Here is a 57,671-nt window from a genome sequence, read left to right on the forward strand (position 1 = left end):
CGTGGATGAGTACAGCACGGATCAGGATTACCGGGCAGTAGAACAGCCAACCTCCTGGTACGTTAAAATGAACCAGGAAAATGAAATTCTTGCGAACGAAAATACACGTAAAGCCATCCAGATGGCTGTGAACAAAGAGGACTTAACAGAAACTATTCTCAATAATGGTTCAATGCCTCTGGGCGGCTTGATGCCGGGGGACTTCGTCTTCAGCCCTGAAGGAGAAGAGGACTTCCGCGAAGTAAATGGCAACCTCTCAGCAACTGATAAAGAGCAGGCCCAGGAGCTTTGGCAGCAGGGTCTCGAAGAAATTGGCGCCGATAGCGCAGAGCTAGGTTACCTTACAGGTGATACTGAATCAGCTCAAAATATGAGTGCATATATTAAAGAGCAGCTGGAAAACACTCTGGACGGATTGACTGTAAATGTGCAGCAGGTACCGTTCCAGGAGCGTCTCGATCGCGACACAAATATGGAATATGACCTGTTGATGTCCGGTTGGGGACCTGACTATGTGGATCCAAACACATTCATGAACCTGTTTGTCACAGACAGCGGCAACAACCATACTGGGTATTCCAGTGAAGAGTACGATTCCCTGATCGAAGAAGCAAACAACGAATTGGCTGATCAGCCGCAGGAGCGTTGGGACAACTTCCTGGAAGCAGAAAAGCTTCTAATTGAGGAAGACGCAGTAATTGCTCCAATGTACCAGGAGGCTCAGGCGTATCTCTGGAATCCGGCACTCCAGGGTGTTGTCGTAAACTCCGCTGGTCCTGATTTTGAATACAAATGGGCCTACATGAACGAAGACGCCACAGAGGAATAACAACTAAATAAAATAATATTTTCAGGGGGCAAGAGAGTATATCCATAATAATTGGCTTATACTCTCTTTTCCCTTGTATCTAAATCTAAAAGGTTCAAACCATGAATAAACATCGCGACATTTACAAGGAGGAAATATGTATGGCACGTTATATTGCCACTAGAATCGTATACATGGCGATTACCTTATTTATTATCGCCAGTGTTACGTTCTTTTTAATGAAATTGATGCCCGGCACGCCGTTAAGCTCGGCAGACCGGCTGTCGGAATCCCAGCAGCAGATTGTGCTGGAGCAGTACGGATTGGATAAACCAGTGCCGCTTCAATATGTAGACTATATGCTGGGACTTGTGCAGGGAAACTTAGGTATCTCCTTTCAATTTGACAACCGGGAAGTAACCGATATCCTTGGAAATCGGATTGGCCCTTCTCTGCAGCTGGGCATTCAAGCGCTTTTCATCGGTTCGATTTTAGGAGCTCTTTTAGGATTGGTCGCGGCTATTTTTCATAACGGTATTTTAGACTTTGGTTCCACCCTGCTCGCAGTTATTGGAACTTCGATCCCATCCTTTATTTTTGCAGGATTGCTTCAATACTTTTTAGGTGTGCAATGGCAGTTGTTCCCGGTCGCGACATGGGGAACGTTCGCCCATTCAATAATGCCGACAATCGCGCTACTTATATTTCCAATGGCCATTTGTGCGAGATTTATGCGTACAGAAATGCTGGAGGTATTAAACAAAGACTACATCACTACAGCCAGAGCCAAAGGCGTCGGCTGGTCAGCAGTTATTTTCAAGCATGGACTGCGTAACGCCCTGATTCCTTTAATTACGATTTTAGGGCCGCTTGCAGTGAGTCTTTTAACAGGAACTCTCGTTATCGAGCAGATTTTTGCGGTGCCGGGGATCGGGGAACAGTTTGTTACGGCTGTAACGACAAACGATTACCCAATGATTATGGGCACGACGCTGTTTTTTAGTTTCTTATTTGTTTTGATTATTTTAATCATCGATATTCTTTACGGTATCATTGATCCGAGAATCCGCCTGGATGGAGGGAAGTAAAAGTTATGCAGCACGAAAATGATAAAGAAAAAAAATACGACAAAGAACTATTCTCTCCAGCTGATGTACGGGAAGATGATATGGAGCAAATTAACCGTCCAAGCCGGACTTTCTGGCAGGATGCTTTCCGGGCGCTGCGTAAAAACGTAGCGGCGATGATTTCTTTAATAGCATTATTACTCATCGTATTTTTTGCTATCTTCGGTCCAATGATGAATGAATACACCCCGAGAGAACAGGATTTGTCACGGTCGAATTTACCTCCAAAGGTTCCTGTGCTTGAAAATATCGGCTGGTTGGGCATGGACGGCCAGGAAACATATGTTTTTGAAAATATTACAGCGGAGCAGGCTCAAACAAATGCCGAGAGCCGTTTTGGCAATGAAGATTATGTTCAATACGAAACATTAAGCGAAGGCGATGGCTCTGTAGGCTCTGCTCAGGTGCAGGTTAGTGTGGACAGCTATGCGGCAGCCGGAGTAGAAGAAAATAATTTTTGGTTCGGAACGGACCGGTTGGGAAGAGACCAGTGGACAAGGACGTGGGACGGTACAAGAGTTTCCTTGTTCATTGCTCTCATCGCGACGCTGCTTGACTTGTTTATAGGTGTTGCCTACGGCGGTATTTCCGGGTTCTTTGGCGGAAAGACAGATAACATTCTGCAAAGAATACTCGAAGTTCTTTCCGGGATACCGAATTTGGTTATTTTAATTCTGATGATTGTCGTCCTGGATCCAGGTATTCTCTCTATATCGCTTGCGATTGCGATTACCGGGTGGATTGGCATGTCACGTATCGTCCGGGGCGAAATCTTAAAGCTGAAAAACGAAGAATTTGTGCTGGCCTCGCAGACGCTTGGGCTGTCAAATTCGAAAGTAATTACCAAGCACCTTGTGCCGAACACTATGGGCTTAATCATTATCAACACAATGTTTACAATTCCAAACGCGATTTTCTTTGAAGCTTTTCTGAGCTTTATCGGCCTGGGGCTGCAGCCTCCAAATGCCTCGCTCGGGGTGTTGATTGATAACGGCTTTGACGCCCTGCAGACGACGCCGCACGTATTAATATTCCCGGCCGTTGTGCTGTCGGTGTTAATGATTGCCTTTAACATTCTGGCTGACGGTATGCGTGATGCGTTTGATCCGAAGATGCGCGATTAGAATGTGGGAGGAACGAACATGAGTAATGAAACCATTTTAGACGTAAAAAATTTAAGTGTTTCCTTTAAAACACCGAACGGGGAAGTTCAGGCTGTAAGAGATGTCAGCTTTTCGGTCGGAAAAGGGGAGACGCTGGCGATTGTAGGCGAATCCGGATCGGGCAAATCGGTAACGACAAAAGCGCTGATGGGCCTGCTCCCGGCACCGAAGGGGTATATTAAAAACGGCAATATTCTATACGGGGATGAGGATTTTGCCAAGCTGAGCGATAAGCAGATGACCAAATACCGCGGCAAGGATTTTGCGATGATTTTCCAGGATCCAATGACGTCCCTGAACCCGACGATGAAGGTGGGAACGCAGGTGATGGAAGGGCTGCGGATGCACCGCGGCATGAACAAAGAGGAAGCGAAAACAGAAGCGGTACGGCTTTTGGAGCTGGTCCGGATACCGGACGCGAAGGCGAGAATGAATCAGTACCCGCACCAGTTTTCCGGCGGTATGCGTCAGCGGGTGGTAATTGCTATTGCGCTTGCCTGCGATCCGAAGGTGTTGATCGCAGACGAGCCGACAACAGCGCTTGACGTAACGATTCAGGCGCAGATTCTGGATATTATGAAAGACATCCAGGAAGAGTTCGAAACCTCGATCATTTTCATTACGCACGATCTGGGTGTTGTTGCTAACGTAGCGGACCGTGTGGCGGTCATGTACGCCGGTAAAATTGTAGAAATCGGCTCTGTCGATGAGCTTTTTTATAACCCCAAGCACCCTTACACCTGGGGGCTTCTCGGCTCTATGCCGACGGTGGATCAGCGCGAGGAGGAATTGTTTGCCATCCCGGGAACGCCTCCGGATCTGCTTCACCCGCCAAAGGGAGACGCCTTTGCTCCGAGGAACCGGTACGCGTTGAAAATTGATTACGAAGAGCAGCCACCGATGTTTCAGGTTTCAGAGACGCATTACGCGGCCACATGGCTGCTGCACGAAAACTCACCGGACGTACAACCACCCGCCTCAGTACAGCAGCGCATTGACGAGATGGACGGGAAATGGGAGGCAGGACAGTAGATATGAGCGATGAGAAATTACTGGAGATCAAAAATCTGAGTCAGCACTTTAAAACAGGCAGGAAGAGTGTCGTGCGGGCAGTAGATGGCTTGAATTTTGATATATACAAAGGGGAAACATTCGGACTTGTCGGGGAGTCGGGCTGCGGAAAGTCAACGACCGGGCGCTCGATTATCCGCCTGTACGAAGCGACAAGCGGAGAGGTTCTGTTCAAGGGAGAAAACGTTCAGGGAAAAAAATCCAAGTCGGAGCTGAAAAAGTTTAACCGGCAGATGCAGATGATTTTCCAGGATCCATATTCCTCATTGAACCCGCGGATGAAGGTCATTGATATTATTGCGGAAGGCATTGATATTCATGGACTCGCAAAGGATAAAGAAGAGCGTCGCCAGCGCGTGTATGAGCTTCTCGAGACAGTGGGGCTGAGCAGGGAACACGCGGAGCGCTATCCACACGAATTCAGCGGGGGCCAGCGCCAGCGGATCGGCATCGCGCGCGCACTGGCTGTGAAGCCGGAATTTATTATAGCTGACGAGCCTATTTCGGCTCTCGATGTGTCAATTCAGGCACAGGTTGTCAACTTAATGAAAAAGCTTCAGCGGGAAGAGGATTTAACGTACTTGTTTATTGCCCACGATCTGTCCATGGTAAAATATATCAGCGACCGCATCGGTGTCATGTACTTCGGACGGCTTGTAGAGCTTGCTTCGAGTGAAGAACTTTACAAAAATCCGCTGCACCCATATACAAAATCACTTCTATCCGCGATTCCACAGCCCGATCCGGTGCACGAACGCACAAGACGCCGGCTCGCTTATAACCCTGAGGATCATGACCAGAGTGAAGAGCCTGAATTCCGGGAAGTAACAAAGGATCACTACGTGCTGTGCACTAGTAAAGAATTTGAAGAAATGCAGCAGCAGGCACCCGTATAAATTATTTCTCCCCGTTCCGTAAGCCATAGAGGGACGGGGAAAATTTCTTGCTGTATGGGTTGATCAAAGGTTGGGCCTGTGCTATGATTATCGTTGTCAGTCACCAAGCTACATATTTTTCAGCACGGAGGAGTACCCAAGTCTGGCTGAAGGGAGCGGTCTTGAAAACCGCCAGGGGCTTTGCGGCCCGCGGGGGTTCGAATCCCTCCTCCTCCGCCATTAATTTACCAGTGAGAACTGCCCCAGACGGCAGTTTTTTTTAACGCCACTATCCGTTACGAGTGAAAAGAGGGCAGACGGTAATGGATCTACATACATATTGGATGCAGGAAGCCATCCGCGAAGCAGAGCAGGCAGAAGCAGCAGGGGAAGTGCCAATCGGGGCGGTTATCGTTTATCAAAATGAAGTGATCGGACGGGGACGGAACAGGCGGGAGGAAGATCAGCAGGCGTCTGCTCATGCTGAGATGATTGCTATTCAGGAAGCCTGTACGTTTTTAAAAAGCTGGCGGCTTGAAGAGTGTACGCTTTACGTTACGCTTGAGCCGTGCCCGATGTGCGCAGGGGCTATTGTGCAGTCCCGGGTGCCTTCCGTCGTTTTTGGAGCGTATGACCCAAAGGCAGGCTGTGCTGGGACGCTGATGAACCTTCTTCAGGAGGAACGCTTTAATCATCGCTGCGACGTCACCCCTGAAGTTGAAAGCGCCGCCTGTGCAAGCCTTCTCACTTCATTTTTTAGGCGAATGAGAGAGAAGAAAAAGAATAAGCAGCAGAAAAACGGGGAATAGCTTTACAGTCGTTTAATTCTATTTGGAATATAGAAGCAGGTCATGCTATATTTAACAAAATTATTGAATAAACAGGGGGTTTTCCAGTGCGTTCAAATCAATTTACCGTGGAAACGGCGCAGAAGCTATCTGAAAAGCTGAATGTCCCGGCTGAGCAAATCATGCATACACCGCCTCATCTGATTAAAGAAAAAATTGCCGAGTGGGAAGAAAAAGAAGTCGGTAAAGGTCCATATAAATCTATGTCTGCTGATTGAACCTCACCGGTTGCATAATGCTGAAAAAATAGATATACTTATTAATGCGCTTCGATAAGAAGTGCCTAAATAGAGTGAATCCATTTGCCGTGCTAAGTGGGGAGGTAGCGGTGCCCTGTACTTGCAATCCGCTATAGCAAGACCGAATCCCTTTCCGAGGCTTTATTTTTGTAGGGTCTGCCCTGCGTAAGTGGTGTTGACGTCCAGGTTCTGCGCAACGGAAACCCGCGAACCCTGTCAGGTCCGGAAGGAAGCAGCAGTAAGCGGACTCTTCCGTGTGCCGCAGAGCTGCCTGGACCGAGCAAACTGCGCAGGTAACGCTTATGAAAATATTGTCGAAGAAAGGTGCACGGCTCTATAAACATATCAGTTAAACGATTCCGTCTCAGGGGTCGTTTTATTTTTATATTTGCATGCCTCCTCAGGTTGTTTGAGTTTTGAAAATACCTTTATAAATAGGTATAATGAATAGAGGAAGAAACGGAAAAGAAGGGGGGAATATGGTTGGGCCATCAAGCTTTATACCGGATGTGGCGGCCGCAGCTGCTTGAAGACGTAGTAGGTCAGGAACATATTACAAAAACGCTTCAAAACGCCCTCGTTCAGGAAAAATTCTCCCATGCTTACTTATTCAGCGGCCCACGGGGAACAGGAAAAACGAGTGCCGCTAAGATTTTCGCCAAAGCGATTAACTGTGTGCAGGCTCCGACAGCTGAACCATGTAACGAATGTGATGCCTGCAGAGGGATCATGGACGGTTCCGTTGTGGATGTAATAGAAATTGACGCTGCCTCCAATAACGGGGTGGATGAAATTCGTTATATCCGCGAAAACGTGATCGCCGCTCCGAGGGATATCCGTTATAAAGTGTATATTATTGATGAGGTGCACATGCTGTCGACCGGGGCTTTCAATGCGCTGCTGAAAACATTGGAAGAGCCTCCGAAGCATGCTGTTTTTATTTTGGCGACGACGGAGCCGCACAAAATTCCGCTTACGATTGTTTCCCGCTGTCAGCGTTTTGATTTTAAGCGTATCCAGCCCGAGACTCTGGTCGAACGCATGAAATATATACTCGATGAGCAGCAGGAGTCGGCGGAGGAACAGGCGCTCTACCTGATTGCCCGGGCGGCCGAAGGTGGAATGAGGGATGCGCTCAGCCTGCTTGACCAGGCCATGTCGTTTGCTGAGGAAGCGGTGCAGGCAGAGGACGTACTGGCGATCACCGGAGCCGTGTCGCAGCAGTTTTTGACAGATACTGTGCGGGCATTGAAGGAGCAGAATACAGCCGAAGCTGTTCAGGCAGCCGACCGCCTGGTAAAGGAAGGCAAAGATCCTGTTCGCTTTATGGAAGACATTATCTACTATCTCCGGGATATGCTGCTGCATCAGGCAGCGCCGGGGATGCAGGAGCTGCTGGACCGGGCCACGCTCGACCAGGAGTTTGAATCCCTGTCTTCTGACGTCCCGGCAGAATGGATTTATCAGATGATTGATCAGTTAAATAAAATCCATCAGGATATGCGCTGGTCGAGCCATCCTAAAATCTTTCTGGAGGTTGCGCTGATTCAGTCCTGCCATGCCTCTGCCGGTACTACCGCGCCAGCGGCAGAAAGCAGTATTTCAGATGACAGAGCTGCGCGTCTGGAAAACCGCATTGCGTCGCTTGAGAAAGCATTGAAAGAAACACCGGCGCCGCCGGCAGCTCCGGTTCAGGAAGCCCCTGCAGCCGAAGAGCCTAATCCGGAGCCGGCCAGGCGTGCTTCCAAAAAAGGAGCTTCTTCTTCTCCGTCCCAGGGTAAAGTCAGAGAGATCCTAAAAACAGCGACAAAGCAGGACCTGCAGGATCTGGCCAACCAATGGCACAGCGTGATGAATGCGATGCGGGAGAAAAGCGTACCCGGCCACGCCTGGCTGAACAACTCCAAACCAGTGATTGTGAATGAGACAGCCGTACTTTTGGCTTTTAAAAACGAAATGCACCGCAATATGATTGAAACAAAGTTCCGCCAGGAAGTTATCGACGCCCTTCGGGAAATTACAGGAAAAGAATTGGAGCCGTACACGATTCTTTCGAACGAATGGGAAAGGGTTAAAGAAGAGTATAAGCAGACTCAGCAGGAAAACGGTACAGAAGAAGCCGAGGACGAAGAATCCGAAGCTCCGGAAAATTCGCAGGAAGAGCCGCCGGATCCACTGGTGGATGAAGCAGTGAAGCGCTTCGGCTCTGAATTTGTCGAAGTTGTGGATCACTAATATGAGGAGGAATTTATAATGAAAAACCAGGCAAATATGATGAAGCAGATGCAGAAAATGCAGAAGGATATGCAGAAGGCTCAGGAAGAACTGAAGGAAAAATCAGTAGAAGCAACAGCCGGCGGCGGAGCGGTAAAAGTAGTGGCTTCCGGAGACAAGCAGATTTTAGACATTGAGATTGACGAAGATGTTGTCGATCCGGACGATGTGGAAATGCTTCAGGACCTCATGCTTGCAGCAATGAACGAAGCGCTGAAGAAGGTGGATGAGCTCGTTGAGCAGGACATGGGGAAATTTACTAAAGGAATGAACATTCCCGGAATGTTCTAGGAGGAGATCAGGTGCAGTATCCGACACCTATTTCGCAATTAATCGACAGCTTTATGAAGCTGCCCGGCATCGGCCCGAAAACGGCTGGCCGGCTGGCCTTTTATGTATTAGATATGAAAGAAGACGATGTTCTCGAGTTTGCTAAAGCGCTTGTTAACGCAAAGCGGGAGCTTACGTATTGTTCGGTCTGCCACCATATTACTGATACGGATCCGTGTTATATCTGTCAGGATAAGCAGCGCGACCGCTCTATTGTGTGCGTCGTGCAGGACGTCAAAGACGTTATAGCGATGGAAAAAATGCGGGAGTTTTCAGGGCTGTACCACGTGCTGCACGGGGCGATTTCCCCTATGGACGGCGTCGGGCCTGAGGACATTAACGTGCCGGATCTGTTGACCCGGCTGCAGGATGAGCAGATTCAGGAAGTGATCATCGCGACGAACCCTACGATCGAGGGAGAAGCTACAGCCATGTATATTTCGAAGCTGCTGAAGCCGACCGGCATGAAGGTGACAAGAATTGCTCATGGCCTGCCGATCGGCGGAGACCTGGAATACGCTGATGAAGTAACATTATCAAAAGCGATTGAAGGACGTCGCGAGCTGTAGGGGGATCTGTATGCCACTGAAAAAAAAGCTGAAAAAACAGGAGCTCGAACGGCTGAAGGACCATATTTACGCTGCGAAGGAAAAAATGGAGCAGTACCAGCAGCTGTTGAACAAAAGCGTGGAGCCATCGGAAGAGCTTACGATTCAGTTCAAAATTCATCAGGCCAAATACGTTTTTTTGCTCAAAGAAGCAAGACATCAGAGATATGAAGTAAAAACGAGTCCGTTTACCGGACATTAATACAAACAAGCCGTTTTAGGCTTCTGGTATGCCCAGAACCTGGAGCGGCTTTTTACATAATAGGAAACACTCAGATTAAGAAAGTAGATATTATTCAAATTTTGTTATATTACTTCATGGAAAGGCAGATGATACGATTGTTTTTGAAAGCGATTACATTAATGAGGGGGATAAATCATGGGGAGTACATGGAAAAAGCCGGTGGCGGCTTCATTGGCTGGCGTACTGGCACTTGGGGGGCTGGCTGCCTGCGGAAATGACAGCGGCAGCGGCGGAGATGACGATGTGGTCACGCTCAGCTACTGGAAATCGGCTGATACAGGCCGCCCTGACTTTGAAGCATTCATGGAAGTAGTAAATAAATTCAATGATGAGCATGAGGATATTCAACTGGATGTAAATACAACACCGAACGACGATTATCGTACAAGGTTGAACACACGGGCCGCTGGCGGGGACCTGCCGGATGTGTTCCAGGTGTGGCCGGGAGCAGAGCTGCGACCGCTTGTAGAAGCCGGAGCGGTGGAGCCAATCGATGATATTGAAGATTACTGGCTTGACAGCGGTTTGCTGGAGGAAGGCTCCTTTGACGAATTTACTATAGAAGACAACACATACGCAGTACCGGTGAATAGTAACCCGACCCATTTTATATACTATAACAAGGATATGCTGAGTAAAGCAGGGTATGACAGCTTTCCTGAAGATTACGACGGATTTCTGCAGCTTATTGAAGATTTAAAGGATGAAGAGGTAACTCCAATCTCCCTTGGGAATTCAGGAGGATGGGTGTTGCAGTCAGTCTACATTTCAACTATAGCGGATCGATTTACAGGTCCTGACTTCCTGGAGGACGTGGAAAATGGAGATAGAAAATTTACTGATCCCGAGTTTATTCAGGGTCTTGAAGTCATCGAAGAATTAAATAACATGGAAGCGTTTAATAATGATTTGAATACGATTGACAGCATGCAGATGATAGACCAGTTTCTGCAGGAGGAGTCCGCCATGGTAATGGACGGCAACTGGGCGGCTACTGAAATTATCGAAAATAAACAGGAAGATCAGGATATCGGTATTACTACTATTCCTTTAGGGGATCGTAACAGTATCTCAAATACTATGGGAAGTGCGAGCGCGATTAACAGTGATATCTCTGACGAGAAAAAAGAAGCAGCCAAGGAATTCTTAAAATGGCTTTACAACGAAGAGTTGTTTAAAGAGCTTCAATCTGTAGGCCGGATTGTGCCAACGAATGTAGAAAATCCAAATGATGAACTGGATCCGCTAATAAATGAAATGATGGAAATTACGCAGGAAGCCGAAAATGCGCCGGTGTATGACGCCACTCTTACACCGAGTTTAAATGATGAATTGGAAAATCAACTCCAGGCTTTAACACTTGGGGAAGCAACGCCGGAAGAAATCGGTGAAGCTCTGCAAAAAGAAGTAGAGTAGTTCAGCCTATCTGCCCGTTAAAGATAATTTCGTATATACTAGGTAAAAGGAGGATGACCGAATTTCAGGTTTATCCTTCTTTTTGTTCAGAGAAAGGAGGGCGGATGCAGTGCGTAAAAAGCTTCAAGTAAAGGACTGGAGTCTCAAAACAAAATCAACCATCATATTTCTCTGTCTGGCTACACTTCCTATTTTAGCAGTAAGCGTTATCTTTTTTTATCAGTCCAACAACATTCTGCGCCAGCAGGCACTGGAAACCTCCAATCAAAATCTTTCCTCCATTGAAGCTGATTTAAATAATACAATGAGAGAGATTGAAGATATCTCGGAATACATTATATATAATAATGAATTTTATCAGTATTTGACTTTGGAAGACGGGGAGGCCACGGTGGAAGAATTCAGCAACATGAATGAAAATCTGCGTGCATTCTTCACCTTCCATTTAACAAATAAAAGCTACTTCCAGTCTGTTTTTATTGAAGGGGAAAATGGTCGCTCCATTATGATGGGGGACTATATTGAAAATGAAAATAAAAAGTGGATCAAGGCTTCGAGAGAACTGGAGGGCCGCGTGCTGTGGACAGATCCATATGAAGTGCAGACAGGTTTTCCGGCAGAAGAGAAAAAAGTGATCAGCCTGTTTCGCCAGATTAACAGCCGGTATGATTTTACGAATTCAATAGGGGAGGTGCGAATCCACCTAAATGAGCAGCAATTGTATGATTATTTAATGAGTGATCTGGAAAATGACTCCAGCGACTTATTTGTACTGAGAGAAGATGGTACATTGATGCTTCATGCAGACAAAGAAACCGCCGGATGCTCTTTTTCCGACCAAACCCTTATGCGGCGGATAAAAAACGAACAGGAGGAGCCCTTTAAATACAGCTACAACGGTGAAGATTATTACGTTTCTTCCAAGCAGCTCGAAGATTTATATCTTGTCTCCATGGTGAAGGAATCGTATATAGCAACAGAGCTTTCTAACGTTCGCCACATTACTGCCGGTATTATTATTGGCACCATTCTTTTGAGTATCCTTGTCATCATAGGCTTTTTCATGTTTGTTTTGAAGCCTATCGGAGCCTTAACACGAGAAATTAAAAGGGTGGAAAAGGGTGATTTTACTGCCCGTGTGGAAGTGGCTTCCAAAGATGAAATCGGTACATTAAGCAGACGCTTCAACCGAATGGTGCAGGAAATTCAATCACTGATTAATACAAAATATAAATTGGAGCTTAAGACAAAGGAATCAGAGCTGAAGGCGATGCAGAGTCAGATCAATCCGCATTTTCTATACAACACCCTGGACATGATCCGATGGTCAGCGAGGCTGGAAAAAGCCCCAGACACTGGTAAAAGCATTGAAGATCTTTCCCGGATTTTCCGGCATACGTTAAGCAAGGGCAACACCTGGGTGGACCTTGAGGATGAATTAATGAGTACGAAGAGTTATTTGGAGCTTCAAAAACGAAGAATGGGGGCAAAACTTCATTATTCCTTATTTGTAGAAACGGGACTGGAGAAGGTGCCGGTAATGAAAATGATTGTGCAGCCCTTAATTGAAAACAGCATTGAGCATGGGATGGGGGCAAATAAGCAGACCATCCATATCGATGTCCGGGCTTACCGGATGGAGGAGAAGCTTATTATAGACGTTATAGACAACGGTCTTGGCATTGGAGCCTTAAATATTAAAGAGTTAAAAAGCAGCTCTCCTAAATCGCGTCAGGGATTTGCGCTGCAAAATATTGAGAAGCGTATTACCAACACGTACGGAGAGGCATTTGGTTTGAACATAGTGCCGGTAAAGACAGGCACGCATATTCAAATACGTTTTCCTGTTTTAAAAGAAAAAAATAATGAATTGCACCTCAACCAGGAGGAGGGGGAGGAAAATGACAACGAAAATACTGATCGTGGACGATGAACCTATGATCTGTGAAGGACTTTCTCAAACGATTGATTGGGAAAGCATCGGTGTGAAGGTGGAAGGTGTAGCTTATGATGGTATCGAGGCGTTGGATATATTAAATGAACAAACAATAGACATCGTTCTTACGGATATTACGATGCCTAATATGGATGGGCTTGCTTTAACAGAAGAATTGACAGCGCTTCATCCGGGAGTAGAAGTGATCATGTTCAGTGGATATGACGAATTTGAATACGCCAGGCAGGCTCTCCGCCTGGGAGTGAATGATTTTTTACTGAAGCCGATTAACATTGAAGAGCTGTTAACAATCGTAAAACGACTTCAGCACAAAAAACATTATGCTGGTAACGACCATAATGACCCGGGGGAGAAGCTGAAGCTCGCGGTGCAAAAACAGCTTTTCCGCCACCATGTTACAGCTGAAGAAATGATTCGGTGGGAAGAACAGTACAAAAGCTGTTACGTAGTGGTTGCAGAAATAAAAGGGTATGCCCAGGGGAAAGAAAAGATGGAAAAAGAAGGGCAGAAAGAGCAGTTAATGCAGATGATTGAAGAAAATCTGGCACGGTGGACCAAGCAATTCGCCCGTGTATGGAGGCATGAAAATGAATGGATATATATATGCTGCGGGGATGACTCAGACTCTTCAATAAAGAAGGAACGGATAACGAAATTGCAAAAGCAAATCGAAGAGAAAGGGATAAACGTTCATGCAGCGGTCTCTGCTTCGGGCCCTTTTCAGGATATACGAGTGCTATATGAACAAGCCGATACATTTATAACCAGCATCAGAGGCACCTCTAAAAGCGCTATATCCGGACCGGATGAAAAAATACAGGAGCCCTCCCTGCCTGCTGCAAAAGCATTTCAGGATCAACTGGCCGTTTTTGTTATGGAAGGGCGGACTGGAGAGGCAAAAGAACTGGTACAGGAAGTATTTGACGAATTAATTGAAAAAGATACAGGTGTTGAACCAGCATTCCGTATGATGAGGGAGCTTGAAGTAATAATAAAAAACAAGGTGTTTTCCCAAATTCGGGAGCGGACGTTTGATATAAACGAGTTTAAGCTTCAGCAGGACGTCGATACGCGTATTTATAATACAGCCGAGGATATTCAAAGCTTCTTCATGGAGGATATGCTTCGCATGGCCGGAGCTTTATCAAACAGAAAAGAAACCAATTGGATCATTGATCAGGTGCTCAGCTACATGAAGCATAATTATCAGCACGACCTGCAGGCAAAAACGATCGCTGAAGATCACTTTATTACTCCAAATTATTTCAGTATATTATTCAAGCAGGAAACAGGATTGAGCTTTTCAGATTATTTAAATACGCTCCGCATCGAAAAAGCCTCAGAGCTGCTGGTCACTACTTCTAACCGGGTATTTGAGATTGCCGAATATGTCGGCTACAGCGAGTATAAATATTTTGTGAAGGTGTTCAAGAAATATAAGGGAACGACCCCTACGCAGTACCGGGCTATGCATACAACAAATATTCAATAAATGTGGATATTATGTTAAAAAAGTCGATTTTTTGTATCCACCACTCCTTTTATAATCAGAATGTAAGCGTTTTCTAAAAAGGGGTGGGACAAAATGCACTTACTCAGAAGTCCATGGAAAATTGGTTTAGGTTTGGTGCTGCCATTAATCATTTATATGGTATTTGGCATTATTCCGATTTTTATTTCTTTCTACTATTCTTTTATGGCCTGGGACGGGTTTTCTGCCATGAGCTTTGTCGGAATAGAAAATTACATTACTGCTTTTCAGGATTCTACGTTCTGGCTGTCACTGCGCAATAATATTTTAGTCGTGCTTGCCTCTGTACTCGGACAAATTCCGATTGGACTGGGTCTGGCTCTTTTATTAAACCGGAAAATTAAAGGAGCGAAGTTTTTTCGTACGATCGGTTTTCTGCCAGTAGTTATTTCGACTGTTGTCATCTCCATTACGTGGAGAATGATCTACAACTCGGAGCAGGGTCTTCTTAATAATTTACTGGAGACTACAGGACTTGGCTTTCTCCAGCAGAACTGGCTTGGCAACCCTGATTCCGCCATATTTGCTATTTTAATTACGATAGTCTGGCAGTTTGTTGGTTTGTATTTCATTATATTTCTTTCCGCTCTCCAGACTATTCCCAAGGAGCTGCTTGAAGCGGCAGAGCTTGACGGGGCAGGGGAATGGCATAAGATCATTCACATTACGCTCCCTTCCATACGAAATGTTATTTTAGTCGCGATTGTCCTGTGTATAAGCGGCAGCTTAAAAACGTTTGATTTGATTTATGTTATGACGCAGGGAGGGCCCGCGCATTCCACAGAGGTAATGGCCACCTATATGTACAGTGAAACATTTGAAGGCCTTAGCTACGGGTATGGAAGCGCGCTTTCGATTTTAATTCTCGTATTCAGCTTGATCCTGATTTTGATCACGACGAAGGTAATGGGTGTTAAAAGAACATAGAGAAGGGAGAAAAGAAATATGATGGGAAATAAAGCAGAACCAAGAGAAGCGGCTACCGTAGACCGGGATGCTGTAGCGAAAACAAAAAGAAAACTCCGGCGGACGCTTGTATACATTATTTTAATTTTATTCACCATCGTGAATGCATACCCTATCTTCTGGATGATCATGAACGCATTTAAAACGAGCCAGGATTTTTCATTAAACCCGTTCGGCCTTCCGGCTAATTGGGTGTTTGAAAACTTTCAGGATGCCTGGGTGACGGCAAATATTGGTACATTCTTCTTTAACAGCGTATTAGTGGGAGCCGTGGCTGTGCTGATTTCTATTTTTTCCGGTGCGCTGGCAGCTTACTTTTTATCCAGGTTTGAATTTCGGGGTAAAAAATTCATTTATGGCTTTCTCGTGATCGGCCTTTTGATCCCTATTCATGCCACACTTGTGCCGATGTATATACTTATGCAGAATTTAGGGATTTTAAATACATACTGGGCATTAATTTTCCCGTATGTAGCATTCAATTTACCTATCACAGTATTTTTGCTTACCAGCTTTATGAGTTCTTTTCCAAAGGAAATGGAAGAATCAGCGATTATGGATGGGTGCGGGGTCTTCCGTATCTTTTGGTCCATTATTCTGCCAATGACAAGGCCGGCTATTGCTACGGCAGTCATTATCAACTTCATCAATAACTGGAACGAATTTGCGTTCGCACTGGTGCTCATCAGCGACGAAGCGCTTCAAACACTGCCGCTCGGCCTGGCAAACTTTGCTGGAGCCTATACAACAAATTATCCGGCTCAGATGGCGGGGTTAACCCTTGTGCTGGTTCCTACAATCATTTTTTATCTGCTGATGGAAAAGCAAATCGTTGAAGGCATGACCCAGGGAGCTGTAAAAGGCTGATATTTTTACTACGAAGGAGCCGAAATATGTCTATTAAAACATTAACTATTCCAGAAAATTTTATGCTCGGAGCCGCACTTTCAGCCTGGCAGTCGGAGGGCTGGTCCGGAAAGAAGGAGAGCCAGGATTCATATATGGATATTTGGTATAAAAACAATCGGCATGTCTGGCATGACGGCTACGGGCCGGCTGTAGCCACCGATTTCAGAAATCGGTACAAAGAGGATATCAGCTACATGAAAACGATCGGCCTGACGCATTTTCGCACCTCCGTGAACTGGTCCCGTTTTTTAACCGACTATGAAAATGCGATTGTCGACGAAGAATATGCTTCCTACGTGGAAAGCATGGTGGATGAATTAATTGCCCAGGGCGTGGAGCCGATGATCTGCCTCGAGCATTACGAAATTCCTGCCGAGCTGTTTGAACGGTACGGCGGATGGGAGTCGAAGCATGTTGTTCACCTGTTTGAAAAATACGCGGAAAAAGTGATGGACCGGCTCGGGGACCGGGTCAGGCATTGGCTGACATTTAACGAGCCTATCGTGCCACAGACCCGCATATATTTGGATGCCATTCGCTACCCTTTTGAACAAAACACTCAAAAATGGATGCAGTGGAACTTTCATAAAACGCTTGCGACCGCCCGTGTCGTGAAGCTGTTCCGGGAAAAGCAGCTCGCGGAGCGGACCGGAGCGAAGATCGGTGTCATCCTCAATCCGGAAGTCACATATGCCCGTTCGACAGCGCCCCATGATCAGGAGGCGGCGAACAAGCATGACCTGTTTTTCAACCGGATGTTTCTGGACCCAACGATTAAGGGGGAGTATCCAAAAGAGCTGTATGAGCTGATGGACAAGCACGATATTGCCTTTACAGCGACCGATGAAGACCTGGATATCATCCGCAGCTATACGGTGGATTACGTCGGGCTGAATCTGTATTTCCCGCATCGTGTACAGGCACGAACGGCTGGCTGGAATGAGCAGGTTCCGTTTCACCCAAGATACTATTACGACCCCTTCGACCTTCCGGGGAAAAAAATGAATCCCTACCGCGGATGGGAAATTTTCCCCCGTATTATGTATGACATGGCGATCCGCATGAAGGAAGAGTATGGAAACATTGAATGGTTCATTGCAGAAAATGGGATGGGAGTGGAAAATGAACAGCGGTTTAAGAATGCGGAAGGAATCATTCAGGATGATTACCGGATTGCGTTTATTACGGAGCATTTATCGTGGCTGCTTGAAGCCGTCCGTGAAGGTGTGAACTGCCGGGGGTATATGCTGTGGGCCTTTTCGGACAACGTATCTCCGATGAATGCGTTTAAGAACCGGTATGGGCTTGTCTCCATCGACCTGGAAAACAATCGGGACCGGACCATGAAAAAGTCTGCCTATTGGTTCCAGGATGTGATTAAAACCCGTAAACTTAAGGTGGAAGAAGAGCCTTATAAATAAAAGAGCGGGGGATGAAATGAAGACGTATTTAGCGATAGACTTGGGCGGATCCTTTATGAAGTATGCGTTGGTCACCGAAGAGGGAACGATGCCATTAAAAGAAAAAATCAAAAGCCCTGCCAGCGTCGATGACTTAGTGGAGACAGTAGGGCAGCTTTGTGAAAAACTTTCTCCCGTGCATGCAGTCGCAGTGAGTTCACCGGGTGCAGTAACTGAAGAAGGTATTATCAAAGGCTCGAGCGCTCTTCCCTATTTGCATGGTCCGAACATAAAAAACCTGCTGCAGGAACGAGCGCAGCTGCCGGTTTATATAGAAAATGATGCGAATTGTGCAGCATATGCGGAGGTGTGGAAAGGGGCAGGAACCCAGGTCGGGAACATGCTGTCGATCGTTATTGGAACAGGCATCGGAGGAGCGATTATTAAGGATGGAGTGCTGCACCGGGGAAATAATCTGCATGGCGGTGAATTTGGCTACATGCTTTTAAATACAGACCATCCGGGATTTAACCAGACTTGGAGCGGGCTGGCATCGACGCAGGCATTAGTACGCCGGTTTGCCAATGCGAAGCATAGAGACCCCGCAGACTATACGGGAGAAGACGTGTTCCGGCTTGCCGATGAGCACGATCAGGAAGCTGCCGCTGCTGTAGAGCAATTTTATTACTATGTAGCGGCAGGCATTTACAACCTGCAATATATGTATGACCCGGAACTAATCACCATTGGCGGCGGAGTGAGCGCGCGTGAGGATCTTATTGCAAAGGTGAATGAACAATTGGACAGGATCATGGAAGCTCTGCCATTGGGAAAAATCAAGCCATCGATCGCAGCTTTTAAATTCCGCCAGCATTCCAATCTGCTTGGAGCAGTATATCATGCTATACGTGAGCAGGGAGAGCATTGAAACAGGTATAAGACTTTAGATATTCCACCACAGTATGTACACGCTGTGGTGGAATGTTTGTTTTTTAAAATCTTTAAACAATACTATATTTCTGTCTTTATCCAGGTTAATAAACATCCCAAAAAGGGAAGACAACTACCGAATAAAAGCATGACCATATTTTGAGCTTTCAGGGAAAGGATGAGTCATTGATGAATAATTCCATTCCGGAAATCCGCCTGAATGACGGCCTGACGCTTCCGGTTATCGGTTTTGGGACAGCGGCGGTGATTGGAAACGAAGGGGCCAATGCTGTGGACCAGGCAATTCATGCAGGCTACCGTCTGATCGATACGGCTTACAACTATGAAAACGAGGGCACAGTAGGAGAGGCCGTGCGGCGCAGCTCTGTTCCGAGGCAGGAGCTGCGGATTACGTCCAAGCTGCCGGGACGCTATCATGAATATGAAAAGGCCGTGCCGGCAATACAGGAGTCGCTGTACCGCGCAGGGCTGGATTACTATGACCTATATTTGATTCATTGGCCGAACCCGAAGCAGGGCCATTACGTTGAAGCATGGCAGGCATTGATTGAGGCCAAAAAATGGGGGCTGGTCCGCTCCATCGGGGTATGCAACTTTTTGCCGGAACATCTGGAGCATCTTGAAAAGGAGACAGGCGTGAAGCCGAGCATTAATCAAATTGAACTGCATCCGTATTTTAACCAGGAAGAATCGAGAAAATGGCATGAAAAGCATGATATTCAGACCGAATCCTGGAGTCCGCTTGCAAAGGCGAGCGACGTGCTGCAGGATGAGACGCTCCGTAAAATAGCAAATAATCACAATAAAACAGTATCCCAGATTATTCTTCGCTGGCATTATCAGCTGGGCACGATACCGATACCAAAATCGATGTCGCCCCGCCGGCAGATTGAAAACCTTTCGATCCTTTCCTTTGCGCTCGACGAAGGGGAGATGGAAATGCTTGCCTCACTGACCCAGCCGTACGGACGCATAAATGATCAGGATCCGGCGGTGTATGAAGAGTTTTAAATCTGCGCTGGATAATATAAAAAAGCCGGAAAGAGGAGCGCTCTCTTTCCGGCTTTTACGTAAGGATAATATTAAACGGTTTTTGGCACCGGATGGAAGCAGCGCTTGTAGATCCACTCGTAGTCGGACACTTTCAAGTCGCGAGGGTTGCCCTCTGTCTGCGGGTCGTTCATTGCTTCTTTGGCAAGACGCTCGGTCATGTCAGGATTTACGCCCTGCTCCTCGAGGGAAGGAATGTCAAGCTCTTCTGCAAGATCATACATATACTGCACAGAAGCTTTAGCTGCCTCCTTGGTGCTCATGCGTGCGGTGTCGATGCCAAATGCCTGGGCGACACGTGCAAAGCGTTCCGGGGCACCTTTCCAGTTGTATTCCATTACCGGTCCCATCATAGCTGCGACGCATTGGCCGTGTGCTACTGGAATGATACCGCCCAGCGTCTGGCTCATGGCGTGCGCAGCACCGGCAGATTCACTGCCGTAGGAAAGGCCTGCAAGCATCGCAGCCTGGGACATGCCGTAACGGGCTTCAAGATCTTCACCATCGGCATAGGCGCGTCGGATGTATTTTGCAGCGTACTCAATCGCAAGCAGAGCCACTGCGTCTGTGACAGGCTGGGCGAATTTCATTGTATAGCATTCAACCGCGTGAGCGATCGCATCAATACCGGTCATTGCAGTTACGTGCGGAGGCATGGAAACGTGCAGCTCCGGATCGATAATGGTTACGTATGCCGGAATGAGCGGGCCGCCGGTGTTAAATTTAAATTCACGGTCTTCGTCTGTGATTACTGCCCACTGGGTTACTTCAGAGCCGGTGCCTGCTGTTGTTGGTACAGTTATGAATGGCGGGATGCGGCGCTCCAGCGGCTTTTTGCCCTCAGCAGCTTCATAATCGAGAATCGAGCCTTCGTGGGTAGCTTCCACGCCGATGGCCTTTGCAGTGTCCATTGAGCTTCCGCCGCCGACAGCGATCAGGCCGTTGCAGTTTTCTGCTGTGTAAAATTTGGATCCCTCTTCAATCAGGCGCACGGGAGGGTTTGGCTCTACTTTATTGAAGAGAACAGCCTCTACACCGGAAGCTTCAAGATTGTCGATAACGGGCTTTGTTACGCCTGCATTATGGATGCCCGGGTCTGTGAGGAGCAGCACTTTGTCAGAGCCGAAGGCTTTGATTTCTTCACCAATATGTTTAATGGCACCGATGCCGTGCTTGATTGCTGTAGGTACTTCAAATGTGTGATAGCTTAACATGCTTTCGACCTTCATATTCATGCTCATGGGAAAATCCTCCTTAATGAATGAAAAAAGATCCTTTTTTCCAAAGCGAGGGCTTTTACAAAAAGCTGCGCTGGATAAAAAGAATCCTTTTTATATTTTATTTTAGGACTTAATTGTCCCTGCATCCGACGGATCAACGCCGTGACGATAAAATTTTGTATGCATCGGTTCGAGCGGCTGTTGCTCAAGGATCAGATCCGCTGCTTTTTCAGCGATCATGAGTACGGGTGCATGAATGTTTCCGTTCGTCACATAGGGCATGACGGAGGCATCCACTACGCGAAGATTGTCGACTCCATGCACTTTCATCGTCTTCGGATCAACAACGGCCACTGGGTCTGAAGCAGGTCCCATTTTCGCAGTACCGCTCGGGTGCAACGCCGTTTCGGCATCATTCGCAACCCATTCCAGAATTTCTTCGTCTGTTTGTACAGCGTCCCCTGGAGCGATCTCTCCAGAATTGAATGGTTTCATGGCTGGTTGCGCCATGATTTCACGGGAAATGCGGATCGCTTCAACCCACTCGCGTCTATCCTGCTCCGTGGAAAGATAGTTGTACACCATGCTTGGATGCTCCTTTGGATCCTTAGAGCGGATCTTCAAGCTTCCTCGTGCGTCAGAATACATTGGCCCAACGTGCACTTGGAATCCGTGCTTCGTATCTGCTTTCTTGCCGTCATAGCGTACTGCTACCGGGAGAAAGTGGAACATTAAATTCGGATAAGGAACAGTCTCGTTAGAGCGGACAAATCCCCCTCCTTCAAAATGATTCGACGCTGCGTGACCTTTACGGCCAAGCAGCCACTGCAGACCGATCCAAGGCATTTTCAACTTATTCAAGCTTGGCTGCATGGAAACCGGCTGTGGGCAGGAATACTGAATATATGCTTCCAAATGGTCCTGCAGATTTTCACCGACACCCGGCAGATCAGCTATCGGCTCAATTCCAAGCGAACGCAGGTGTTCAGCGTCCCCGACTCCGGAAAGCTGAAGCAGCTGCGGAGAATTGATGGCGCCGCCGGAAAGAATGATCTCTCCGGCGTTCACCTTCAGCGTTTTGCCATTGTGTTGATATGTTACACTTTCTGCCTTTGTCCCGTTAAAATCTATGCTTTCAACAAACGCACGGGTTCTTACTGTAAGGTTTTTTCGATTCATAACCGGGTGCAAAAATGCACGGGAAGCAGACATTCGTCTGCCTTTATGGATATGCTTATCAAACGGCCCGAATCCTTCCTGGCGGTAACCGTTCACGTCCGGTGTGCGCGTATAGCCTGCTTCTACGGCTGATTCAAAAAACGCCTGGAACAACGGACTCGTTGCTGGCCCCCGTTCCAGCTTCAGCGGACCGTCCTGCCCGCGGAACTCGTCACCTTCTTCAGCTGCCATCGCGTTTTCCAACCGCTTGAAGTATGGAAGACAGTGCGCGTAGTTCCACTCCTCCATACCTTCGTCTGCCCCCCATCGTTCATAATCGAGAGGATTTCCGCGCTGATAAATCATTCCGTTAATAGAGCTGGAACCGCCGAGGACTTTTCCTCGCGCATGCTTAATGCGGCGACCGTTCATGTATGGTTCCGGATCAGACAGATACTTCCAGTCATAGAGACTCTTTCCTGCTGGAAACGGCAGTGCCGCCGGCATCTGAATCAGTAAGTCCCAAGCATAGTCACTTCGCCCTGCTTCTAGTACAAGCACGCTATTATTTTTATCGGCGCTTAACCGGTTCGCAAGTATAGATCCTGCACTGCCTCCACCAATAATTACATAGTCAAATGTTTCACTCATATTGTGCACCCCCCCAAAGTTTTTCTTTGTTTAACGATGTGTGTGAAGCTATTTAATAACTTTTGATCCAACTATGTTATTTCGTAGAGAGTTATTAATAAAATGATAATTACTCAACATAAAAAACGAGAGATTATTTATAGAGTTTGTATTTATCTGTTGCTGTCGATCTAGAAAAAATTCAGAGCTTCCGGGTTCGTGTTACGGAAGATGTGTTTGGTTTCGGTGTACTCCTCCATGCCGACCTTGCCAAGCTCACGGCCGATGCCGGACTGCTTGTAGCCGCCCCACGGCGCCTGCGCAAAGTACGGGTGGAAGTCATTGATCCAGACAGTGCCAAGACGGAGGCCGGAGGCCACTCGCTCTGCTTTGCTGATGTCTGTGGTAAATGTAGCGCCGGCAAGACCGTAAACGGTGTCGTTCGCTTTTTCTACGGCTTCTTCTTCAGAGGTGAAGGTTTCCACGGTGAGTACCGGGCCGAAGATTTCTTCCTGCACGATTCTCATGTCGGAGCGGCAGTCGGTAAAGATCGTCGGGAGAAGGAAGAATCCCTTTTGGAGCGTTTCGTCGTCCGGACGTCCGCCGCCGACAGCAACGGTTGCTCCTTCCTGTTTACCGATGTCGATATAGTTTTCGACCTTGCTCAAGTGCTCCGCGGAAATAAGCGGTCCCATCTGGGTTTCTTCGTCCTGACCACTGCCGAGACGAATGTTTTTCACCCGGTCAACGATCGCGTTGACGAAGTCGTCATGGATGGATTCCTCCACCAAAAGCCGTGCTCCGGCGGAACAAACCTGTCCGGCATGGAAGAAAGCGGCGTTTAGCGCCTGGTCTACGGCTAGATCGAAATCAGCATCGGCGAAAACAATGTTAGGGTTTTTGCCACCAAGCTCAAGGGCGATTTTTTTCATATTGGAGGTGGCGGACTGCATGATTTTACGGCCGGTTTCAATACCGCCTGTAAAGGAAATCAGGTCCACGTCCACGCTTTCAGAAAGCTCCGCCCCGACGTCGGTGCCTTTTCCGAGCACAAGGTTGGCAACGCCTGCCGGAAGGCCGGCTTCTTCCATCAATTGAAATACCTTGACGGTCGTAAGCGGTGTGATCTCACTTGGTTTTACGATAATGGTGTTTCCCGTCGCAATAGCCGGTGCGATCTTCCAGGATGCCTGCAGCAGCGGGTAGTTCCAGGGGGTGATCTGGCCGCATACGCCCACAGGCTCACGGACGATTTTGCTGTCCGAGTCTGGAAGCGGGGAAGCAACGTATTCGCCGCCGTCTTTATCAGCAAGGCCGGCAAAATAATGGAATACTCCGGCGATATCATCCATATCGGCACGGCTTTCTCCCATTGTTTTACCTGTATCGAGCGTCTCGAGCTCTGCGAGTTCTTCCTTATCCCGCTCAATGAGCTGGGCTACCTTTAATACGTAAGCTCCGCGCTCCGAAGCGGTTGTAGAGGCCCATGGCCCTTTGTCAAATGCACGGCGGGCAGCCTGTACGGCTTTTACAGCGTCCTCACGGGAGCCTTCCGCTGCCTGCGTGATAACGCTTTGGTCAAGCGGATTAATAATGTCCCGGGTTTTGCCGTTAGCAGCGTCTACCCATTCGCCGTCAATGTACATGCGAATATCCATATGTGTATGCCTCCTAATTGTTAACTTTGTTAAAAAAATATTTAACGTTTTGAATAACTTAAATTTATCAGCTTTCGAACATCTTGTCAAAGACCTGGCGGAAAATTTTTAGTGGCGTTCGAGGTTATCAGCCCGATATAAATAAATTTTAAAAAAGATTTATAAGGCTTTTTCACGCGCGTGCGAATATATCCGAAGGCTTTTTATTTCCCGGGGAATAAACATAAAAACCGCCGGCTGATATTTTTAGTCAGGCATTTGACAAGAGATTTTTATACGTTAAGATTAGAAACTGTGAAGAAAATATTTAACAAATTGAATTTTTTTAATAGAAAAGGAGGAGCCCATGACGGATTCTCATCACCAGGATGAATGGAGGGAGTCACTCGAAGGCGCCAAAGACATTATCATTGATTCCCTGGCTGAAACCATGGATTTGTACGGTGTCACAAGAAGCGTTGGCACTTTGTATGGGACAATGTATGTGGAAGGCGATATGACGCTGGATGAAATGAGAGAAAAACTCGGAATGAGTAAACCGAGTATGAGCACCGGAGTACGAAAGCTTCAGGAGTTCAATGTTGTAAAGAAAACGCACCGGCGCGGAAAGCGAAAGCAGACCTACGTAGCCGAAAAGGATTTTTTCCGTTTTTTCACCAACTTCTTTACCCAGCAGTGGGAGAGAGAAGTGCGGACGAATTTGAGCGCCATTAAAAGCGCCCGAAAACAATTGGACATGCTGATTCAGTCGGAAGAAGCAGAAGAGTCCATAAAAGAAGAAGCACGGGAGATCCAGCGGATCCTCAGCCAGTCGATCAAGTACTACAAATGGCTGAGTCGTCTCGTGGAGTCTATGGAAACAGGAGAATTATTTAAATATATTCCGATAGAAGAAGACGATGAAAAAGAGAGATAACAGTTTTACTTTATCTCTCCGGAAAACGTTTTCGCAATATTTAGAATTTTATTAAAACTTGAGGTGTTGCTGATGATAGAAAAAAATTTAAACCTACTAAAGAGTCTGGGATTCGTCCTTCTGGTAGCCGCCGTACTGATTTACATAATGGCTACGGGGGACGAAGTGATGTGGAGCGGCTTTATTGCCATGCTTGTTTTCTATGCGTTGATGTACTATGTCGGCGCCTATTTTGCCGCTAAAAAGTCTGATTCCCTCGACGACATGATGGTGGCCAAACGGAGTCTGCCGCTTGTTATCATGATTTTCACGATGGCTGCCACCTGGGTAGGCGGCGGTTATATTAACGGGACCGCCGAATCCACATACGTGGACGGCCTGGTGTGGGCCCAGGCGCCCTGGGGTTATGCCCTCAGTCTAATTATTGGGGGTATTTTTTATGCGAGAAAAATGCGCCGGTATGAATTCAAAACCATTATTGATCCGCTCGAGCAGCGGTTTGGAAGGAAGATGGGCGGCCTGTTGTATCTTCCGGCCCTTCTCGGGGAAATGTTCTGGAGTGGTGCCATTCTGACAGCCCTCGGGACGACATTCGGTACGATTTTAGGGATCGATTTTACGACGTCGATTGTCATTTCAGCTATTATTGCGATCGCCTACACCGTATTTGGCGGCATGTGGGCGGTGGCCTATACAGACCTTTTACAGATGATTCTGCTTTTGGGCGGTTTGTTTCTGGTACTGCCATTTGCCTTTGGCAGCACCGGCAGCCTGAGCGTCAACTGGAACGATTATCAGGCGGATCTTGGCACCTACGCAAACCTTTTTCCGCCGCTTGATGGATGGAACCATCCGGAATGGGGCAGCTATTTCTGGAACTGGTGGGACTATGCCTTTCTGTTGATTTTCGGCGGCATTGCCTGGCAGGTCTATTTTCAGCGCGTGCTTTCCGCTAAAGATGAAAAGACGGCGATGTGGTTTTCGATCATTGCCGGCGTTGTATGTATTATTGCGGCGGTCCCTGCTGTTCTTATTGGTATCATCGGCTACAATGTCGACTGGGCGTCCTTTGGTACTTCAGCACCCGAAACAGCGGCCATGGTACTGCCGGAAGTGCTGCAGCATCTGACGCCGGGATGGGTAGCGGCGATCGGCCTCGGGGCACTTGCAGCCGCCGTTATGTCTTCCATGGACTCTTCGATTCTTTCCGCCTCCTCGATGGCGTCATGGAATATGTACCGCCCGCTGATTCGTCCGAAAGCCTCCAGTAATGAACTGAAAAAAGTCATCAAGACCTCGATTGTGATTATCGGGGCAGCATCGACGCTGATTGCTTTAAATGTCGGAAGTGTATATACCCTGTGGTACCTTGCATCGGATTTGATTTTCTGTATATTATTCCCGCAGCTGACCATGGCCCTGTTTTATAAAAATGCGAATGTGTATGGTTCGCTTACAGCGTTTATTGTATCGATCTTTTTACGCCTTGGCGGCGGGGAGCCGGCAATCGGCCTGCCGGTCTTTCTTCCGTATCCAATGATTGAAGACGGAATTGTGCTTTTCCCTTTCCGTACGGTGATTGTGATTATCGCGTTTATTCTCATATTTGTTGTTTCTGAAGCTACAAAGAAAAAAGCTGTGCCGAAGCCGCTTCTCATGCCTCATGAACGGAATGACAACGAAGCCTTGGAAAAACAGCCGTCTAAATAAAATCAAAAAAAGAGCCTGGAAGCAGCAATGCTTTCAGGCTTTTTGGCGTACTGCGCCGCATATACAGAGAAAAACAGCTTCTACAGCTGTATACTGAAGCTTAGGAAGTTTTCGGGAAGGTCAACATACCTAACGGCGTTCAGTGCATCTATGTTAACATATTTCCTTTGTTTGTCCATTAAACATAAAAAAGAATAGCTATAATTAATGCTGTTTTTTAGCAAATATTTGTTGTCCATGCCGATAAGCGCCTGTTTTCATATTATTTCATGGTTATTTGCATTATATGGAAATAAGCAGGCAGAAAATGATTGAATTTCATCAGCATTTCTATAAAATAAAAGAAGTATTTCTGCGTGAATTTGATTAGAAGAGGAGACCCTGATGCTTAAACGTTTTTATTCCTATTACCTTCCTCATAAACAGCTGTTTTTCATTGATTTTTTCAGCGCGATTGCTGTTGCAGCCTTGGATCTGGTTTTCCCGCTTGTGGTCCAGTGGTTTATTGATTCCCTGCTGCCTCAGGAGGATTGGAACCTGGTCGTGTGGGTGTCCGCCGGTCTGCTTGCCATCTATCTATTCAGTGCCTACCTGCAGTATATCGTTAACTACCTCGGGCATAAGCTTGGCATTAACATTGAAACAGACATGCGGCGGGAGCTGTTTAAGAGCGTGCAGGGCCAGTCGTACCGCTTTTTTGATAATACGAAAACCGGTCACATTATCAGCCGTATCACGAATGATCTGTTTGATATAGGGGAGCTTGCCCACCACGGGCCGGAGGATTTATTTATTGCCATTATGACGTTTGCGGGTGCTTTTACGATCATGTTTTCAATTAACCCGCAGCTTGCCCTCGTTGCGCTTGTTTTTGTGCCGTTTTTGATCGTGCTTATTACCTACACGAACATTCAGATGAACAAAGCATGGACAAAAATGTACGCAGAGATTGGAGACGTGAACGCCCGGGTGGAGGACAGCGTCTCCGGGGCCCGGGTAGTGCAGTCCTTTACAAATGAAGCCTTTGAAATCGACCGGTTTGCCAAAAACAACAACCGCTACCGCCACGCTAAGCTGTCGGGCTACCGCACGATGGGCCACACTACGGCGACTATTTTCTTAACAACCCGTCTCATGATTCTGGCAGTGCTCGTTTACGGGGCATGGCTCGTTTACACGGGCGCGATTACAAACGGGGAGTTCGTCGGCTTTATTTTGTACGTGAACGTGCTGTTCAAGCCGATTGAAAAAATCAGCGCCATTTTAGAGCTGTACCCGAAGGGCATGGCCGGCTTTAAACGGTTCGTGCAGATGACCGATGCAGAAAAGGATATTGTCGACCGTCCTGATGCAGTGGAAGCGCCAGTGCTTACAGGCGATATTAAGCTAGAGGATGTCACCTTTGGGTACCATGAAAGCCAGCCGGTGCTCCGGGATATGAACGTGACGGTAGAAGCGGGGAAAACAGTTGCCTTTGTCGGCTCCTCCGGGGCCGGCAAGACAACAATCAGCTCGCTGATTCCGCGGTTTTACGATGTGGATGCCGGCGCTGTGACCATTAATGGGATAGACATACGAAGTATGACAAAGGAATCCCTCCGTTCCCAGATCGGCATGGTGCAGCAGGATGTATTCCTGTTTAATGGCACGCTGAAGGAAAACATTGCGTACGGACGCTTGACAGCCGAAGAAGAAGAGATTGAAGAAGCCGCCCGGCTGGCGAATCTGGACGGCTTCGTGGAGGAGCTTCCGGATGGGTATGAAACAGAAATCGGCCAGCGCGGGCTAAAGCTGTCCGGAGGCCAGAAGCAGCGGATTGCAATTGCCCGGGCTTTCCTGAAAAATCCGCCGATTTTAATTTTGGATGAAGCAACCTCAGCGCTCGACACGGAGACCGAGGCTTTGATTCAGCAGTCGCTGACCCAGCTGGCGGAGAACCGGACGACGATTGTCATTGCCCACCGGCTTGCGACCATCCGGCACGCCGATAATATTGTGGTGGTGACCGGCGGCCGTATTGCTGAGCAGGGAACGTACGAAGAGTTAATTCATAAAAACGGCGTTTTTGCTTCGCTGAACAGTGTACAGCTTGAATATCAATAAAATGTTTTCCTCTCCTAATCTCCTCTGCGGCCGAAACGCTCGCTTCCATGGCAGAGGAGCTTCAGCAGGAAGTCAGCTACTTTAAAATATAGAGGAAAGATTGTCTGCAGGCAGAAAATCCTTCGGGATTTTCTGTTTTTTTTACAAAACACAATTAAAACAAGTATTACCCGGGAAATAGAAAGGGGCATCCATTAATAGTCTGTCACTTCAGGAGGGCCCATGAGAAATTTATCGTTCGACATAGGATTATTTCGTTTTTTTATTTTTTGGTACATATGCGGTCTCGTGCTGCTGACGTTCGATCTGCTCCCGGTATGGCTGGAATGGGCAAACGCTGTTTTTCTGTATTTAACCGGAGTAATTGGAGCTTTTTTTCTGGTCCGGTCGTACGGGGGGAAAACCGGAGGCGGGCTGACTGCTGTTATTTTTCTGCTTTCGATGTTTCTTGAAGGGATCGGTGTGCAGCTGAATCTCTTTTTCGGGAGCTATGAATACGCCTCTGATTTTGGGGCGATGATTCTCGGGGTACCGCTGACGATTGGAGCAGCATGGGTGGCTATCGTTTCGGGCTCACACGCGTTAATGCTGTATATTCTGGGCATGCTTCCACGTCTGCGTGGGTGGGGAGCGTTCGTTTTTTATGTGCTTTTGGGGGCGCTTTTAGTCACTGGAATTGATTTTGTGCTCGACCCTGTAAATTATCTGGTGCAGGAGTACTGGATATGGAATGAAGGCGGCTGGTATTATGGTATTCCATTTTCAAATTTCCAGGGCTGGTTTATTATTGGCTTTCTTCTGCACGCGATTATGTATTTGGTTCTCCGTTTCCAGGGAAGGCTGTTTGAGGTGTCAGCTTATTGGCAGCCGCGCACCGCTGCTTTATATATGCTGCTCACCTTTATGTTTACCCTGCTTGCGCTGTTAAATGCCCTTTGGCTTGCCGGGGCGATTGGAATTGGTATTATGATTTTTTGTGCTGCGGTGCTTATGGGAAGAAGGCAGCCTGTCGAAAGAAAATAACAAAACATTAACAGGTTCTTCACACAAGCATTACATTAAGGGCTTAACATAGGAGGTGTTGATCCCCCAGGTTCATCTCACTGGACAGGGAACCCCTCTATGCGCCTCCCCGTACCCCCGGGGAGGCTTTTTTTTATGCATTTAAAACACTGAACAGCCTTGGAAGGGGGATGAGCTCGAGCGTGGTGTTTGTTCTGGGGTCTGTGTTGGTTTTTTCTTCTAATTCGGTACAGTAAATCAATTCTTCCTCTTCAAGAAAATACAGAGAGTCCTGTAGTTTCCGCTCCTGGGTGCTGGTTAAATGCACCACAATTGATTCGTTTCTTTTCAGCGCAGCTTCGGCAGCGGGGGCGGCATGTTTATTTAATTTATGGAACGCACGATTCACTTTAATAGCAAGCATGGTGCAGGCCTCCTGTTTTTCAGGCTCTATAATATTTGTTGGGGTACAGACACAAAAAAACACGCAGACTCCGATATCCGTTATACTTGCGTCGACGAAAACCAAGCAGGATAGGAGTTGCGTGCATATGTATAGTAACATAACGATCCCCGGCCTCCAAGGGGTAAGGGTCCTCCACACCGACGAACGGGAAGGAATGGTGCACCTTCAGGTGGCGGTGCCCCGGAAACGGTCCCGGTGCCCAGCCTGTGGCACGTGGACCCGGCGGGTCCACGATTACCGGTGGCAGCGGGTGCAGCATACGGCCTGGTTTGAACGGCCAACCGTGCTTCATTATCGTCGGCGGCGGTACGCCTGCCCCTGCGGGAAGCGATTTGCTGAAGCTAATCCACTGGTCGATCGGTATCAGCGGCACAGCCGGGAATGGAATCAGGCCCTCGGCCTCCGGCTGGTCACCGGCAAGAATTTCACCGATACAGCCCGCCAGTTTTCCACGTCAGTCACGACGGCGCTGCGCCGGTTTGACGAGTTGGCTTCCCGGACGCTCCCGCACGTGGAGCAGCTGCCACGGGTGATTGCTGTCGACGAGTACAAAGGCGACACGAGCGCCGGCAAGTATCAGCTGTTGGTGGCGGACGGGGCTACCGGACGTCCGGTCGACATTTTGCCGGACCGGAAGAAAGAGACACTGAAGCAGTACCTGCAGCAGAAAGGCGGCCAGGTGGAGGTGGTCGTGATGGATATGAGTGCGCCCTTTCACCAGGCGGCCCGGCGGGCCCTGAACCGTCCGATCATCGTGGCGGACCGGTTTCACGTGCACCGGCACGTGTACTGGGCTCTCGAACGGGTCCGGCGCCGCGTGCAGCACACCCTGTCGTCCTACCACCGCAAGCGGTGCAAACGGCTGAAGCACGTGTTTACCAAAAAAGCCGAAGACCTCACCGCCCAACAGGTGAAGATCCGGGACTATTACCTGGCCGAGTCGGAAGAGCTCCGGACGGCATATGAACTCAAAGAAGCCTTTCGGGCCTGGTTTGAGCGGAGCAAGCGCCGGATGACAACCGGCCAGGCCGGCGCGATCCGGGATGATCTGTACGCCTTCTACCGGCAGGTGGAAGCGAGCGGGTGCCCGGACATGGCCCAGGCTGCCGCCACCGTCCGGCGCTGGCAGACCGAAATCCTGAACAGTTTTACGTTCGATTATCACAATGGCACCGTGGAAGGACTGAACAACCAGACCAAGGTGATCAAACGGAACGCCTTCGGGTTCCAGCGGTACGACCGCCTGCGGGCCAAAGTGTTATTGCATCATCAATATAAATGGTCGCTCGCCGGATAATGGAGGGGGTCACCCCAACATTAGACATAGAACCGTTTTTCATGGATGGGTATAGTTTTCCCTGCGAAAAAGTGTATGAAGCTTTACTTTCTTCCCATTTTTATACGAAAAGCCCTTCCCGGAAAGGAAGAGCTCCTCCTGTTATGCCTTCTGCTTTTCATCCCATACCTGCTGGAGCGCCTGTTCAAATGTTTCTGCCGGCTGAGCGCCGGAGAGGGTGTACGTTTCATCGAACACATAAAAAGGCACGCCATCAATTCCTATATAGGAAGCTTCCTGTAAATCCTTTTGCACACTCGGGGTGTAGGCATCCAGCTCAAGCAGCTCCCTCGTTTCTTCCTCCACAAGGCCGACATCTCCCGCGATTCCGACGAGGGTGTCGATATCTGCAATGTTTTTGGATTCGGTAAAATAAGCGCGTAAGAGGCGCTCTGTCATGCGGTTGTTTTTGCCGCGCTCTGTGGCGAATTGCAGCAGCCGGTGAGCGTCAAAGGAATTAGCCGGCACTGCTTCGTCCATGTTGTACTCCAAACCGATATCCCGTGCCTGATCGGTGAGCTGCCGGTGAAACGCAAGCACCTGCTCCCGGTCCATGCCTTTTTGTTCAGAGAGAAAGGTATGAATGTCCGAAGCCGGATTTTTTGGCATCTCCGGGTTCAGCTGAAAGCTGTGATAGACCACCTGCACCTGATGCCTGAACGACATGTTTTCCAAAGCTGTCTCAAAACGCCGTTTTCCTAAATAACAAAACGGGCACATTACATCAAACCAAATATCTACCTGCATGTTTGTCCTCCTTTAGAATACGCTATGTACAGTATGAAGAAAAAAATTTTTTCTGCCTACTGAAATGCTTACAGAGAGCGGTTTTTTCTGCCCAGACAAAAAATCAGTAAAAAATATCCTTTTCTCGAACGTACGTTCTTGTATAATGGAAGTAATATACTTCTCTTTGAAGGGGATGTGACGCTGATGAATGATGAACAAAAAACAATCGCCCGCATGATAGCGGCGGAATGGGAAAAAGAAACGGAGGACTGGAAACAGAAGGAACGGCTTCTGCGTAAAGCCTGGGCAGAAAAGCATGAATTAAAACTAAGATGGAAAAATGAAGAACATGATGTAGTTACGACAGGGACATGTACGTATATTGATCATATTAAGCGGCTTATTCACTGGAAGGACGAGCGGGGCAGCTATTATAATATTTCCTTTGACCGGATTCTTTCCGTACAAAAAGGGCGTGAAGAATGGTGAAAAACAAAGAACTCGCTGTACTGTCTGCTTATCTGGATGAACAGATTGAGCATTTGACCAGCCGTACGCCCTACAGCAAGGAAGATGATCTGATTTGCCTGGGCGGCCGGCTTGCGTATCAGCAAATTCGTGCTGAAGTACAGAAAATAGCAGAACAGAAAGAAAATTACTATAAATAACCTGTTGAAAAAACGGTGAAGAAACAATTTATGGTATTCTGAGGGAAGAAGGTATTCAAAACCACTATGTGGATTTTGTAACCGTTATCTTGATGAGCTCAGGCCCGGGAGGGGACACCATGAAAATAGGAATGATTGGCATCGGGGACATTGCCAAAAAAGCGTATCTCCCCATTTTAAGCAACCTAAAAGACGTAGAACTGCACGTGTACACAAGAAACCCGGAGACGTTAAAAGAAATTGCTGATACGTATACGATACCTCACACGTATCAGCAGATGGACGAGTGGCTGAGCTGCGGTATGAAAGCGGCGTTTGTGCATACCGCCACCGTAGCGCATGAGCCTATTATCGATGCGCTGCTTGACATGGGCATCCACGTATATGTGGACAAGCCGATTACGTATCACGCCGAATCTGCCCAGCGGCTGCTCACCAAAGCCAAAGAGAAGCGGCTGCTGCTGATGACCGGCTTTAACCGCCGGCATGCACCTTCCTATCAAAAGCTGATGGAAGCAGAGGATACGAATATGATTATTGTTCAAAAGCATCGGGGTCACCAGGCAGCGGATGCCCGCACGTTTGTATTTGATGACTTTATCCATGTGATTGATACGATTTTGTATTTATTTCCGGAGACCATTGAAAACATGACGGTGAGCGGTAAAGGGGAATACGACCTTTTGCACCATGTGACTCTGCAGCTTGAGTCACCCAATGTGACAGCGCTTGGTATTATGAACCGTGAAGCCGGCACCACTCTGGAACGCGTGGACGTGATGAACCAGGAGCAGACCTTAACGGTAAGCAATGTCCGGGACGTGAGCGTGCATAAGGATAAAGACGTATGGCACCAGGGAGAAAACGACTGGGAATCCACGCTGAAAAAACGCGGATTTGAAACTATTACTACAACCTTTCTGGCTTTTGTGGAACAGGATATTATTCCGGAATACATGTATGAACAAGCCTGGGAAACTCATCAAATGGCTGAAGACGTTGTCCGTCACCTTACCAGTTCATAAATAAAAGCTCTGTCCTCCCTGCAGCTTCAGCAGAGAGACAGAGCTTTATTATGAAGGAAAGATGACATCGATCTCGTGCTGTTCGAAAAAATCGAGCCACTCCTCCGAAGGTTGTTTGTTGGTCAGCAGGCAGTCCACTTGTTCAAAAGGAAATGTTTTGACCAGAGAGACAGCGCCGAACTTTGTATGGTCGACAAGCAGAATAACCTGGCGGGCCTGATTCTGCATGTACTGCTTTAAATCAGCTTCCGGCTCATTTGTATCCATAATTCCCTGCGTCATGGAAATGCCTTTACAGCTGACGACAGCTGCATCTACGTTGTACTGCTGTACTGAACGGATGGCTGAGGGGCCCACCAGAGATCGCGAGTTTTTCCGAAGGCTTCCTCCGGTAGAAAACACGTCAAAGGATGAAAATGCAAAGTCCTGAAGAATAGATACGCTGTTTGTAATAATGGTGAGATGATCCCTGGACTGCTGAAGCACCTGCAAGGCTTCATACACCGTGGAACTCGTGTCAGCCATAATGGAAGAGCCGTCCTTGACGAGTGGCGGCACCAGCTGGGCGATAATTCTTTTTTCTTCTAAATTGATCGTATTTCTTGTCTGATACGGAAGATCCTCGCTCGTGCGATTATTGAGCGTGGCTCCCCCATAATTACGGGTAACAACACCTTCACGTTCAAGCTTTTCAAGGTCACGGCGAATGGTTTCCTCAGTGACGTTAAAGGTTGAAGCCAGGGGAGCAACGAATACTTTTTTATCACTATATAGGGTGGATAGAATCTTTTCTCTTCGTTCAAAAGCGAGCATACATGGTCCTCCTTATCACAGCTGAGGTCTTAAATCTTACTTTTACTAGTTACACTATAAGCATAAATCAGGCAGGAATACAGGCTTTTACGCAAAAATCTTTAAAAACAAAGCGTTTTTATACATAAAAGCTTCGTAATTAAACGTCATTTGTATTCCGTTTTAAATTTACAGCCATAGAAACCGGCTGGAATGACAAATGGAAAAGTGTGGGTTAAAGCTTCTTAACGAACCAAAATAATGGTATCATTAAGTATAAATACATATGTAATTGGAAATAAAAGTTAAAAAGCAAGCCTTTATAATGATAATGTACAAAAGGAGAAAATGCTGTTTTGAAAAAGATCTTTTTTGTAACAGCCGGGCTTCTGATCTTACTTATGGCAGGGGCAGGAGGATGGTTTGTAATGAAGTCAAACGCTTCGCTTGGTACAAACGCGGAGGCTTCCGGGCATTATATAGGTGCTTCGGTGCGCTGGGATCCGCTGGCAGATAATGAAAATTATAGGGCTCTGCTCGTTGAAGAATTCAGCAGTCTCACCGTAGAAAACGAAATGAAAATGGAGGCTGTGCAGCCTGAACGAGGAAATTACAGCTTTCAAAAGGCAGACGAAATTGTACAGACGGCGGAACAAAATAATATGAAGGTCCGCGGCCACCCGCTTGTATGGGGAGAAGCGCTGCCCGAATGGGTGCACAAAGAGGTAGTAGATGAACAAAGCGCTAAAGCAGTACTGAAGGATCATGTGCAGACCATGGCGGGGCACTACAGCGGACGCGTGCAGGAATGGGACGTCGTCAACGAAGCCTGGAACGACGACGGAAGCTACAGAGAAACAATCTGGTTTGAGTATATTGGACCGGAGTATATCCCTCTGGCCTTCAAATGGGCGCGTGAGGCAGATCCCGAAGCGAAGCTCTACTACAATGACTACGGAAATGAAATAAAAAATGAGAAAACAGATGCTATGTTTGAAGCCTTGAGCAGCTGGAAAAACGACGGTGTCCCAATTGATGGTATTGGCATGCAGACTCACATTGATGCTGCCGATCCAAGGTTTTCCAAAGAAAAAATGCAGGAAAACCTTAAACGCTGGGGGGAGGCTGGTTTTGAGACAGCTGTAACTGAAATGGATGTAAAACTGCAGAATCTGGATGCTCCCCGACAGGAACGTCTAAAGACCCAGGCAGATATTTATGCAGATGTGACGGGCGCCTGTATGGAGGAGTCCTCCTGCAGCGGCCTTACCGTCTGGGGCGTCGGTGATGCAGAAAGCTGGGTCACCGAACAGGAGTCAGAAAACGGAGAGCCGCTGCTGTTTGACAGCAGCTGGGAAGTAAAGCCTGCATATGACCATATGAAACGGACATTTATTTTTAATCCTATACTGTAACAGGGGGGCAGGACATGAACGACACATTCTGGTACATTCTGGCAGCAGAAATAATTGTACTAATGCTGCTTTATTTTTCAGCAAAAAAATGGACCTGGTCCCGGCATATACTGCTCTCTCTTTTTCTTATCGTCAATGCCGTCTATCTTTTTTGGAGAGCGGCCGAAACGATTCCTACACTGGGTATTATCAGCTTTATCGCCGGGATTCTGTTATTGGCTACAGAAGTAATGGGCTATTTCCAGGCAATCATGTTTACGATTTTATCCTGGAAACCGTTTAAACGAAAACATATTCCGCTCTCAAAGCTGGAAAGCCTGCTCACAGTCGATGTGTTTATCGCCACATATAATGAACCCGAAGACCTTCTAAAGCGGACCATGACTGCATGCACGATGATGCGCTATCCTGAGGAACTGCTAAGGGTATATGTCTGCGATGATGGGAAAAGGGAGTCTGTGCGCCGCCTTGCAGAAAGCCTGGGTGTGGGCTACATTTCCCGTCCCGGCAACGAGCACGCCAAGGCCGGCAACCTGAATGACGCGTTAACGAAAACCGACGGGGAAATCGTCGTTACAATGGACGCTGATATGGTGCCAAAGGCCGAGTTTCTCGAGCGCACCCTTGGGCAGTTCATGGACGAAAAAGTCTCCTTTGTTCAGGCGCCTCAGGTGTTTTATAACGCAGATCCCTTTCAGTACAATTTGTTTTTTGAAGACAACATTACCAATGAGCAGGATTTTTTCATGCGCCGGCTGGAAGAAGGAAAAGACCGCTTTAACGCTACCATGTACGTAGGCAGTAACGCTTTGTTCCGGCGGAAGTCGCTCGAGGATATTGGAGGATTTGCCACCGGGGTAATTACTGAGGATATGGCGACTGGGATGCTGCTTCAAACGGGAGAACAAAAAACGGTATTTGTGAATGAAACATTGGCCGTTGGGCTCGCCCCAGAAACATATGCCGATCTTTTAAAACAGAGAGACCGCTGGTGCCGCGGCAATATTCAAGTCACCCGGAAATGGAACCCAATGAAAATCAAAGGCCTTTCCTTTATGCAGCGGCTGTTGTATATGGATGGCATCAATTACTGGTTCTTCGGCGTTTATAAAATGATTTTCCTGCTGGCGCCTCTGTTGTTTTTGATTTTTTCCATCTACAGCCTGAACGCAGAGTTTGAAACGCTGGTGCTCTACTGGCTGCCGGCCTTTCTTTCATCGCAGCTGGCCTTCCGGTTAATGTCCGACCAAAAGCGGACGGTCCTCTGGAGCCATGTTTATGAAGTAGCAATGGCACCGTACATGGCAATCTCGGTAATTACGGAAGCGTTTATGCGGAAAAATATCAAGTTTAATGTCACAGCCAAGGGCATCCAAAACGACCGCCGGCAGTTTTTGTGGAGAGTCAGTATCCCGTATCTGATACTGCTTGCACTCACCTTTATTGCGCTGGCTAGAGTGGTACTGCATTTCACTACCTCTCTGACGATTTTTCAAAACGAAGACGTACTCTACATTAATATTTTCTGGATCCTCTACAATGCTGTAGCTCTTGTACTGGCATTAATGGTTTCAGTGGAGCGCCCGCGTTTTCGCGGAGCCGAACGGCACAAGGTGGATCTCGAGGGCACTGTGTCAGCCAGGGGGAGAACGCTTCCGTGCAAGGTGCTGGATTTGAGTGAAACCGGGGTACGTTTTGAAGTGGCGCACCCGGAAGCAAAGTCCTGGCTTTCACAGGAAGAAAACTTCATCCTCAGCGCCGGCCCGATTAACGGGATTCGCGTGCATAAGCTGTGGGTCGGCGGTCAGGCCGAGGCAGTGGCTGCTGCCGGTGGTAAATTTCAGAATGTCACTCTGGAGCAGTACCGTAGTTTAATCCAGGTCATGTTTTTAGAAATGACAGATATCTATACGAAGCGTATTTACGAGCGTTCTTCGCTCGGGAGAGCTTTTCTGAAGTTTTTCAGGGGCACGGAAAAACAGCCGGCTCAGGCAAAGCGGATGACTGTCCGGGAGCAGGTGAACATGTCTGCAACTGTAAAAGTAAATAATGTTATTTATGAAGCGGTAGTCAAGGATTACAGCATGAGCGGCTGCCGGGTGCAGGTAAAAAACGTCAAAAGCATTCAGCCGGGAGATATTGTCTATATTTCCGGGAAAGAGGATCATTTTCCGGATAACTACGCGCGCACCCAATGGATCCAGCAGCGCGGCCGAAAAACGTGGGTAGGAATGCAGTTTTTACAGGAAAGCATCAGCAGTCAGTCCTCAAGCATCAGTTGAACAATGCAAAAAAGGAAGGTTCCCGCGAATGGTAGCCTTCCTTTTATTATGGCTTTTAACCCGAATATAAAGTTATAAGCTGTTACAGGAAAAAAACGGACTGCCCTGGGGCAGCCCAACTCAGCTTTCTTCCGGGGAAGCGTGGGAGGATTTTCCGTGACGGCGGTGATAAATAACGTTCAGCTCAGCACCTATCATTAAAATCATGCCGGTCAGGAAAAACCAAAGCATCAGAATAATAATACCACCAAGGCTTCCGTAGGTGGCAGAGTAGTTGCCGAAGTTGCTGACGTAAAAGGAAAACGCGAGAGATATCAGCTGCCACAGCACCGCAGCTGTGATAGCACCGGGCAGAATTTCCTTCCACTTTAATGTTTTATTTGGTGCAAAACGATACAGCACGAGAAGAACAGCAGACATTACGGTCAGGGCGACAACCCACCGGAGAATTTGAAACAGCAGCTCGGTCTGCGGCGGGAGGCTGACGACAGAGTTGATAAAATCAATGATCAGGTTGCCGAATATAGGAAGAATAAGAGCGGCAGCAAGCGCAATAATCATGCCGAGCGTCAGTGCAATAGAAATGCCGCGGACTTTAAGGAAGGAGCGCGTTTCTTCGATATCGTATGCAGTGTTGGAGGCGTTAATGAAGGCGTTGATCCCATTTGAAGCCGACCATAACGCACCGATCAGACCGATAGTGAAAAGTCCGCCCCGCGGTGTTTCCACGATACTAAGAATATTGTCCTCGAGCACAGAAGTCATGCCGCTCGGGGCGGTATTCTGTACAAGCGTGACGACGGCCTGGGAATCAATATTAAGAAAGGGAAGAATGGTAAGTATTAAAATCATCATTGGAAAGATGGAAAGCAGGTAATAGTAGGATTGGGCGGCAGCAAGTAACGGGACATCGTCCTTTTTAAATTCGCCCATGAGTTCTTTGGCATAGGATTTGATGGTATTCATATGTTATACCCCTCTCTTTACAGCTTGGCGATACGTACTTATACAAAGCCTTTCCTTACCGTACCACCAGGAGGACAAGCTTAAACTGCCGGGCGAGGGGGCTGATCATAATTATTGTAACAAAAGGTTTTATAGGGCAGAATAAAGCAGAGAGCAAAAGGGGGAAAAAGAATGATTTATATTAACAGCCGGGCGTTTCAGGAAGAGACAATACTAAGAAACGAGCAGACGGAAGAAGGAAAGTGGATCGTCGAATTTACGTTTCAGGTTACGCATGAGGAGTATCATGATGTGACGGTATTATTGTACGAAAATGACTTTAATGTGCAGGTGGGAGAATCGGACCCCTTTCAGGCTGGGATTCTGCAGTATTCCACAGATACGGTGAATCTTTATGAACCGGGGAGCACGAGCCGCTATACGCTGGCGTTGATTGGAAAATAACCGAAGAGCCGCGGCTCTTCGGTTAGCTTTTGGAATAATCTTTAATGTGATAGGCTTCGGCAAGCTTTTCATTATCCTTCTGGTATTTCAGCTGCAGTACCTTTTGAAGATTCACAGGGAGCGAGTACCTTTTATAATGAAGGGCAAAGCTCGCGTTATTCTGAAGCAGGCGCCGCGGAGACACAGTGCCGATCTTCGGAATGTCGACGACGGGGATTTTACCGTTTGGATTCAGCGGTGTTTTAACAAAATAATTCAGCTTGCGGGCGAGTACCGCCTGCATGACTCCGTAGCTGCGGTTCAGCTTTGAGCGGTTGTATTTTGGCACACGGTCGATGCCCATATACTGAAGCAGCTGCAAAATTTGGCCGTATTCATCATTTCGAAAGCTTTCGTACTGCAGCAGGTAATAGTTATCCGGCCCGAAAAGCTCTTCTATTTTCTGGAGATAGCGGTAATAGTGGTAATGGTCCAGAATACCGTGGTCCTCCCAGTCTTTAAACAAAGCTTTGGCGCTCTTGTATCCGCCCTGATGGAGATATTGAACGTAGAGGGAGGTCAGCAGGTCAATCTGATCCCGCACCCCGACAATAATATGGGTGTCATATGTATCTGCTGGAAATGTGCGGCGGAGGTCCTCAAGCACCCTTAGATTGTTTTTGGATTTCTTTTGGGAAAACGGGCTGCCGGAAAGGCCTTCATAAGAGATAAGCACCGGATTATCCGTCTCCATGAAAGCTTCGATATTCGTACGGATGGTATGAATGTTTTCATCGCTCAGCCGTTTCAGCCGTAAGTCGTACAGCTCCTGATTAATTCGTTTTTTCCGTATGTATTTGATTTCCTGTTTTAGCTTGGGATATACATTCTGCTGTAAAAACGTAGTCGCTGTCTTATGAAAACCAATATGTATAAACACTTTTTTTCGCATAGGTTCCTCCGCATAGTTTGTTTAATTATTATTATCATCATAACGAAAAATAAGAAGCTCCGCAAAGCGTTTATCCGGCTAAAGTAATAATAAATAAAAAAGAGCACAGGCACAGCTTTATGCCTGTTACTCGTATGACTTCTTTTCGAGCTCCGGATGTTCGCTGAGCTGCTGAAGAAGCTCTTTCGGAGAGTCGGAAACAATAATTTTATCGCGGTGGTCGGCAGGGAGAAACTGCTCCTGCTCCATATGATTGAAAAATTGAAGCAGGTGATCATAATAATGGTGAACGTTTAAAAGTGCGCACGGTTTTTGGTGCACACCGATCTGGGCCCATGTAAACATTTCAAAAAACTCTTCAAGAGTCCCCGGGCCGCCTGGCAGCGCTATGAATCCATCGGCCAGTTCGGCCATTTTGGCTTTTCGTTCATGCATCGTAGATACTTTATAAAGCTTACTCAGGGAAGGATGGGCAATCTCCCGTTCCACGAGTTTATCCGGTATAACGCCTATAACTTCGCCGCCGGCTTCGAGCGCAGCATCTGCGAGGCGGCCCATCGTTCCTACATTGGATCCACCGTAGACCAGTGTGCGACCAGAGGAGGCTATCTCTTTGCCAAGAGCTGCTGCTGAATCTTTATATATGGGATCGCTTCCAAGGCGGGAGCCGCAAAATACAGCAATGCTTTTCATCAGGCATCTCTCCTTTAATATCTCAATCATTGAATAGTATAGCACGAGTGAAAAAAGAGAAAGAACAGCCAAATTTTTCATGTTAAGATAAATAAGACAGTTGAAAAGGGGGCGTGAATGACATGGGTTCCCAGCAGGATCAGCCTATTGTCCGCATGGTGCAGCAGCATATAACCGGCCGGCCGGTATCCCTTCACGTGCCCGGTCATAAAAACGGCACCGTTTTTCCGGCGTCGCTAACGGAATGGGAAAAAATACTTCCTTACGACCTGACAGAAATCGCCGGCCTCGACGATCTTCATGAGCCTGAAGAAGGGATTGCGGAAGCCGAACATTTAGCGGCAGAGGTGTTTGGGGCCGCGAAAACGTGGTTCTTAATTAACGGCTCTACAGCGGGAAACCTTGCGATGGTGATGGCCGCCTTTTCTCCGGGAGATCAGGTGCTTGTGCAGCGTGACGCTCACAAGTCAGTGATGAATGCGGTAAAGCTTGCCGGAGCCCGGGCCGTGTTTGCACGGCCTGAAATAGACGAAACGACGCAGCTTTCAATCGGCATTTCCCGGGAAATACTGGCAGATGCGTGGGCCCGTTATCCGTCATTAAAAGGGGTAATCATCACCTCCCCGTCGTATGAAGGGTGGAGCAGCGATATTTCCTCCCTTGCAGAGTTCGTGCACGGACATAATGGGGTACTGCTTGTGGATGAAGCCCATGGAGCCCACTTTGCCGCAAGTCCACAGCTTCCAAAAGAGGCTCTCGCCCAGGGGGCAGACGTGGTCGTCCAGTCCGCGCATAAAATGCTGCCAGCTCTCACGATGAGTGCATATCTGCATGCGTCCGGCTCCCGGGTTTCCCGTGAACGCCTCTCCTATTATTTGCGGATGCTGCAGTCGAGCAGCCCTTCATATCTGCTGCTCGCTTCGCTCGATGCGGCCCGTCATTATGTACATACAATACAGCATAAGGGATGGGGGGCCGAACAGCTTTACGCCCAAAAGCGCGAGCTTGAAGCAGTCATCGGCAGCAGACTGATACAGCCGCCGGAGCATGTAGCCGCCGATCCGTTAAAATGGTTGGTACCGGTGCCAGAAGGATATACAGGATGGGAGGTGCAGGAGGCCCTCGAACAGGAAGACATCTATTCAGAGCTTGCCGGCAGCAGCTATGTACTCTGGGCTCTGCCCCTGACCAACGAACACATCAACATCCCCTTAGAGGCAGTCAAGAGAGTGTGGGAAGGGCTTGAGCCCCGGGACGTTAAAAGGACCCCTTCCTTTTCCATGTCTGAATTGTTTCCCCGGTTCTCCGAAGGCACCTGGGAGGAAGAGCCTGGCGGCGAAGAATGGATCCTGCTTGAAAGTGCAGAAGGAAGAAATGCAGCAGCGCCGCTGGTGCCCTATCCCCCGGGGATTCCTCTCTGGCTTGAAGGAGAATATGTGGATGGCGAAAGAATTCGCTATGCCCGTGACCTTCTGCAGAATGGGGGACGCCTGCAGGGCGGAAGGAAAGAAGATGACCGCTTTTTCGTAAAAGTGAAACACAGGAAGAAAGGATAGAGCCATATGCATGACACCAGTAAAGGAAGGTTCATTACGTTAGAAGGAGGAGAAGGGTCCGGAAAGTCCACAGTGATTACCGCTCTCGAAAAGTGGCTGCAGGAAGAGGGCTTCAAGGTGTTAAAAACGAGGGAGCCGGGGGGCATTCCGATTGCAGAAAAAATCCGGAGCCTGGTGCTCGAGCCGGAATATGCAGAGATGGATGCACGCACAGAAGCCCTTTTATACGCTGCTGCAAGACGCCAGCATTTGGTGGAACGGGTTTTCCCGGCTCTTGCCGAAGGAGCTGTTGTGCTCTGCGACCGTTTTGTGGACAGCAGCCTAGCCTATCAGGGGGCAGCCAGGGGTCTTGGTATAGATGAAGTGGCAGCCGTAAATGAATTTGCGATTGAAGGGCGTATGCCCGATCTCACGCTGCTGCTTGATGTAGATCCGGAGGAAGGGATAGCAAGAATCCAGCGGGCCGAAGAAAGAGAATGGAACCGCCTGGATAATGAAGCTGCCCGTTTTCATACGAGGGTACATGAAGCGTATATGACACTTGCGGAGAAATATCCGGTACGTATTAAAAAAATCGATGCCAAAAAGCCGCTTGAAGAAGTGATTAAGGACTGCAGGGAAAAGGTACAGGCCTACCTGGATGTAAAAAGTTGAGGAAAAATACAAATTCAGTACATACAATAAAATAAAAAAGGGAAAAGACAATTAGGAAAATATCGCAAAGAAGGAAGGAGCCGGACAGATGATTGCTATTTTATACGTAAGTATCGCTATCATTGTGTTGGCGCTTATCTGGTTAGTTATCGGTGTTGTTCAGGCTGTTAAAGCAGCATCCTCCCAGATGAAAACCATCAATGAAACAATGGAGCGGATTCAAAAGAAAACAGACGGCTTGATTAATGAGTCGGAAACATTGACCCAGCGCCTGGAGGTTATTAACGATTCCGTCAACCGGGACATGGAGGCGATCCAGGAGCTTACAAATACGCTGAAGGGTTCCAAAGAAGCCGTAGGAAAATATCATATAGCGACACGTGCAGTGGCTACCGAAACGCTTCATGAGAATCAAAAGCGTACGAAGGAAAATGAACAGGTGGCCCAAATACGTGACATCGGTGACACGGTGGTCGACCTGTACGCTAAATGGAAAAACCGTAAACAAGCATAGAAAAAAGCAGTCAGGGGAGCGGATCCCTGCTGCTTTTTTTACTGGGAGGAAGCTTTATATTCGCGAATATAAAGCCGGTAGGATTGGATGCCAGCGAATAGAAATAAAATCCCCGTACATATAAAGAGCGGCGCGACAAGTCCGGAGCAGATGGCAGCGATCCATGGGTAGGACGCCTCTCCAAAATGGCAGAAGCCCCATAGCCCCAGGGCAACAGTAGTGCTTACCGCCCCGACCAGAAACGGGCGGTATTTTTTATACGCAGCAATAATAAACCAGCCGCCAAACAAAGTGTAGAAAAAACCAATCACATATACGTTGACTGCTTTTTGGGCCGCCCCGAGCCCGGCAGAGAGTAGCGAATCTCCGGCTTGATCCATATTAACGGGAACCACTTCATCGGCCCCGGATGCGCTGTTCACAATACGCAGTTCATACTCCGCAGGCTCCTCCGGCCAGTTTTTCTGGTGCATGTAGGCAATATCATCTGACTGATGAAAAAAAGAAGGAGAAGCAACATTGTTTTCATGGCTGGTTAATCTTTTGGCCTGCATTTCTTTTAGGTCATATAAAAATAAATCGTACTGGTAGTTTTGCTCCTGGCTCGAAGCAACGTTGGTTGTATAGGCATAGCGGCTTTCTGACGGCGAGGCTGTCGGATTGTAAAGCCCCCCGGGGAGGTTGTTCGCGAATTCGATATGCTCCTCATATACTTTGTTATTCAGCGTCTTCATTCCCACGTGCATTTCATCATCGGGGCCTTCCGTGTAAGTATACAGAAGTATATTGCCCGTAGCGTCCGGAGAGATGTTTCCCATTAAATACTTGCTTTCACGGGTGATTTTTTTGTAAGCGCCTCCGCCGGCAGGCATGGAGTAGATGCTAAATCCTGCCTCTGTACTCCGGTCGGCAGATTTCCAGGCGTCCGCAGGCATGCCTAAAAAGTAAATGAGCTGGCCATCCGGGGAGTAGGCAGCATCGCGCACGTGGAGTTCACTGCCAGTTAAACGTTCATGCTGGCTGCTTTTTGTCTCTGCTGTATAAAGAGAGCGAACCGAATCATTTTGCTCCGATAAAAATAGAATGCTCTCCGGCGACTGCGGATGGAAAGAAGGAGAGAATTGCGGCTGATTCAGATCAGTAAGCGGCTCAGGATTTTTGCCATCAGCAGTTGAGGTATATATTTTTTCCTGGCCGTTCGTGATATATGTGAACGCTAATTTATCATCAGAAGGAGCGACAGACACGCTGCTTCCCATTCCGTCAAAGGACCGGTAAGGGTCTTCTGCCTTGGAATAACCGATAGCTGTAGAACTTATTAATAAAACGGCAGTAATAAGAACGGCCCGGAGCAGCCAGCGGGGAAAGCGCATGAGTCCAACTTCCTTTCTTCTTTAATCTGATGGTTCGGTAATGCCATAAATAGGAAACTGTTACTTGAAGTATTCCATATTTTGCTGCTGGCATCAATTCCAGTGTGTTTATTCCTGAATATTGATCAAAAAGTCTTAGGCTTAAGGATTGGAATAATTATTCAAAAAATGGCTGTTTCGTTGGCGTGCTTCACTTTTTGCTGCATATACAGTAAAATAAAAGTAATAAATAATGTGGATTTGGATGAAATAGGAGGTACGGAGCATGAAGCTGCTAGTGGCTGTGGTGCAGGATAAAGATAGTAACCGGTTGTCTAATGCGCTGGTGGAAGCAAATTTTCAGGCAACCAGGCTCGCGAGTACGGGAGGATTTTTGAAAGCCGGAAGCACTACGTTTTTAATCGGTGTCGAAGACGAGCAGGTGGATGAAGTCAAAAAAGTCATCCAGGAAAACTGCAAAACCCGGGAACAGCTCGTCGCTCCTGTTTCGCCTATGGGCGGAAATGCAGATTCCTACGTTCCCTACCCTGTGGAAGTGCAGGTCGGCGGGGCGACCGTTTTTCAATTAAACGTGGAAGAGTTTGAAAAATATTAAAGACGGAGAGATTAACATGAGTTGGGAAGCCATGCAGGAAGAACAGCCTACAGTCATGTCGCTGTTGGAAAAAAGCATGAATAAAGACCGCGTGGCCCATGCTTATATATTTGAGGGAAAAGCGGGTGCCGGCAAGCGTGAAACAGCGCTTCTAATGGCACAGCGCTTTTTTTGCATAGAAAAAATCGGTCCGGCGCCGTGCGGGGACTGCCGGGAATGCCGCAGAATTACGCACGGCAACCATTCGGAAGTAATGTTTTTACAGCCGGAAGGCGCTTCAATCAAAAAAGCACAGGTGGAAATGCTTCAAAAAGAATTTACCTACAAAGGAATGGAAGCCCGTTTAAAAATTTATATTATTGAAGACGCTGACCGTATGACGGCCAGTGCGGCCAACAGTCTGCTGAAGTTTCTCGAAGAACCGGAAAGCCCGACACTGGCCATTTTATTAACAGAGAATGCGCATTTCCTCCTGGACACTATTCAGTCCCGTGCCCAAAAGATTTCGTTCTCTCCCCCTTCCATTGAACGGCGCCGCCGTCTGTTCCAGGAAAGGGAGGGCACAGGGGAAATTGCAGCCGGCCTGCTTGCAAAGCTTCCTCATGTGCCGGAGCGTGAAAGCGAGGCAGCACTGGCTGAGTGGATTGTACAGGGTCGAAATCTAGTGATACAATTAACAGAAGAGGTGCATCAGCGCCTTCACAGTGCATTATTGACACTACAGGATAAATGGCTTGGACATTTTTCAGATAGAGAAGAACTGGACATCGGCTTAGATATGCTGCTTTTTTGGTATCGCGACCTTCTGTCGATCACATACGGTTCGGATGACATCACATACTTCGATCAAAAAGCGACGTTGGAACGAGTAGCCCTTCGTTTTTCAGAAATGGAGGTCGTTGCCCGACTGCAGGCAATTTTAGAAGCAAAGCGCCGGCTCCGGGCCAACGCGAATGCGCAGCTTCTGATGGAACAGCTGCTGATCCAGTTACAGGAGGGATCATGACATTGCATGATGTAGTAGGCGTCCGGTTTAAAAAGGCGGGAAAGATTTATTACTTTTCCCCAAACGGCCATGACGCGCAGGTAGAAAACTGGGTCATAGTAGAAACGGCCAGAGGAATTGAGTACGGAAAAGTAGTGCTTGAAAATAAGCAGGTCAGCGGCGATGATGTCGTATTGCCGCTTAAAAAGGTTATGAGGCTTGCCGATGAGGATGATCATGCCGCTGTAAAAGAAAACAAACAGCTTGAGCAGGAAGCCTACGATCTCGGCTGTGAAAAAATTTCGACACATCAGCTGGATATGAATCTGGTGAACGTGGAATATACCTTTGACCGGAATAAGATTTTGTTTTATTTCACGGCAGAAGGCCGGGTGGATTTCCGCCAATTGGTGAAGGATTTAGCTTCCCAGTTTCGTACGAGGATTGAACTCCGGCAGATTGGTGTCCGGGATGAAGCCAAAATGCTCGGTGGGATTGGTCCGTGTGGAAGAATGCTTTGCTGTTCGACGTTTCTCGGGGATTTTGAGCCGGTTTCCATTAAAATGGCAAAGGATCAGAATCTTTCCTTAAATCCGGCAAAGATTTCCGGCCTGTGCGGCAGGCTTATGTGCTGTTTGAAATATGAAAATGATCATTATGAAACAGCCAAGCGTGAAATGCCGGACGTTGGCGAGCATATTAATACCCCGGAAGGCAAAGGAAAAGTGGCCGGTATCAATATTTTAGAACGTCTCGTACAGGTGAACTACGCAGAAGAAGAGAGAGTATTGGAATTTTCGCTGGACGAGCTGCTTGATGAAGGCTTCATCGCAGGATAACAGTTAAACGGACGGAGAAGGTGGGAGTGCGAGTGGATAAAAAAGAAATCTTCTCCCAGGTGATTCATATGGAAGAGCGGATCGGAAGGCTCCATGATGAACTGGGAGAGCTCAAAGAACAGCTGGCGATGCTGATTGAAGAGAACCAGGCACTCGTACTTGAAAATCAGCATCTGCGTCAGCGGGTGGAAGACAGCGGTGAGGGAATACAGGAAAAGGAATTAGCCGGAGGCGCGTCTCAGCCTGGGCCGAGCCGCATTCAGACGAGCAGCATGGGGGAGGGCTATGACAATCTTGCCCGCCTGTACCATGAAGGCTTCCACATTTGTAATATGCATTACGGCAGCCTGCGGACGGATGGGGACTGCTTATTCTGCCTCTCCTTTTTAAATCAAAAATAAAAAAATCCATCTGGAACCGCCTGTCTGTAAAGACAAGCGGTTTCGTTTATATCTTCAGGACACACAGCGAGCTTTTTCAGCGAGGAGGGCATGCAGATGATCAGGCTGGTACAAGAGGAGGACTACGAAGCGGTGCGACGGGTGGCTGAGCTCACCTGGGAGCATACGTATAAGAATTTAATACCGGCCCGGACGAGAGAGGCGTTCATTGACGCTGCGTATTCTAAAAAAATGTTTGATATTAAGCGTGGAGAGTCCATATTTTTAGCTGCAGTTACCGAAAGCGTTCTGATAGGCTATATTAACGTGCTCCAGCAGGAGGAGGCAGAGCTGGCAGCTCTTTACGTACTCCCTGGGTATCAGCGGTCCGGCTGGGGGCAAAAACTGTTCGATGCCGGAATGGGACGCATTTCTGCCGAAAAGAAGACGATGACAGTGTATGTGGAAGAGGGAATACCCGGGCTGAAGCTTTTTACAGGAAGCAGGGCTTCCGGGAAACGGAGCGCTTCACAGAAATGTTTATGGAAACGCCGTTAAAAACGATAAAAATGAAAAGAAGGCTGTCCGTGTGAAGAAAGGCTTGAACGGTCTTTTACCGAAATGGCCGGTATTACAATAAAAGCAATGCGAAAGGACTGGATCATCAATGGACGATACTTCAAAAAGCATCAAGGAAAACGTTCAGGCTCGCACAATAACCCTTCGGGACGGCACGGAGCTTCCGTCGCTTGGCCAGGGTACATGGCATATGGGAGACAATGCCGGGCTGAGGGAGCAGGAAATAGAAGCATTACGTACGGGACTTGATTATGGAATGACGGTTATTGATACAGCTGAAATGTACGGCGGTGGTAAGGCAGAGGAACTCGCCGGAGAGGCATTGAAAGGAAGAAGAGAGGAAGCCTTTCTTGTTTCTAAGGTTCTTCCCAATAACGCAGACGGCGAAAAACTTGAAAAAGCATGTGAAGGGTCGCTCAGCCGTCTCGGCGTAGAACAGCTGGATTTGTATTTACTCCATTGGCGCGGAAGTGTTCCTTTCGAAGAAACGGTGAAGGGGATGGAAAAATTAAAAGCAGATGGAAAAATCAAGCGATGGGGCGTTTCCAACCTGGATACCCGGGAGATGAAAGAGCTGCTCTCGCTTGAGCACGGAGATAATGCCGTCTGCAATCAAGTGCTATATCATCTGGCTTCACGGGGAATTGAGTTTGATCTGATGCCGTGGATGAAGGAGCAGCGGATGCCGGTAATGGCATACTGCCCACTGGACCAGGGAGGAGGGCGTACGCTTATAGAAAGCCGTACCCTGCAGAGAATCGCTGAACGACGGAGCATGACTCCGCTGCAGATTGCGCTCGCCTGGACCATTCATTCAGGAATGGTGTTAAGCATTCCGAAAACGTCCAATCCGGAGCATGTGCGGGAGAATGCCGAAGCGGCGAGTGTGACACTGACAAATGAAGAAATCGAAATGCTTGATCAGGCTTTTCCGAAGCCGCAGACAAAACAACCGCTCGACATCGTGTAGCTGCCAGCCGGCCTTTTCGTATGAGAAGGCCGGTTTTTATGCCGGATCGAGAAGAAATAGGCTGCAGGCATGTGCTAAAATATAAATAATTCTTTACGCGGGCAGAAATGTGCAAGGAGTCTTTTGATGAAAACTATTTTACGCTACGCGCGTCCGTATAAAGCAGCAGCAGTGTTGTCTTTTTTTCTGATTTTAATTGAATTATCAGTGGAACTATTCCAGCCGCTTCTTCTTGCAAGGCTGATCGATGACGGCCTGGCAAACAATGATATCGGTCTGGTGGTGGGCCTTGGGCTTGCGATGGCGGGCCTGGCCCTGCTCAGCTTCGGTGTCGGGATTTTGAACTGTTTTTTCGCTGATCATGTCGGGCACAGCACCGGCTTTGATCTGCGCAATGAAATGTATAAGCGTATTCAGGAGTCGAGTCTGGAGAATCTGCAGGATTTCCCGCAGTCCTCGCTGCTTACCAGGCTCACTAACGATATTACCCAGGTACAAAACATGATTGTGATGCTGCTCCGGTTTATGCTGCGTTCGCCGCTTTTACTAATTGGCGCGACTGTCATGGCTTTTGTGGTAAATGTCCGAATGGCGCTCATACTTGTAATCTTTATTCCTTTTTTATTGCTTATACTTGCATGGCTGATGACAAAAGGAATGACTTATTTCGGCAGCCTGCAAAAACGTATTGATGCGGTAAACAGAGTAATGAAGGAAAACCTTGGCGGTCTAAGGCTTGTACGGGTTTTTGGCCGTGAGCAGCATGAAATTAAACGTTTTTTTGTACAGAATGAAGCTTTACAGGCTAGCGCTCTTAAAGCTTTTCGTTATACAGCTCTTACTTCGCCCATCCTGCTTTTTTTAATGAATGCAGCGATTGTGCTCATGCTTTGGATTGGGGGATCTGCCGTGCAGAACAACGAGGCCCAGGTAGGTGAGGTGGTAGCGGTGGTTAACTATGCTACAAGAATGACTGGCGCGCTTGGGGTTGTCGGTATGCTGATTACGCTGCTTGCACGGGCCAGAACTTCCGCCTCGCGGATTGAAGAGGTGCTCGAAGGCACCGAAAAAGAAAATTCCGGGCAGGAGGAAGTAAAAGAAGAAGGAAGTATAAATGTTGAATTTGAGAATGTAACTTTTGCTTATAGTGACACCCGGGTTCCGGCTCTGAATAATGTGACGTTCCACGTGAAACACGGCGAGCAGATGGCGGTTCTCGGGGCGACCGGGGCCGGTAAATCCTCTTTGTTCCAGTTAATGCTTCGTTTATACGAACCGGTCAGTGGCCGTCTTTTTATTGATAATTCGGACATCAGGGACCTCGACATTGCTTCGTTAAGAACGCAGATTGGCTATGTGCCCCAGGAGGCGAAATTATTTTCAGGGACGATCCGGGAAAATATTCAGTGGGGGCTTGAGGAAGCTGGAGCTGAGGAAATAAGCAAGGCGGTGAAAGCGTCTCAGCTTGAGGAAACGATCCGGGCTCTTCCCGAGCAGGAGCAGACGATGATCGGCCAGAATGGCGTAAACCTCTCGGGTGGCCAGAAGCAGCGGGTGACTATTGCCCGGGCGCTGCTGCGGAACCCGGGGCTGCTGCTCCTGGATGACAGCACCAGTGCGCTGGATGCGGAAACGGAGGCTGAATTCCTGGAGGCCCTTGAAGCGTACCCATGCACCTCTATTTTAGTGACTCAAAAGCTTTCCACGGCGCTAAAGGCGGATAAAATGCTGCTTCTCGAGCACGGGGAAGTCATCGGGTTCGGTACTCATGAAGAGCTGTATAATGAGTCTGCATTCTACAGGCAGCTGTATCAATCACAGTACGGGAAGGAGGCGGCGACATGAAAAAGCGTTGGATTACCTCGCCGTTTCAATATAAACACCCGGACATTGACCCCTCACAGGCAGACGGCCGCCCGGACACCGAGCGGATACAGAACTGGAAACGCACCACAGCCAGGCTCTGGTCTTACCTGGCCGTTCAGAAATGGCGGCTGACAGCTGTTTTTGTCTGTGTTCTTTTTACTGCTGCCTTTATGCTCTCGGGACCGCTGCTTCTCGGCCATATTGTGGACCAGTATTTAGTGCCGCAGCAGCTCGAAGGGCTTGGAACGATACTTTTGCTGTTGTTTGCTGTATACGTTGGGTGGGGTGTCATGAGCACCATCCAGACGTACATGATGATTTCTCTTGCCCAGCAGGCCGTTTTTAAGCTTCGTTATCACCTTTTTTCCCATCTGCAGACACTGCCGCTTTCGTTTTTTGACAAACGGCAGCATGGATCCATTATGAGCAGAATGACGAACGATATGGATAACATATCAACTACTTTAAACACGTCAGTCGTACAGATCATGACCAGCCTGTTAACGTTTACCGGAATTCTCGTTATCATGCTGGTGATCAGCCCGCTTCTCACCTTTTTTACGCTTTTGTTTCTGCCGGTCATGTTTTTTGGTCTGCGCTGGATTACGAGGCGCACAAGACTGTTGTTTCAAAAGCAGCAGCAGGCGGTTGGGGCAGTGAACGGGTATGCCGAAGAAACGATTTCCGGACAGTCGATCGTGAAGGTGTTTTCTAAAGAGCCGCGTGTCATGAGGAACTTTGAACAGGAAAGCGACACCCTCCGTCATGCCGGATTTTGGGCTCAGACATATTCTGGCTTTATCCCGAAATGGATGAATTTTTTAAACAATATTAATTTCGCGGTCACTGCAGGAGCCGGAGGCATTTTGGCATATTATGGTGTCGGTGCGGTTACCATTGGCACAATCGTGATTTTTGTGGAATATTCCCGTCAGTTTACCCGGCCGCTGAGTGACCTGGCGAACCAGTTTAATGCTCTTTTCGCGGCGCTTGCCGGGGCAGAGAGAATTTTTTCCTTTCTGGACGAAAAAGCAGAGGACCACCGGGAGAAAGAAGGAACAGCACACACTGTTTCGGGGGAAGTGGAGTTTCAGGATGTATCGTTTGGCTATGAAAATGAAAAGGTGCTTCGCGGCATTGATTTTCATGTAAATGCCGGCGAAACAGCTGCTTTTATAGGACCCACCGGTTCTGGAAAAACCACCGTTATGAATTTAATCATCGGCTTTTATACGGCGGAAGCCGGCGAGGTCTACGTGGATCACACCCCTCTTTCCGAATGGAATATTAAGCACCTTCGGCAGCAGATGAGCGTAGTTCTGCAGGATGATTTTCTGTTTGAAAAAACTGTAATGGAAAACATACGCTATGGTAATCTGGATGCTTCGGATGAAGAAGTGATAGAAGCGGCGAAGGCAGCCAATGCCCATGCATTTATCGAACGGCTGCCGGAAGGGTACCAGACGATGCTTGGAAAGGAAGGAAGTGGCTTCAGTCATGGGCAGCGGCAGCTGCTTTCCATCGCCAAGGCAGTTTTGTCCGACCCAAAAATTCTGATTCTTGATGAAGCAACTTCAAGCGTGGATACAGTAACAGAAATGAGAATACAGGAGGCGCTGGGGCGTTTAATGAAAGGGCGTACTTCTTTTGTAGTAGCCCACCGTTTAAATACTATTGAAAAAGCAGATATCATCTATGTAATGGACAATGGAGAAATTGCAGAACAGGGAACGCACAGTGAGCTTCTTCGACAGCAGGGACGGTATGCAGCTTTTCAGCAGGCCAATCAACAGAAGGTGGATATATGAAAAAAACTGTGAAACAATATAAAATCAGGGGGCGTAGGCAGTGAAAGAGGTATTACAAGAAGGAGAGAGATTCGACCATACCCCTTCTAAAAAGCCTATTATTCAACATGAAAATGCTTTTGCGTTTTCCATTGACTCGGTGCTGCTTGCGTATTTTTGCTCTGTGCCGAAAACTGTTGGGAAGATTATCGACCTTGGCACCGGCAACGGGATCATCCCTCTGTTATTAACAGAGCGGAGCCGTGTTCCTGTGAGAGGTATAGAAAGACAGCCGGAGCTGTGTGATATGGCGGTACGGACGATGGCCATGAATGAAGTGGACGGGCAGGTTACCGTTCAGCAGGCAGACGTACGGACGGTTCGTTCGAGGTATCACGGTGATCAGTGGTCGCTGGTGACGTGCAATCCTCCTTATTTTGATACCAGCCGGCTGGCAATGAAAAATAAGCAGGAAAAGCTGGCAAACGCGCGCCACGAGGAGCACGGAAGCCTGGAGGAATTTGTCCGGGGCGCCGCATTTTTAGCCAAGCAGAAGGGAAAGGTGGCTATGGTTCTTCGTCCGGAAAGGCTTGCAGAGCTGCTTAGTTATTACCAGAAATACCGGATCGAGCCGAAGCGGATACAGTTTGTTCATCCAAAGGCAGAACGGGCGGCAAATATCGTGATGGTGGAGGGAATAAAGGCCGGCAGGCCCGGTTTGGAATGTCTTCCCGCGATTATTGTATATAACGCGGACGGACAGTATACAGAGGAGTTTCAGGCGTACTATGGAACAAGGTAAGCATGCTGTCTATATACTGCAATGCCGGGACGGGAGCCTGTACACCGGCTATACAAACAATCTGCGAAAGCGGCTCGAAGCCCACAATGCAGGCCGGGGGGCGAAGTATACGAAGGGGAGGGGGCCTGTGAGGCTCGTTTATTTTCAGGACTTCCCTACAAAAGCAGAGGCGATGCGGGAGGAATACCGCATTAAGCAGCTGCCCCGCAGTCACAAACAACGGTTAATGAAGGAGGCACACGATGACCCAGCAGTTCAGCTTTCAAGCTACTGAAAATACTGGCATGCTCTATTTAGTGCCAACACCGATTGGGAATTTAGAGGATATTACTTTTCGGGCGGTCCGTATACTTCAGGAAGCGGAATATATTTTGGCCGAGGATTCGAGACAGACAAAAAAGCTTACTCAGCACTATCAGATAGATACGCCTTTGGAGAGCTACCATGAGCATAACAAGCGCCAAAAGCAGGAGAAAATTCTGCAGTGGCTCACAGAGGGAAGACAGGTGGCGATGGTAAGTGATGCCGGCACGCCGCTGGTATCGGATCCGGGGGATGAACTTGTGCAGGAATGCATTGCGCACGGAATACCGGTAGTGCCGCTTCCGGGTGCAAGTGCTCTTCTGCCAGCTCTGACGGCTTCCGGGCTCGGGGGCGGCGGCTTTTATTTTCATGGGTTTCTCCCGCGAAAGAAAAAAGACATACGCACGGTTTTGCACCAGCTTCCGTCAGGCGTACCAATCGTTTTGTATGAATCGCCGTACCGTCTGCTCGGGACCATCCACTTTCTATATGAAGAATGGGGGGACGTGCCGGCTGTCGTAGCTAGAGAATTAACGAAGAAATATGAAGAGTTTGTCCGTGGCACCCTGCTTGAAGCAGCTGCTGCTTTTGAAGACAGAGACATTAAAGGGGAGTGCGTATTAATTGTAGAGAAGCCTGTGTCGGATGAATCCGAAGAAGAGGACCATGGGCCGATGGAGGAGGAGGTCCGGAAATACGTGGAAGCGGGTGCTTCAAGCAAGGAAGCGATTAAAAAAACTGCCCAGCGCCGAAATGTTAAAAAGCAGGAAGTATACGCAGCTTACCACGGGTTAAATAAATCATAAAAAAAGAGCCTTCCCCCAAAAGGAAAGGCTTTTTCGTGAACTTAAGCGTTCGATTTATGGTTTTGCACATAATCCTGAAGGTCTTTAATAATTGCTTCAGCACCTTCAGGGGAGAGAATAATTTTACCGTCAGCAAGGGATAAGTTATCATCCGACACTTCTCCGGTTACCTGGCAGGTCATGTTTGGTTTGTATTTTTTCAATACAATGCGGTCATGGTCCACATAAATTTCAAGAGCGTCTTTCTCCTGGATTTCAAGTGTGCGGCGGAGTTCAATTGGAATAACTACGCGCCCTAATTCGTCAACCTTACGTACGATACCTGTTGATTTCATTGGTAGGTCCTCCTTAGATTTAGCTTTATTCGTCAAAATTCGACATTTTCTATCTGTAAGCTAACAATACCAATGTTTTCTAATACCGTCAACGAATTTGAATCATGGTTTCTGTGAAATTTAACAAAAATTTCAATCACATATACGCAAATAAATCATTTTATACTTCTGTTTTTATGTTAATTTTTAAAAAATAAAGTCTTAACCACTCCAATTTTGTACAAAAACCATAAAAATTTATAAAAGGAAAATATTTACTTGGCTAAAAACTAATTTTGTCGAATTGTCGAATGAAAATATTTTTGACGAAAAGAAAAAAAACACATAGTATATTAGTGTAGAAAATATTGGCCCGACGAATGGATGAGTATCTACAGAAGCCGGCACAGAGAACCGGGAATGCTGAAAACCGGTGCGGCGGAACTAGAGAATATGGTCCGGGAGGGCGTCCGTGTGAGCTGTAATAGTAAAGACGGGCCGTCGGCGGCGTTAACGCTGAACTTCCGGGGGCCGGATGCGCCTGGAAATAAGCCGTTGTTTGTAAAAATAACGGAAATTTGGGTGGTACCACGTGAGCGTAGCTTTCGTCCCTTGGCGGACGGAGGCTTTTTTTATATTGGAAGAGACCTTACACACTTTGAAGGAGGACATAAACATGCCAGAAGAAAAGAACACGTTTTATTTAACGACACCAATTTATTATCCGAGTGGAAAGCTTCATATAGGACATGCGTATACGACAGTGGCCGGAGACGCTCTTGCCCGTTACAAGCGCCTGAGAGGCTACGATGTAAAGTACTTGACCGGAACAGATGAACACGGGCAGAAAATTGAAAGAAAGGCGGAGGAGAACGGGGTAAGCCCGCAGCAGTTCGTCGATGACGCCGCGCAGAACATTAAGCAGCTGTGGGACAAATTAAATATTACCTACGATGATTTCATCCGTACAACCGAAGACCGCCACCGCGATGCTGTACAGATCATTTTTGAAAAGCTGAAAGAAAACGGGGACATCTATCTGAGTGAATACGAAGGCTGGTATTCGGTGCCGGACGAGACCTTTTATACAGAAACTCAGCTTGAGGACAAACAGTACGACGAAGCAGGCAATGTCACCGCCGGCATCAGTCCGGAAAGCGGCCATCCGGTGGAGAAGGTACGGGAAAAATCGTATTTTTTCAAAATGAGCAAGTATGCGGACCGCCTGCTCCAGTTTTATAAAGATAACCCGGAATTTATCCAGCCGGAATCCCGTAAAAACGAAATGATTAATAACTTTATCAAACCGGGTCTCGGGGATTTGTCTATTTCAAGAACGACCTTTGAATGGGGCATCCCTGTCAAAAGCGACCCGGAGCACGTGGTATATGTATGGATTGACGCACTTAGCAACTACATCACTTCGCTCGGCTATAC

Annotated in this window: 56 protein-coding genes, 1 tRNA gene and 1 other RNA gene (2 of these 58 cut by a window edge); 47 read left to right on the forward strand and 11 right to left on the reverse strand. The window is 47.8% G+C overall.

Features of this window, described 5'->3' with window-relative positions; genetic code table 11:
• From SIC45_RS15555 to SIC45_RS15655, 21 genes are all read left to right on the forward strand, one after another.
• On the forward strand, positions 1–829 hold the end of the coding sequence (locus tag SIC45_RS15555; RefSeq protein ID WP_319632848.1) for a peptide ABC transporter substrate-binding protein. Its footprint begins 863 nt before the window's first position; only the last 829 of its 1,692 coding nucleotides appear in the window; its start codon lies beyond the left edge, outside the window; its stop codon occupies positions 827–829.
• A gap of 140 nt (positions 830–969) precedes the next feature.
• The gene (opp3b, locus tag SIC45_RS15560) at positions 970–1,896 is read left to right on the forward strand and encodes an oligopeptide ABC transporter permease (RefSeq protein WP_319632849.1); all 927 of its coding nucleotides are present in this window, start codon (positions 970–972) and stop codon (positions 1,894–1,896) included.
• A gap of 5 nt (positions 1,897–1,901) precedes the next feature.
• On the forward strand, positions 1,902–3,059 hold the full coding sequence (opp3C, locus tag SIC45_RS15565) for an oligopeptide ABC transporter permease (RefSeq protein ID WP_298786836.1): 1,158 nt from the start codon (positions 1,902–1,904) through the stop codon (positions 3,057–3,059).
• Between the two features lie 18 nt (positions 3,060–3,077).
• On the forward strand, positions 3,078–4,130 hold the full coding sequence (locus SIC45_RS15570; RefSeq protein WP_298786838.1) for an ABC transporter ATP-binding protein: 1,053 nt from the start codon (positions 3,078–3,080) through the stop codon (positions 4,128–4,130).
• Between the two features lie 2 nt (positions 4,131–4,132).
• The gene (locus SIC45_RS15575; protein WP_319632850.1) at positions 4,133–5,065 is read left to right on the forward strand and encodes an ABC transporter ATP-binding protein; all 933 of its coding nucleotides are present in this window, start codon (positions 4,133–4,135) and stop codon (positions 5,063–5,065) included.
• A gap of 126 nt (positions 5,066–5,191) precedes the next feature.
• Positions 5,192–5,284: transfer RNA gene (locus SIC45_RS15580), tRNA-Ser, on the forward strand.
• A gap of 83 nt (positions 5,285–5,367) precedes the next feature.
• Positions 5,368–5,853 carry a tRNA adenosine(34) deaminase TadA gene (gene tadA / locus SIC45_RS15585; protein WP_319632851.1) on the forward strand — a complete coding sequence of 162 codons (486 nt, stop codon included), beginning with the start codon at positions 5,368–5,370 and terminating at the stop codon, positions 5,851–5,853.
• 86 nt (positions 5,854–5,939) lie between these two features.
• Positions 5,940–6,110, forward strand: coding sequence for a YycC family protein (locus SIC45_RS15590; protein WP_298786843.1), 171 nt, complete (start codon positions 5,940–5,942; stop codon positions 6,108–6,110).
• A gap of 87 nt (positions 6,111–6,197) precedes the next feature.
• Positions 6,198–6,463: signal recognition particle sRNA large type (ffs, locus tag SIC45_RS15595), an RNA gene on the forward strand.
• Positions 6,464–6,614: 151 nt separating this feature from the next.
• Positions 6,615–8,366, forward strand: coding sequence for a DNA polymerase III subunit gamma/tau (dnaX, locus tag SIC45_RS15600; protein WP_319632852.1), 1,752 nt, complete (start codon positions 6,615–6,617; stop codon positions 8,364–8,366).
• 18 nt (positions 8,367–8,384) lie between these two features.
• A complete protein-coding gene (locus SIC45_RS15605; RefSeq protein WP_022792923.1) occupies positions 8,385–8,696 on the forward strand; it encodes a YbaB/EbfC family nucleoid-associated protein in 312 nt (103 codons plus the stop codon).
• Between the two features lie 11 nt (positions 8,697–8,707).
• Complete coding sequence (gene recR, locus SIC45_RS15610) at positions 8,708–9,304, forward strand: recombination mediator RecR (RefSeq protein ID WP_091615138.1); 597 nt, start codon at positions 8,708–8,710, stop codon at positions 9,302–9,304.
• Positions 9,305–9,314: 10 nt separating this feature from the next.
• A complete protein-coding gene (locus tag SIC45_RS15615) occupies positions 9,315–9,545 on the forward strand; it encodes a YaaL family protein (protein WP_298786850.1) in 231 nt (76 codons plus the stop codon).
• Between the two features lie 177 nt (positions 9,546–9,722).
• Complete coding sequence (locus SIC45_RS15620; RefSeq protein ID WP_298786852.1) at positions 9,723–11,003, forward strand: ABC transporter substrate-binding protein; 1,281 nt, start codon at positions 9,723–9,725, stop codon at positions 11,001–11,003.
• 109 nt (positions 11,004–11,112) lie between these two features.
• Positions 11,113–12,936, forward strand: a complete 1,824-nt coding sequence (locus SIC45_RS15625; protein ID WP_319632853.1) for a sensor histidine kinase — start codon at positions 11,113–11,115, stop codon at positions 12,934–12,936.
• The gene (locus SIC45_RS15630) at positions 12,905–14,452 is read left to right on the forward strand and encodes a response regulator (protein WP_319632854.1); all 1,548 of its coding nucleotides are present in this window, start codon (positions 12,905–12,907) and stop codon (positions 14,450–14,452) included. Before SIC45_RS15625 ends, SIC45_RS15630 begins: the two co-directional genes overlap by 32 nt.
• 93 nt (positions 14,453–14,545) lie before the next feature.
• On the forward strand, positions 14,546–15,418 hold the full coding sequence (locus SIC45_RS15635; RefSeq protein ID WP_298786858.1) for a carbohydrate ABC transporter permease: 873 nt from the start codon (positions 14,546–14,548) through the stop codon (positions 15,416–15,418).
• Positions 15,419–15,436: 18 nt separating this feature from the next.
• Complete coding sequence (locus SIC45_RS15640) at positions 15,437–16,324, forward strand: carbohydrate ABC transporter permease (protein WP_022792916.1); 888 nt, start codon at positions 15,437–15,439, stop codon at positions 16,322–16,324.
• A gap of 26 nt (positions 16,325–16,350) precedes the next feature.
• A complete protein-coding gene (locus tag SIC45_RS15645; protein ID WP_319632855.1) occupies positions 16,351–17,787 on the forward strand; it encodes a glycoside hydrolase family 1 protein in 1,437 nt (478 codons plus the stop codon).
• Positions 17,788–17,803: 16 nt separating this feature from the next.
• Positions 17,804–18,694 carry an ROK family protein gene (locus tag SIC45_RS15650; RefSeq protein ID WP_319632856.1) on the forward strand — a complete coding sequence of 297 codons (891 nt, stop codon included), beginning with the start codon at positions 17,804–17,806 and terminating at the stop codon, positions 18,692–18,694.
• Positions 18,695–18,885: 191 nt separating this feature from the next.
• Positions 18,886–19,728, forward strand: a complete 843-nt coding sequence (locus SIC45_RS15655; RefSeq protein WP_319632857.1) for an aldo/keto reductase — start codon at positions 18,886–18,888, stop codon at positions 19,726–19,728.
• 71 nt (positions 19,729–19,799) lie between these two features.
• Here SIC45_RS15655 and SIC45_RS15660 read toward each other — a convergent pair whose 3' ends face one another.
• From SIC45_RS15660 to betB, 3 genes are all read right to left on the reverse strand, one after another.
• A complete protein-coding gene (locus SIC45_RS15660; protein WP_319632858.1) occupies positions 19,800–21,008 on the reverse strand; it encodes an iron-containing alcohol dehydrogenase in 1,209 nt (402 codons plus the stop codon).
• A 102-nt stretch (positions 21,009–21,110) separates the two neighbouring features.
• Positions 21,111–22,796, reverse strand: coding sequence for a choline dehydrogenase (betA, locus tag SIC45_RS15665; protein WP_319632859.1), 1,686 nt, complete (start codon positions 22,794–22,796; stop codon positions 21,111–21,113).
• A 170-nt stretch (positions 22,797–22,966) separates the two neighbouring features.
• Positions 22,967–24,433 carry a betaine-aldehyde dehydrogenase gene (gene betB, locus SIC45_RS15670; RefSeq protein ID WP_319632860.1) on the reverse strand — a complete coding sequence of 489 codons (1,467 nt, stop codon included), beginning with the start codon at positions 24,431–24,433 and terminating at the stop codon, positions 22,967–22,969.
• A 346-nt stretch (positions 24,434–24,779) separates the two neighbouring features.
• Between betB and cudC the strand changes: the two genes are divergently transcribed.
• The 4 genes from cudC to SIC45_RS15690 all read left to right on the forward strand — a co-directional run bounded on the left by cudC (position 24,780) and on the right by SIC45_RS15690 (position 30,185).
• Entirely contained in the window at positions 24,780–25,349 is a 570-nt protein-coding gene (gene cudC / locus SIC45_RS15675; protein WP_319632861.1) for a choline uptake/conversion transcriptional regulator CudC, read from the forward strand.
• 72 nt (positions 25,350–25,421) lie between these two features.
• Positions 25,422–27,059 carry a sodium:solute symporter family protein gene (locus SIC45_RS15680; RefSeq protein WP_319632862.1) on the forward strand — a complete coding sequence of 546 codons (1,638 nt, stop codon included), beginning with the start codon at positions 25,422–25,424 and terminating at the stop codon, positions 27,057–27,059.
• A gap of 384 nt (positions 27,060–27,443) precedes the next feature.
• Positions 27,444–29,162 carry an ABC transporter ATP-binding protein gene (locus SIC45_RS15685; RefSeq protein ID WP_319632863.1) on the forward strand — a complete coding sequence of 573 codons (1,719 nt, stop codon included), beginning with the start codon at positions 27,444–27,446 and terminating at the stop codon, positions 29,160–29,162.
• A 222-nt stretch (positions 29,163–29,384) separates the two neighbouring features.
• Positions 29,385–30,185 (forward strand): carotenoid biosynthesis protein, encoded by an 801-nt coding sequence (locus SIC45_RS15690; RefSeq protein WP_319632864.1) that lies wholly within the window; start codon positions 29,385–29,387, stop codon positions 30,183–30,185.
• Positions 30,186–30,318: 133 nt separating this feature from the next.
• Here SIC45_RS15690 and SIC45_RS15695 read toward each other — a convergent pair whose 3' ends face one another.
• Positions 30,319–30,588, reverse strand: coding sequence for a hypothetical protein (locus SIC45_RS15695; RefSeq protein WP_298786875.1), 270 nt, complete (start codon positions 30,586–30,588; stop codon positions 30,319–30,321).
• Positions 30,589–30,709: 121 nt separating this feature from the next.
• Between SIC45_RS15695 and SIC45_RS15700 the strand changes: the two genes are divergently transcribed.
• Complete coding sequence (locus tag SIC45_RS15700) at positions 30,710–31,927, forward strand: ISL3 family transposase (RefSeq protein ID WP_319630690.1); 1,218 nt, start codon at positions 30,710–30,712, stop codon at positions 31,925–31,927.
• A 141-nt stretch (positions 31,928–32,068) separates the two neighbouring features.
• Here SIC45_RS15700 and SIC45_RS15705 read toward each other — a convergent pair whose 3' ends face one another.
• On the reverse strand, positions 32,069–32,713 hold the full coding sequence (locus SIC45_RS15705; protein WP_319632865.1) for a DsbA family oxidoreductase: 645 nt from the start codon (positions 32,711–32,713) through the stop codon (positions 32,069–32,071).
• A 186-nt stretch (positions 32,714–32,899) separates the two neighbouring features.
• On the opposite strand from SIC45_RS15705, the gene SIC45_RS15710 reads away from it, so the two are divergent.
• The 3 genes from SIC45_RS15710 (at position 32,900) to SIC45_RS15720 (ending at position 34,388) form a co-directional block, all read left to right on the forward strand.
• On the forward strand, positions 32,900–33,184 hold the full coding sequence (locus tag SIC45_RS15710) for a hypothetical protein (RefSeq protein WP_319632866.1): 285 nt from the start codon (positions 32,900–32,902) through the stop codon (positions 33,182–33,184).
• Positions 33,178–33,363 carry a hypothetical protein gene (locus SIC45_RS15715; RefSeq protein WP_319632867.1) on the forward strand — a complete coding sequence of 62 codons (186 nt, stop codon included), beginning with the start codon at positions 33,178–33,180 and terminating at the stop codon, positions 33,361–33,363. The genes SIC45_RS15710 and SIC45_RS15715 overlap by 7 nt, the downstream gene beginning before the upstream one ends.
• 119 nt (positions 33,364–33,482) lie before the next feature.
• Positions 33,483–34,388 (forward strand): Gfo/Idh/MocA family oxidoreductase, encoded by a 906-nt coding sequence (locus tag SIC45_RS15720; protein ID WP_319632868.1) that lies wholly within the window; start codon positions 33,483–33,485, stop codon positions 34,386–34,388.
• A 48-nt stretch (positions 34,389–34,436) separates the two neighbouring features.
• Here SIC45_RS15720 and SIC45_RS15725 read toward each other — a convergent pair whose 3' ends face one another.
• Positions 34,437–35,201, reverse strand: a complete 765-nt coding sequence (locus SIC45_RS15725) for a DeoR/GlpR family DNA-binding transcription regulator (RefSeq protein WP_319632869.1) — start codon at positions 35,199–35,201, stop codon at positions 34,437–34,439.
• Between the two features lie 407 nt (positions 35,202–35,608).
• Between SIC45_RS15725 and SIC45_RS15730 the strand changes: the two genes are divergently transcribed.
• A complete protein-coding gene (locus SIC45_RS15730; RefSeq protein ID WP_319632870.1) occupies positions 35,609–36,595 on the forward strand; it encodes an endo-1,4-beta-xylanase in 987 nt (328 codons plus the stop codon).
• A 14-nt stretch (positions 36,596–36,609) separates the two neighbouring features.
• Complete coding sequence (locus SIC45_RS15735) at positions 36,610–38,877, forward strand: glycosyltransferase (RefSeq protein WP_319632871.1); 2,268 nt, start codon at positions 36,610–36,612, stop codon at positions 38,875–38,877.
• Between the two features lie 120 nt (positions 38,878–38,997).
• Here the strand turns inward: SIC45_RS15735 and SIC45_RS15740 are convergent, their stop codons facing one another.
• Positions 38,998–39,843, reverse strand: coding sequence for a YihY/virulence factor BrkB family protein (locus tag SIC45_RS15740; RefSeq protein WP_319632872.1), 846 nt, complete (start codon positions 39,841–39,843; stop codon positions 38,998–39,000).
• A gap of 171 nt (positions 39,844–40,014) precedes the next feature.
• On the opposite strand from SIC45_RS15740, the gene SIC45_RS15745 reads away from it, so the two are divergent.
• Positions 40,015–40,287 carry a DUF3219 family protein gene (locus SIC45_RS15745; protein ID WP_319632873.1) on the forward strand — a complete coding sequence of 91 codons (273 nt, stop codon included), beginning with the start codon at positions 40,015–40,017 and terminating at the stop codon, positions 40,285–40,287.
• Positions 40,288–40,309: 22 nt separating this feature from the next.
• Here the strand turns inward: SIC45_RS15745 and SIC45_RS15750 are convergent, their stop codons facing one another.
• Together SIC45_RS15750 and SIC45_RS15755 are read right to left on the reverse strand one after the other, a co-directional pair.
• Complete coding sequence (locus SIC45_RS15750) at positions 40,310–41,218, reverse strand: sulfotransferase (protein ID WP_319632874.1); 909 nt, start codon at positions 41,216–41,218, stop codon at positions 40,310–40,312.
• A 126-nt stretch (positions 41,219–41,344) separates the two neighbouring features.
• Positions 41,345–41,911, reverse strand: a complete 567-nt coding sequence (locus SIC45_RS15755; protein ID WP_319632875.1) for a TIGR00730 family Rossman fold protein — start codon at positions 41,909–41,911, stop codon at positions 41,345–41,347.
• A 122-nt stretch (positions 41,912–42,033) separates the two neighbouring features.
• Between SIC45_RS15755 and SIC45_RS15760 the strand changes: the two genes are divergently transcribed.
• The 3 genes from SIC45_RS15760 (at position 42,034) to SIC45_RS15770 (ending at position 44,635) form a co-directional block, all read left to right on the forward strand.
• A complete protein-coding gene (locus SIC45_RS15760; RefSeq protein ID WP_319632876.1) occupies positions 42,034–43,467 on the forward strand; it encodes an aminotransferase class I/II-fold pyridoxal phosphate-dependent enzyme in 1,434 nt (477 codons plus the stop codon).
• A 6-nt stretch (positions 43,468–43,473) separates the two neighbouring features.
• A complete protein-coding gene (gene tmk, locus SIC45_RS15765) occupies positions 43,474–44,121 on the forward strand; it encodes a dTMP kinase (RefSeq protein WP_298786900.1) in 648 nt (215 codons plus the stop codon).
• Positions 44,122–44,209: 88 nt separating this feature from the next.
• The gene (locus SIC45_RS15770) at positions 44,210–44,635 is read left to right on the forward strand and encodes a DUF948 domain-containing protein (protein WP_091615078.1); all 426 of its coding nucleotides are present in this window, start codon (positions 44,210–44,212) and stop codon (positions 44,633–44,635) included.
• Positions 44,636–44,673: 38 nt separating this feature from the next.
• On the opposite strand, the gene SIC45_RS15775 is transcribed toward SIC45_RS15770, so the two are convergent.
• A complete protein-coding gene (locus SIC45_RS15775) occupies positions 44,674–46,008 on the reverse strand; it encodes a hypothetical protein (RefSeq protein ID WP_319632877.1) in 1,335 nt (444 codons plus the stop codon).
• A 265-nt stretch (positions 46,009–46,273) separates the two neighbouring features.
• On the opposite strand from SIC45_RS15775, the gene SIC45_RS15780 reads away from it, so the two are divergent.
• The 11 genes from SIC45_RS15780 (at position 46,274) to rsmI (ending at position 55,920) form a co-directional block, all read left to right on the forward strand.
• The gene (locus SIC45_RS15780; protein ID WP_091615072.1) at positions 46,274–46,603 is read left to right on the forward strand and encodes a cyclic-di-AMP receptor; all 330 of its coding nucleotides are present in this window, start codon (positions 46,274–46,276) and stop codon (positions 46,601–46,603) included.
• A 16-nt stretch (positions 46,604–46,619) separates the two neighbouring features.
• On the forward strand, positions 46,620–47,609 hold the full coding sequence (holB, locus tag SIC45_RS15785) for a DNA polymerase III subunit delta' (protein ID WP_319632878.1): 990 nt from the start codon (positions 46,620–46,622) through the stop codon (positions 47,607–47,609).
• 2 nt (positions 47,610–47,611) lie between these two features.
• Complete coding sequence (locus SIC45_RS15790; protein WP_298786910.1) at positions 47,612–48,427, forward strand: stage 0 sporulation family protein; 816 nt, start codon at positions 47,612–47,614, stop codon at positions 48,425–48,427.
• A gap of 32 nt (positions 48,428–48,459) precedes the next feature.
• Entirely contained in the window at positions 48,460–48,828 is a 369-nt protein-coding gene (gene yabA / locus SIC45_RS15795) for a DNA replication initiation control protein YabA (protein WP_298786911.1), read from the forward strand.
• Between the two features lie 96 nt (positions 48,829–48,924).
• Complete coding sequence (locus tag SIC45_RS15800) at positions 48,925–49,365, forward strand: GNAT family N-acetyltransferase (RefSeq protein ID WP_319632879.1); 441 nt, start codon at positions 48,925–48,927, stop codon at positions 49,363–49,365.
• Between the two features lie 109 nt (positions 49,366–49,474).
• The gene (locus SIC45_RS15805) at positions 49,475–50,356 is read left to right on the forward strand and encodes an aldo/keto reductase (protein ID WP_319632880.1); all 882 of its coding nucleotides are present in this window, start codon (positions 49,475–49,477) and stop codon (positions 50,354–50,356) included.
• 126 nt (positions 50,357–50,482) lie between these two features.
• Positions 50,483–52,201: an ABC transporter ATP-binding protein gene (locus tag SIC45_RS15810; protein WP_319632881.1), complete on the forward strand. Its 1,719-nt coding sequence runs from the start codon at positions 50,483–50,485 to the stop codon at positions 52,199–52,201.
• Positions 52,198–54,030 (forward strand): ABC transporter ATP-binding protein, encoded by a 1,833-nt coding sequence (locus SIC45_RS15815; protein WP_319632882.1) that lies wholly within the window; start codon positions 52,198–52,200, stop codon positions 54,028–54,030. The genes SIC45_RS15810 and SIC45_RS15815 overlap by 4 nt, the downstream gene beginning before the upstream one ends.
• Positions 54,031–54,070: 40 nt before the next feature.
• Positions 54,071–54,811, forward strand: a complete 741-nt coding sequence (locus SIC45_RS15820; RefSeq protein ID WP_319632883.1) for a tRNA1(Val) (adenine(37)-N6)-methyltransferase — start codon at positions 54,071–54,073, stop codon at positions 54,809–54,811.
• Positions 54,798–55,085 (forward strand): GIY-YIG nuclease family protein, encoded by a 288-nt coding sequence (locus SIC45_RS15825; RefSeq protein WP_298786922.1) that lies wholly within the window; start codon positions 54,798–54,800, stop codon positions 55,083–55,085. The genes SIC45_RS15820 and SIC45_RS15825 overlap by 14 nt, the downstream gene beginning before the upstream one ends.
• On the forward strand, positions 55,054–55,920 hold the full coding sequence (gene rsmI / locus SIC45_RS15830) for a 16S rRNA (cytidine(1402)-2'-O)-methyltransferase (RefSeq protein ID WP_319632884.1): 867 nt from the start codon (positions 55,054–55,056) through the stop codon (positions 55,918–55,920). The genes SIC45_RS15825 and rsmI overlap by 32 nt, the downstream gene beginning before the upstream one ends.
• A 41-nt stretch (positions 55,921–55,961) precedes the next feature.
• On the opposite strand, the gene SIC45_RS15835 is transcribed toward rsmI, so the two are convergent.
• Entirely contained in the window at positions 55,962–56,255 is a 294-nt protein-coding gene (locus tag SIC45_RS15835) for an AbrB/MazE/SpoVT family DNA-binding domain-containing protein (RefSeq protein WP_022792877.1), read from the reverse strand.
• 655 nt (positions 56,256–56,910) lie between these two features.
• On the opposite strand from SIC45_RS15835, the gene metG reads away from it, so the two are divergent.
• Positions 56,911–57,671, forward strand: partial view of a methionine--tRNA ligase gene (gene metG, locus SIC45_RS15840; protein ID WP_319632885.1) — the start only. The gene runs 1,225 nt beyond the window's last position; 761 of the gene's 1,986 nt are visible here — the first part of the coding sequence; it begins with the start codon at positions 56,911–56,913; its stop codon lies off the right edge, out of view.

This window comes from Marinococcus sp. PL1-022 (assembly GCF_033845285.1).
Taxonomy (GTDB): Bacteria; Bacillota; Bacilli; order Bacillales; family Marinococcaceae; genus Marinococcus.

Coding starts and splice junctions, on each gene's coding strand:
- SIC45_RS15695 (WP_298786875.1), bottom strand. CDS start 30,588: ATGCTTGCTATTAAAGTGAATCGTGCGTTCCATAAATTAAATAAACAT.
- SIC45_RS15715 (WP_319632867.1), top strand. CDS start 33,178: ATGGTGAAAAACAAAGAACTCGCTGTACTGTCTGCTTATCTGGATGAA.
- SIC45_RS15630 (WP_319632854.1), top strand. CDS start 12,905: ATGACAACGAAAATACTGATCGTGGACGATGAACCTATGATCTGTGAA.
- SIC45_RS15605 (WP_022792923.1), top strand. CDS start 8,385: ATGAAAAACCAGGCAAATATGATGAAGCAGATGCAGAAAATGCAGAAG.
- SIC45_RS15705 (WP_319632865.1), bottom strand. CDS start 32,713: ATGCAGGTAGATATTTGGTTTGATGTAATGTGCCCGTTTTGTTATTTA.
- SIC45_RS15805 (WP_319632880.1), top strand. CDS start 49,475: ATGGACGATACTTCAAAAAGCATCAAGGAAAACGTTCAGGCTCGCACA.
- SIC45_RS15570 (WP_298786838.1), top strand. CDS start 3,078: ATGAGTAATGAAACCATTTTAGACGTAAAAAATTTAAGTGTTTCCTTT.
- SIC45_RS15635 (WP_298786858.1), top strand. CDS start 14,546: ATGCACTTACTCAGAAGTCCATGGAAAATTGGTTTAGGTTTGGTGCTG.
- SIC45_RS15825 (WP_298786922.1), top strand. CDS start 54,798: ATGGAACAAGGTAAGCATGCTGTCTATATACTGCAATGCCGGGACGGG.
- SIC45_RS15685 (WP_319632863.1), top strand. CDS start 27,444: ATGCTTAAACGTTTTTATTCCTATTACCTTCCTCATAAACAGCTGTTT.
- SIC45_RS15755 (WP_319632875.1), bottom strand. CDS start 41,911: ATGAAAAGCATTGCTGTATTTTGCGGCTCCCGCCTTGGAAGCGATCCC.
- SIC45_RS15740 (WP_319632872.1), bottom strand. CDS start 39,843: ATGAATACCATCAAATCCTATGCCAAAGAACTCATGGGCGAATTTAAA.
- rsmI (WP_319632884.1), top strand. CDS start 55,054: ATGACCCAGCAGTTCAGCTTTCAAGCTACTGAAAATACTGGCATGCTC.
- SIC45_RS15725 (WP_319632869.1), bottom strand. CDS start 35,201: ATGCTCGCTTTTGAACGAAGAGAAAAGATTCTATCCACCCTATATAGT.
- SIC45_RS15710 (WP_319632866.1), top strand. CDS start 32,900: ATGAATGATGAACAAAAAACAATCGCCCGCATGATAGCGGCGGAATGG.
- SIC45_RS15720 (WP_319632868.1), top strand. CDS start 33,483: ATGAAAATAGGAATGATTGGCATCGGGGACATTGCCAAAAAAGCGTAT.
- SIC45_RS15690 (WP_319632864.1), top strand. CDS start 29,385: ATGAGAAATTTATCGTTCGACATAGGATTATTTCGTTTTTTTATTTTT.
- betA (WP_319632859.1), bottom strand. CDS start 22,796: ATGAGTGAAACATTTGACTATGTAATTATTGGTGGAGGCAGTGCAGGA.
- SIC45_RS15760 (WP_319632876.1), top strand. CDS start 42,034: ATGGGTTCCCAGCAGGATCAGCCTATTGTCCGCATGGTGCAGCAGCAT.
- SIC45_RS15835 (WP_022792877.1), bottom strand. CDS start 56,255: ATGAAATCAACAGGTATCGTACGTAAGGTTGACGAATTAGGGCGCGTA.
- SIC45_RS15640 (WP_022792916.1), top strand. CDS start 15,437: ATGATGGGAAATAAAGCAGAACCAAGAGAAGCGGCTACCGTAGACCGG.
- tadA (WP_319632851.1), top strand. CDS start 5,368: ATGGATCTACATACATATTGGATGCAGGAAGCCATCCGCGAAGCAGAG.
- SIC45_RS15680 (WP_319632862.1), top strand. CDS start 25,422: ATGATAGAAAAAAATTTAAACCTACTAAAGAGTCTGGGATTCGTCCTT.
- SIC45_RS15770 (WP_091615078.1), top strand. CDS start 44,210: ATGATTGCTATTTTATACGTAAGTATCGCTATCATTGTGTTGGCGCTT.
- SIC45_RS15650 (WP_319632856.1), top strand. CDS start 17,804: ATGAAGACGTATTTAGCGATAGACTTGGGCGGATCCTTTATGAAGTAT.
- cudC (WP_319632861.1), top strand. CDS start 24,780: ATGACGGATTCTCATCACCAGGATGAATGGAGGGAGTCACTCGAAGGC.
- holB (WP_319632878.1), top strand. CDS start 46,620: ATGAGTTGGGAAGCCATGCAGGAAGAACAGCCTACAGTCATGTCGCTG.
- SIC45_RS15815 (WP_319632882.1), top strand. CDS start 52,198: ATGAAAAAGCGTTGGATTACCTCGCCGTTTCAATATAAACACCCGGAC.
- SIC45_RS15810 (WP_319632881.1), top strand. CDS start 50,483: ATGAAAACTATTTTACGCTACGCGCGTCCGTATAAAGCAGCAGCAGTG.
- tmk (WP_298786900.1), top strand. CDS start 43,474: ATGCATGACACCAGTAAAGGAAGGTTCATTACGTTAGAAGGAGGAGAA.
- betB (WP_319632860.1), bottom strand. CDS start 24,433: ATGGATATTCGCATGTACATTGACGGCGAATGGGTAGACGCTGCTAAC.
- SIC45_RS15645 (WP_319632855.1), top strand. CDS start 16,351: ATGTCTATTAAAACATTAACTATTCCAGAAAATTTTATGCTCGGAGCC.
- SIC45_RS15775 (WP_319632877.1), bottom strand. CDS start 46,008: ATGCGCTTTCCCCGCTGGCTGCTCCGGGCCGTTCTTATTACTGCCGTT.
- SIC45_RS15575 (WP_319632850.1), top strand. CDS start 4,133: ATGAGCGATGAGAAATTACTGGAGATCAAAAATCTGAGTCAGCACTTT.
- SIC45_RS15620 (WP_298786852.1), top strand. CDS start 9,723: ATGGGGAGTACATGGAAAAAGCCGGTGGCGGCTTCATTGGCTGGCGTA.
- SIC45_RS15615 (WP_298786850.1), top strand. CDS start 9,315: ATGCCACTGAAAAAAAAGCTGAAAAAACAGGAGCTCGAACGGCTGAAG.
- SIC45_RS15660 (WP_319632858.1), bottom strand. CDS start 21,008: ATGAGCATGAATATGAAGGTCGAAAGCATGTTAAGCTATCACACATTT.
- SIC45_RS15745 (WP_319632873.1), top strand. CDS start 40,015: ATGATTTATATTAACAGCCGGGCGTTTCAGGAAGAGACAATACTAAGA.
- SIC45_RS15735 (WP_319632871.1), top strand. CDS start 36,610: ATGAACGACACATTCTGGTACATTCTGGCAGCAGAAATAATTGTACTA.
- SIC45_RS15780 (WP_091615072.1), top strand. CDS start 46,274: ATGAAGCTGCTAGTGGCTGTGGTGCAGGATAAAGATAGTAACCGGTTG.
- opp3b (WP_319632849.1), top strand. CDS start 970: ATGGCACGTTATATTGCCACTAGAATCGTATACATGGCGATTACCTTA.
- SIC45_RS15655 (WP_319632857.1), top strand. CDS start 18,886: ATGAATAATTCCATTCCGGAAATCCGCCTGAATGACGGCCTGACGCTT.
- SIC45_RS15750 (WP_319632874.1), bottom strand. CDS start 41,218: ATGCGAAAAAAAGTGTTTATACATATTGGTTTTCATAAGACAGCGACT.
- opp3C (WP_298786836.1), top strand. CDS start 1,902: ATGCAGCACGAAAATGATAAAGAAAAAAAATACGACAAAGAACTATTC.
- SIC45_RS15730 (WP_319632870.1), top strand. CDS start 35,609: ATGAAGTCAAACGCTTCGCTTGGTACAAACGCGGAGGCTTCCGGGCAT.
- SIC45_RS15800 (WP_319632879.1), top strand. CDS start 48,925: ATGATCAGGCTGGTACAAGAGGAGGACTACGAAGCGGTGCGACGGGTG.